The 56707-nt window shown below is 66.2% G+C and carries 51 protein-coding genes, 1 tRNA gene and 3 pseudogenes (2 of these 55 running past the window's edge); 46 read left to right on the top strand and 9 right to left on the bottom strand.

The window, feature by feature from the left end; genetic code table 11:
* Positions 1 to 1307, top strand: the 3' portion of a protein-coding gene (locus U743_RS02675; RefSeq protein WP_043765327.1) for an ABC transporter ATP-binding protein. 541 nt of this gene lie to the left of the window's left edge; 1307 of the gene's 1848 nt are visible here — the last part of the coding sequence; its start codon lies off the left edge, out of view; it ends in the stop codon at positions 1305 to 1307.
* Here U743_RS02675 and U743_RS02680 read toward each other — a convergent pair.
* The gene (locus U743_RS02680; RefSeq protein ID WP_043765329.1) at positions 1301 to 1741 is read right to left on the bottom strand and encodes a hypothetical protein; all 441 of its coding nucleotides are present in this window, start codon (positions 1739 to 1741) and stop codon (positions 1301 to 1303) included. The genes U743_RS02675 and U743_RS02680 overlap by 7 nt on opposite strands.
* A gap of 71 nt (positions 1742 to 1812) precedes the next feature.
* Between U743_RS02680 and U743_RS02685 the strand changes: the two genes are divergently transcribed.
* From U743_RS02685 to lpxC, 18 genes are all read left to right on the top strand, one after another.
* Positions 1813 to 2895 (top strand): PQQ-dependent sugar dehydrogenase, encoded by a 1083-nt coding sequence (locus U743_RS02685; protein WP_043765331.1) that lies wholly within the window; start codon positions 1813 to 1815, stop codon positions 2893 to 2895.
* A 288-nt stretch (positions 2896 to 3183) separates the two neighbouring features.
* Positions 3184 to 3621: a division/cell wall cluster transcriptional repressor MraZ gene (locus tag U743_RS02690; protein ID WP_052367451.1), complete on the top strand. Its 438-nt coding sequence runs from the start codon at positions 3184 to 3186 to the stop codon at positions 3619 to 3621.
* Positions 3622 to 3684: 63 nt separating this feature from the next.
* On the top strand, positions 3685 to 4551 hold the full coding sequence (gene rsmH / locus U743_RS02695) for a 16S rRNA (cytosine(1402)-N(4))-methyltransferase RsmH (RefSeq protein WP_043770822.1): 867 nt from the start codon (positions 3685 to 3687) through the stop codon (positions 4549 to 4551).
* Positions 4548 to 4808, top strand: a complete 261-nt coding sequence (gene ftsL, locus U743_RS02700; RefSeq protein ID WP_043765333.1) for a cell division protein FtsL — start codon at positions 4548 to 4550, stop codon at positions 4806 to 4808. The genes rsmH and ftsL overlap by 4 nt, the downstream gene beginning before the upstream one ends.
* Positions 4805 to 6541, top strand: coding sequence for a peptidoglycan D,D-transpeptidase FtsI family protein (locus U743_RS02705; protein WP_052367452.1), 1737 nt, complete (start codon positions 4805 to 4807; stop codon positions 6539 to 6541). Before ftsL ends, U743_RS02705 begins: the two co-directional genes overlap by 4 nt.
* Positions 6538 to 8019, top strand: coding sequence for a UDP-N-acetylmuramoyl-L-alanyl-D-glutamate--2,6-diaminopimelate ligase (locus U743_RS02710; protein WP_052367453.1), 1482 nt, complete (start codon positions 6538 to 6540; stop codon positions 8017 to 8019). The genes U743_RS02705 and U743_RS02710 overlap by 4 nt, the downstream gene beginning before the upstream one ends.
* On the top strand, positions 8016 to 9398 hold the full coding sequence (locus U743_RS02715) for a UDP-N-acetylmuramoyl-tripeptide--D-alanyl-D-alanine ligase (protein ID WP_043765335.1): 1383 nt from the start codon (positions 8016 to 8018) through the stop codon (positions 9396 to 9398). Before U743_RS02710 ends, U743_RS02715 begins: the two co-directional genes overlap by 4 nt.
* A complete protein-coding gene (gene mraY / locus U743_RS02720; RefSeq protein ID WP_043765337.1) occupies positions 9379 to 10461 on the top strand; it encodes a phospho-N-acetylmuramoyl-pentapeptide-transferase in 1083 nt (360 codons plus the stop codon). Before U743_RS02715 ends, mraY begins: the two co-directional genes overlap by 20 nt.
* Positions 10458 to 11792: a UDP-N-acetylmuramoyl-L-alanine--D-glutamate ligase gene (murD, locus tag U743_RS02725; protein ID WP_043765339.1), complete on the top strand. Its 1335-nt coding sequence runs from the start codon at positions 10458 to 10460 to the stop codon at positions 11790 to 11792. The genes mraY and murD overlap by 4 nt, the downstream gene beginning before the upstream one ends.
* Positions 11789 to 12982 (top strand): putative lipid II flippase FtsW, encoded by a 1194-nt coding sequence (ftsW, locus tag U743_RS02730; protein WP_052367454.1) that lies wholly within the window; start codon positions 11789 to 11791, stop codon positions 12980 to 12982. Before murD ends, ftsW begins: the two co-directional genes overlap by 4 nt.
* Positions 12979 to 14034: an undecaprenyldiphospho-muramoylpentapeptide beta-N-acetylglucosaminyltransferase gene (murG, locus tag U743_RS02735; RefSeq protein WP_043765341.1), complete on the top strand. Its 1056-nt coding sequence runs from the start codon at positions 12979 to 12981 to the stop codon at positions 14032 to 14034. Before ftsW ends, murG begins: the two co-directional genes overlap by 4 nt.
* Positions 14031 to 15479, top strand: a complete 1449-nt coding sequence (gene murC / locus U743_RS02740; protein WP_198021895.1) for a UDP-N-acetylmuramate--L-alanine ligase — start codon at positions 14031 to 14033, stop codon at positions 15477 to 15479. Before murG ends, murC begins: the two co-directional genes overlap by 4 nt.
* Positions 15476 to 16390 (top strand): UDP-N-acetylmuramate dehydrogenase, encoded by a 915-nt coding sequence (murB, locus tag U743_RS02745; protein ID WP_043765343.1) that lies wholly within the window; start codon positions 15476 to 15478, stop codon positions 16388 to 16390. The genes murC and murB overlap by 4 nt, the downstream gene beginning before the upstream one ends.
* Positions 16387 to 17322: a D-alanine--D-alanine ligase gene (locus U743_RS02750; protein WP_043765345.1), complete on the top strand. Its 936-nt coding sequence runs from the start codon at positions 16387 to 16389 to the stop codon at positions 17320 to 17322. Before murB ends, U743_RS02750 begins: the two co-directional genes overlap by 4 nt.
* Positions 17319 to 18041, top strand: a complete 723-nt coding sequence (locus U743_RS02755) for a cell division protein FtsQ/DivIB (RefSeq protein WP_043765347.1) — start codon at positions 17319 to 17321, stop codon at positions 18039 to 18041. Before U743_RS02750 ends, U743_RS02755 begins: the two co-directional genes overlap by 4 nt.
* Complete coding sequence (gene ftsA, locus U743_RS02760) at positions 18041 to 19279, top strand: cell division protein FtsA (RefSeq protein ID WP_043765349.1); 1239 nt, start codon at positions 18041 to 18043, stop codon at positions 19277 to 19279. The genes U743_RS02755 and ftsA overlap by 1 nt, the downstream gene beginning before the upstream one ends.
* 42 nt (positions 19280 to 19321) lie before the next feature.
* On the top strand, positions 19322 to 20518 hold the full coding sequence (gene ftsZ / locus U743_RS02765; RefSeq protein WP_232226702.1) for a cell division protein FtsZ: 1197 nt from the start codon (positions 19322 to 19324) through the stop codon (positions 20516 to 20518).
* Between the two features lie 139 nt (positions 20519 to 20657).
* Complete coding sequence (lpxC, locus tag U743_RS02770) at positions 20658 to 21575, top strand: UDP-3-O-acyl-N-acetylglucosamine deacetylase (RefSeq protein WP_043765350.1); 918 nt, start codon at positions 20658 to 20660, stop codon at positions 21573 to 21575.
* Between the two features lie 106 nt (positions 21576 to 21681).
* Here lpxC and U743_RS02775 read toward each other — a convergent pair whose 3' ends face one another.
* Entirely contained in the window at positions 21682 to 22014 is a 333-nt protein-coding gene (locus U743_RS02775; RefSeq protein ID WP_043765352.1) for a hypothetical protein, read from the bottom strand.
* A 19-nt stretch (positions 22015 to 22033) separates the two neighbouring features.
* Between U743_RS02775 and U743_RS19685 the strand changes: the two genes are divergently transcribed.
* The 5 genes from U743_RS19685 to U743_RS02800 all read left to right on the top strand — a co-directional run bounded on the left by U743_RS19685 (position 22034) and on the right by U743_RS02800 (position 30046).
* A complete protein-coding gene (locus U743_RS19685) occupies positions 22034 to 22963 on the top strand; it encodes a M23 family metallopeptidase (protein WP_043765354.1) in 930 nt (309 codons plus the stop codon).
* A 114-nt stretch (positions 22964 to 23077) separates the two neighbouring features.
* On the top strand, positions 23078 to 25894 hold the full coding sequence (gene secA / locus U743_RS02785) for a preprotein translocase subunit SecA (protein ID WP_043765356.1): 2817 nt from the start codon (positions 23078 to 23080) through the stop codon (positions 25892 to 25894).
* Between the two features lie 12 nt (positions 25895 to 25906).
* Positions 25907 to 27118 (top strand): bifunctional glutamate N-acetyltransferase/amino-acid acetyltransferase ArgJ, encoded by a 1212-nt coding sequence (gene argJ, locus U743_RS02790; protein ID WP_043765358.1) that lies wholly within the window; start codon positions 25907 to 25909, stop codon positions 27116 to 27118.
* On the top strand, positions 27081 to 28037 hold the full coding sequence (locus U743_RS02795; RefSeq protein ID WP_084191302.1) for a Nudix family hydrolase: 957 nt from the start codon (positions 27081 to 27083) through the stop codon (positions 28035 to 28037). Before argJ ends, U743_RS02795 begins: the two co-directional genes overlap by 38 nt.
* A gap of 92 nt (positions 28038 to 28129) precedes the next feature.
* Positions 28130 to 30046 carry an N-acyl-D-amino-acid deacylase family protein gene (locus U743_RS02800; RefSeq protein ID WP_052367456.1) on the top strand — a complete coding sequence of 639 codons (1917 nt, stop codon included), beginning with the start codon at positions 28130 to 28132 and terminating at the stop codon, positions 30044 to 30046.
* A 19-nt stretch (positions 30047 to 30065) separates the two neighbouring features.
* Here U743_RS02800 and U743_RS02805 read toward each other — a convergent pair whose 3' ends face one another.
* Positions 30066 to 31457, bottom strand: coding sequence for a TolC family outer membrane protein (locus U743_RS02805; protein WP_043765360.1), 1392 nt, complete (start codon positions 31455 to 31457; stop codon positions 30066 to 30068).
* Positions 31458 to 31829: 372 nt separating this feature from the next.
* Between U743_RS02805 and U743_RS02810 the strand changes: the two genes are divergently transcribed.
* From U743_RS02810 to U743_RS02825, 4 genes are all read left to right on the top strand, one after another.
* Positions 31830 to 32891 carry an OmpA family protein gene (locus U743_RS02810; RefSeq protein WP_043765363.1) on the top strand — a complete coding sequence of 354 codons (1062 nt, stop codon included), beginning with the start codon at positions 31830 to 31832 and terminating at the stop codon, positions 32889 to 32891.
* A 28-nt stretch (positions 32892 to 32919) separates the two neighbouring features.
* Positions 32920 to 33813 (top strand): hypothetical protein, encoded by an 894-nt coding sequence (locus U743_RS02815; RefSeq protein WP_156966307.1) that lies wholly within the window; start codon positions 32920 to 32922, stop codon positions 33811 to 33813.
* A gap of 145 nt (positions 33814 to 33958) precedes the next feature.
* Entirely contained in the window at positions 33959 to 35740 is a 1782-nt protein-coding gene (locus U743_RS02820; RefSeq protein WP_043765367.1) for an acyl-CoA dehydrogenase C-terminal domain-containing protein, read from the top strand.
* Positions 35741 to 35766: 26 nt separating this feature from the next.
* On the top strand, positions 35767 to 37239 hold the full coding sequence (locus tag U743_RS02825; RefSeq protein WP_043765369.1) for an amidase: 1473 nt from the start codon (positions 35767 to 35769) through the stop codon (positions 37237 to 37239).
* 6 nt (positions 37240 to 37245) lie between these two features.
* On the opposite strand, the gene U743_RS02830 is transcribed toward U743_RS02825, so the two are convergent.
* The 3 genes from U743_RS02830 to U743_RS02840 form a co-directional block, all read right to left on the bottom strand.
* Positions 37246 to 38307, bottom strand: coding sequence for a hemolysin family protein (locus U743_RS02830; RefSeq protein ID WP_084191303.1), 1062 nt, complete (start codon positions 38305 to 38307; stop codon positions 37246 to 37248).
* Between the two features lie 47 nt (positions 38308 to 38354).
* Positions 38355 to 39266 carry a DnaJ C-terminal domain-containing protein gene (locus tag U743_RS19720; RefSeq protein ID WP_043765371.1) on the bottom strand — a complete coding sequence of 304 codons (912 nt, stop codon included), beginning with the start codon at positions 39264 to 39266 and terminating at the stop codon, positions 38355 to 38357.
* A gap of 68 nt (positions 39267 to 39334) precedes the next feature.
* On the bottom strand, positions 39335 to 39778 hold the full coding sequence (locus U743_RS02840; RefSeq protein WP_043765374.1) for an Hsp20/alpha crystallin family protein: 444 nt from the start codon (positions 39776 to 39778) through the stop codon (positions 39335 to 39337).
* Between the two features lie 160 nt (positions 39779 to 39938).
* Between U743_RS02840 and cysC the strand changes: the two genes are divergently transcribed.
* Both cysC and U743_RS19005 read left to right on the top strand, forming a co-directional pair.
* Positions 39939 to 40550, top strand: coding sequence for an adenylyl-sulfate kinase (gene cysC, locus U743_RS02845; protein WP_043765377.1), 612 nt, complete (start codon positions 39939 to 39941; stop codon positions 40548 to 40550).
* Positions 40551 to 40639: 89 nt separating this feature from the next.
* Complete coding sequence (locus U743_RS19005) at positions 40640 to 40777, top strand: hypothetical protein (RefSeq protein WP_156966308.1); 138 nt, start codon at positions 40640 to 40642, stop codon at positions 40775 to 40777.
* Between the two features lie 30 nt (positions 40778 to 40807).
* On the opposite strand, the pseudogene U743_RS02850 reads toward U743_RS19005, so the two are convergent.
* Positions 40808 to 41236: pseudogene (locus U743_RS02850) on the bottom strand (Tn3 family transposase); the annotation flags it as partial.
* A gap of 46 nt (positions 41237 to 41282) precedes the next feature.
* On the opposite strand from U743_RS02850, the gene U743_RS02855 reads away from it, so the two are divergent.
* Together U743_RS02855 and U743_RS18535 are read left to right on the top strand one after the other, a co-directional pair.
* Positions 41283 to 42314: an IS30 family transposase gene (locus tag U743_RS02855; RefSeq protein ID WP_084191256.1), complete on the top strand. Its 1032-nt coding sequence runs from the start codon at positions 41283 to 41285 to the stop codon at positions 42312 to 42314.
* Positions 42315 to 42721: 407 nt separating this feature from the next.
* Positions 42722 to 43219 carry a Mov34/MPN/PAD-1 family protein gene (locus U743_RS18535; RefSeq protein WP_198021897.1) on the top strand — a complete coding sequence of 166 codons (498 nt, stop codon included), beginning with the start codon at positions 42722 to 42724 and terminating at the stop codon, positions 43217 to 43219.
* Positions 43220 to 43245: 26 nt separating this feature from the next.
* Here the strand turns inward: U743_RS18535 and U743_RS02860 are convergent, their stop codons facing one another.
* A complete protein-coding gene (locus U743_RS02860) occupies positions 43246 to 43614 on the bottom strand; it encodes a hypothetical protein (RefSeq protein WP_043765380.1) in 369 nt (122 codons plus the stop codon).
* 181 nt (positions 43615 to 43795) lie between these two features.
* Here U743_RS02860 and U743_RS19725 point away from each other — a divergent pair, with 181 nt between their 5' ends.
* The 11 genes and pseudogenes from U743_RS19725 to U743_RS19440 all read left to right on the top strand — a co-directional run bounded on the left by U743_RS19725 (position 43796) and on the right by U743_RS19440 (position 49616).
* Complete coding sequence (locus U743_RS19725; RefSeq protein ID WP_052367457.1) at positions 43796 to 44020, top strand: helix-turn-helix domain-containing protein; 225 nt, start codon at positions 43796 to 43798, stop codon at positions 44018 to 44020.
* 313 nt (positions 44021 to 44333) lie between these two features.
* Positions 44334 to 44443, top strand: a tRNA-Ile gene (locus U743_RS02870).
* Positions 44444 to 44467: 24 nt separating this feature from the next.
* A complete protein-coding gene (locus U743_RS02875) occupies positions 44468 to 44944 on the top strand; it encodes a hypothetical protein (RefSeq protein WP_043765382.1) in 477 nt (158 codons plus the stop codon).
* Complete coding sequence (locus U743_RS02880) at positions 44941 to 45441, top strand: hypothetical protein (protein ID WP_043765384.1); 501 nt, start codon at positions 44941 to 44943, stop codon at positions 45439 to 45441. Before U743_RS02875 ends, U743_RS02880 begins: the two co-directional genes overlap by 4 nt.
* Positions 45442 to 45444: 3 nt before the next feature.
* Positions 45445 to 46206, top strand: coding sequence for a metallophosphoesterase (locus tag U743_RS02885; protein ID WP_043765386.1), 762 nt, complete (start codon positions 45445 to 45447; stop codon positions 46204 to 46206).
* Positions 46203 to 47153 (top strand): metallophosphoesterase, encoded by a 951-nt coding sequence (locus U743_RS02890; protein ID WP_043765388.1) that lies wholly within the window; start codon positions 46203 to 46205, stop codon positions 47151 to 47153. Before U743_RS02885 ends, U743_RS02890 begins: the two co-directional genes overlap by 4 nt.
* Before the next feature lie 145 nt (positions 47154 to 47298).
* Entirely contained in the window at positions 47299 to 47658 is a 360-nt protein-coding gene (locus tag U743_RS02895) for a hypothetical protein (protein ID WP_043765390.1), read from the top strand.
* Positions 47655 to 47903: a hypothetical protein gene (locus U743_RS02900; RefSeq protein WP_043765392.1), complete on the top strand. Its 249-nt coding sequence runs from the start codon at positions 47655 to 47657 to the stop codon at positions 47901 to 47903. Before U743_RS02895 ends, U743_RS02900 begins: the two co-directional genes overlap by 4 nt.
* A gap of 31 nt (positions 47904 to 47934) precedes the next feature.
* Positions 47935 to 49050 (top strand): 5' nucleotidase, NT5C type, encoded by a 1116-nt coding sequence (locus U743_RS19235; RefSeq protein ID WP_232226703.1) that lies wholly within the window; start codon positions 47935 to 47937, stop codon positions 49048 to 49050.
* 47 nt (positions 49051 to 49097) lie between these two features.
* A pseudogene (locus U743_RS19730) lies at positions 49098 to 49298 on the top strand (type II toxin-antitoxin system RelE/ParE family toxin); the annotation flags it as partial.
* 16 nt (positions 49299 to 49314) lie between these two features.
* Positions 49315 to 49616: pseudogene (locus U743_RS19440) on the top strand (HigA family addiction module antitoxin).
* 139 nt (positions 49617 to 49755) lie between these two features.
* On the opposite strand, the gene U743_RS02915 reads toward U743_RS19440, so the two are convergent.
* Positions 49756 to 50955: an IS256 family transposase gene (locus U743_RS02915; RefSeq protein WP_043764746.1), complete on the bottom strand. Its 1200-nt coding sequence runs from the start codon at positions 50953 to 50955 to the stop codon at positions 49756 to 49758.
* Between the two features lie 430 nt (positions 50956 to 51385).
* On the opposite strand from U743_RS02915, the gene U743_RS02920 reads away from it, so the two are divergent.
* The 3 genes from U743_RS02920 to U743_RS02930 form a co-directional block, all read left to right on the top strand.
* On the top strand, positions 51386 to 52357 hold the full coding sequence (locus U743_RS02920) for a WD40/YVTN/BNR-like repeat-containing protein (RefSeq protein WP_084191307.1): 972 nt from the start codon (positions 51386 to 51388) through the stop codon (positions 52355 to 52357).
* Entirely contained in the window at positions 52354 to 54786 is a 2433-nt protein-coding gene (locus tag U743_RS02925; protein ID WP_043765393.1) for an efflux RND transporter permease subunit, read from the top strand. Before U743_RS02920 ends, U743_RS02925 begins: the two co-directional genes overlap by 4 nt.
* A gap of 84 nt (positions 54787 to 54870) precedes the next feature.
* A protein-coding gene (locus U743_RS02930) for a DUF1302 family protein (RefSeq protein WP_232226705.1) crosses the window boundary here: on the top strand, positions 54871 to 56707 show its 5' portion. The gene runs 182 nt beyond the window's last position; 1837 of the gene's 2019 nt are visible here — the first part of the coding sequence; it begins with the start codon at positions 54871 to 54873; the stop codon falls past the right edge of the window.

The following is a 56707-nucleotide window of genomic DNA, read 5'->3' on the forward strand; positions in this document are numbered from 1 at the left end:
TGATCCTGGTGCAGTTCTCGCCCTGGGCGCTGCTGATCCTCGTCGCCGGCGCCCTGCCGGTCTTCGCGGCCGAGGCGAAGTTCTCCGGCGACGCCTTTCGACTGTTCCGCTGGCGCTCGCCCGAGACGCGCATGCAGATGTATCTGGAGACGGTCCTGGCGCGCGAGGACAGCGTCAAGGAGGTCAAGCTCTTCGGCCTCGGTCCGCTGCTGCTGGGCCGCTACCGCGATATCTTCAAGCGTCTCTACGGCGAGGATCGCGCGCTGACGCTGCGCCGCGAGGGCTGGGGCTTCGGGCTGGGCATCATCGGTTCCATCGCCTTCTACGGCGCCTATGCCTGGGTGGTGGTCGATGCGGTGCGCGGCCGCATCTCGCTGGGCCAGATGACGATGTATGTCGCGGTCTTCCGGCAGGGGCAGGCCGCGGTGTCGGCGATGCTGACCGCCATCAGCGGCATGTACGAGGACAATCTCTACCTCTCCAATCTCTACGAGTATCTGGAGGAGCCCACCGGCGCCGAGACGGGCTGGCGCGAGCAAGGCGTCGCGCCGGGCGACGGCGTGCGCTTCGAGCACGTGGCCTTCCGGTACCCGGGGGCGCAGGCCGACGCGCTGTCGGATGTCAGCTTCCACCTGCAGTCGGGTCAGAGCCTGGCACTGGTCGGCGCCAATGGTTCCGGCAAGACGACGCTGATCAAGCTGCTGACGCGCCTCTACGAGCCGAGCGCCGGCCGTATCCTGCTCGACGGCAGTCCGCTGGGCGAATGGAAGCTGGACGTGCTGCGTCGGCGCATCGGCGTCATCTTCCAGGATTTCATGCGCTATCAGATGCAGGTGGGCGAGAACGTCGGCGCCGGCGATGTCGCCGCCTTCTCCGACGAGGCGCGCTGGCGGCGGGCGGCCGAATTCGGTCAGGCCGATGTCTTCATCGAGCAGCTGCCGGCCGGTTACGCCACGCAGCTCGGCCGCTGGTTCCGCGACGGCCAGGAGCTGTCCGGCGGGCAGTGGCAGAAGATCGCGCTGGCGCGTGCCTTCATGCGCGAGGAGGCCGACATCCTCGTGCTCGACGAGCCGACCGCTTCAATGGACGCCCAGGCCGAGGCCGACATCTTCCAGCGCTTCCGCGACTACGCGCGCGGGCGCATGACCATCATCATCTCGCACCGTTTTTCGACGGTGCGCATCGCCGATCACATCCTCGTCCTCGAGGGTGGCTGCGTCGTCGAATCCGGCACCCACGACAGCCTGATGGCCGACGACGGCCGCTACGCGCATCTCTTCCGGCTGCAGGCGCGCGGCTATCAGTGAGCGGGTCGGCTGAGCGTGGCAAAGACCAGCCCCCCCAGTGCGCCGCACAGGGCCAGCCCGGCCGTGCCCCCAGCCGTGCGCGCCGCGGCGATGGCCGTCACCGGCAGGCTCATGCCCATGATCGCCAGCAGGGCGAGGATGGCGGCCGCGCCGGCCAGCGCGTAGAGGGCGTAGCGCGCCTGCCCGGCAAGCGCGCGCACCAGCAGGGCCGCCACAATGAAGGCGACCAGCAGGGCCATGCCGGCGAGCGCCGCGAACAGTGGCCCGAAGCCGAGCAGGTCGGCCAGCATGGTCTCCGCCGCCAGCCCCGCCGGCACCTCGTGGCCAAGCTGCTCGATGGCGGCCAGATTGTGCCGGGTCTGCCACAGGCTGCCGGTGGCAGCGGTGGCCAGCACGCCGGCGATGAAGGCGAGGAAAAGGCGCAGCAGATGCATGACGGGGTCCGAAGTCGGCGGATGCGGCTGCTATCGTAGCGGCAGCGACTCTCCGAGGACGAACTTCGCCCATGCGCCGACTGCTCTGCTGTGTGCTGCTCCTGCTGGCCGGCTCTGCCGCCCAGGCCGAGGACTATCGCGTGGAAACCGTGGCCGAGGGCCTCGACCATCCCTGGTCGCTGGCCTTTCTGCCCGACGGGCGCATGCTGGTCACCGAGCGCGTCGGCCGCCTGCGCGTCATCGGTACGGATGGCTCACTGTCGGCGCCGGTCGAGGGCGTTCCTGCGGTCCACGCGGAGAGCCAGGGTGGTCTCTTCGATGTGCTGCCGGCGCGCGACTTCGCCGACAGCGGCCAGATCTATCTCTCCTACGCCGATGGCCCGGCCGGCGCCAACGCCACTGCGCTGATGCGCGCGCGGCTGGAAGGCGGGGAACTGATCGCGTCGGAGCCACTGTTTCGGGCCAAGCCGGCCAAGGACACGCCCGTGCACTACGGCGGGCGCATGTGCTGGATGGCCGACGGCACGCTGCTGCTCGGCATGGGCGACGGTTTCGATTTTCGCGAGCAGGCGCAGGACCCCGATAACCACCTCGGCACCATCGTGCGTCTGACTGCCGATGGCGGCGTGCCGGAAGACAATCCCTTCGCCGATGGCGGCGGGCGGCCCGAGGTCTACAGCTACGGCCACCGCAACGTGCAGGGCCTGCTCTGCGACGCCGACGGCGTGCTCGCCCATGAGCACGGCCCGCAGGGTGGCGACGAGCTGAACCGGATCGAAGCGGGCGCCAACTACGGCTGGCCGGTGGTCACCGGCGGGCTGGACTACAACAACGCCCGCGTCACGCCCTTCGACAGTCGGCCCGGCATGCTGCCGCCGCTGCTGGAGTGGACGCCCTCCATCGGCCCGAGCGGGCTGATGCGCTACACGGGCGATGCCTTCGGCGAATGGCAGGGCGATCTCTTCGTGGCGACCCTGGTCGAGCCGGGCGTGCGCCGCGTCCGCTTGCGCGGCGACGAGGTGCTCGGCCAGGAAGTGCTCTTCGAGGCCCAGGGCCAGCGCATCCGCGACGTGCGCAACGGGCCTGACGGCGCGCTGTACCTGCTCACCGACGCGGCGGACGGCGCCGTGCTTCGGGTGCTGCCCGCGCGCTGAGCCAAAGCGCCCCACTTTTCCCCCGCCTTACCCAGCGGGCGTTGCCGGTGACGGCCGCCCGCGGCCGTCTGTTGTCCGGCCGCGCGATGGCGTATTTCAGGAGAAATCGAAGAAAAACACCCAAGTGCATGTTTTTGAGAGTTTTTCGCCAGAGTTGCAAATGCTGCCGCAACTAACTGTTTCGCCTTCGATTTTCGGTTGCGATGTGGGGGAACGTGGAGTAAAGTGGGTGACACGTGCACTAAGGTGGGGAGCGCAGGAGACTGACCGCTTCCAGAGGCGTAGCTCATGTTCACCGGGGAACACCCGCTCAATGTCGATGACAAAGGACGCCTGGCAGTGCCGGCGCGTTATCGACAGCAGCTGGCCGATACCCACGGGCTGCAGCTCTACGTCACCATCGTCAATCTGGACGGCAATGCGCGGCTCGAGATCTACCCGGCGCCGGTCTTCAAGGAGATCGCCGAACAGATCCAGCAGATGGAGGATCGCGACCTCGCCGAGGCGCTGAAGCTCGGCTTCGTCGGCCGCGCTGTCGAAACCGAGATCGATCGCCAGGGCCGCATCGTGCTGCCGCCGCTGCTCCGCCGCGATGCCGGCATCGATAACCGCGCCATGCTGGTGGGCCAGATCACGCGTTTCGACGTCTGGGAGCAGGCGACCTACGAGGCGACGCGCGTGCCGCAGGACCAGCTCGCCACCGCGCTACAGAAGATTCGGCGGTGATCCTCGATGCTGCCCGCCTCCGACATCGCGCTCCGCCCCCGGGTAGGCGGCCCACTCGCTGACATGGACAGCCACCGGCCAGTCATGCTCGAGGAAGCCCTGGCCGGGCTCGCGGTCCGGCCGGGTGGCTGTTACATCGATGCGACCTTCGGGCGCGGCGGTCACGCTGCCGCCATCCTGGAGCAGCTCGGCGACGGTGGTTGGCTGCAGGGTTTCGATCAGGATCCGGAGGCCGTCGCGACGGCGCGCACGCGCTTCGGCGACGCACCCAACTTCGGTATCCGCTATGCGCGCTTCGATGCCCTCGGTGAATGGGTGGTCGAGACCGATCGCGTCGGGGCAGTGGATGGCGTGCTCATGGATCTGGGTGTGTCCTCGCCGCAGCTGGACAACGCCGCGCGCGGCTTCTCCTTCCAGCACGACGGCCCCCTAGATATGCGCATGGATCCCGAGCGTGGCGAGCCGGTGGCCGATTGGCTGTCGCGTGCCAGCGCCGAGGAGATCGCCGATGTCCTCTATATATACGGCGAGGAGCGGGCCAGCCGCCGCATCGCGCGCGCCATCGTCGCCGCCCGTGTCGAGACGCCGATCACCACCACCGGGCAGCTGGCGGAGATCGTGCGCCGGACGATGGGCCGGCGCGGCCGTATTCATCCGGCGACACGCAGCTTCCAGGCACTTCGCATCTTCATCAACGACGAACTGGGCGCGCTGGAGGCGGGGCTTGCCCGCGCGGCGGAAATTCTGGCGCCTGGCGGTCGGCTGGTGGTCATCAGTTTTCATTCGTTGGAAGACCGCATCGTCAAGCGCTTCATCCGCGACGCGTCGCAGCTCAAGGCCGTGCAGCGCGTGCTCGCCGACGAGCAGCACGCCCGTGACAACCCGCGTGCACGCAGTGCCGTGCTGCGCGCAGCGGAGCTGCGGGCATGATGCTGCTGCGCGCGCTATTGCTGGCGGCGGTCATGGTCTCGGCTTCCGGCGTGGTGTGGAGCACGCATGCTTATCGCGGCCTGGTCTCCGAGGTCGAGGTGCTGCGCGCCGAGCAGCATCAGCTCGAGGTTGAGTACGGCCAGCTGCAGATCGAGGAGGCCTCGCTCGCGCATCCGGGACGCATCGATCAGGCTGCGCGCAGCGAGCTCGGCATGCGCCTGCCTGATCACCGCACTGTGGTCGAGGAGCGGCCATGAGTCGGGCCCGCCGCAAGCCGCAGGTCAAGGCCGTGCCGACGTGGCGCCGTCACAGCATCACGGCACTGATTCTGGCGGCCAGTACGGTGCTGGCGTTGCGCGCTTTCGACCTGCAGGTGCTCGACCGTGCCTTCCTTGAGAACGAGAGCGCTAAGCGCGCGCTGCGCCATGTCGAGATCCCGGCTCACCGCGGCGCGATCCGCGACCGCAACGGCGAGCCGCTGGCGGTTTCCGCACCGGTAGAGTCGATCTGGGTGGTGCCCGGCGACCTGCTCGCTGCGCCCGAGTATCTGGCGCCGCTGGCCAATTTGCTCGACCGGGACGTCGAGAGCTTGCGCGCCGAGCTGGCCGCGCGCAGTGAGCGCCGTTTCTACTGGCTGGAGCGCCATCTGGCGCCGGCGCAGGCGCGTCGCATCAAGGCGCTGGAAGCCCCCGGCGTGGCGAGCGCGCGCGAGTACCGGCGCTTCTACCCCACCGGCGAGATCACGGCGCATCTGGTCGGGCTGACCAACATCGACGGCAAGGGCCTGCAGGGTTTCGAAGCTGCTGCCGAGGAGGCGCTTTCCGGGCGCCCTGGCAAGCGCCGGGTGACGCGTGCTCGCGACGGCCGCGTCGTCGACGCTGGCGTCGAGCTGCAGCCGGCGCGTCCGGGGCAGGACGTGCGCTTGAGTATCGACCTGCGACTGCAGTACCTGGCGCATCGCGAACTCAAGGCCGCTGTGCAGCGCCATGGCGCCGCCGGCGGCATGGTGCTCGTCGCCGATGTGAAGACGGGCGACATCCTGGCCATGACCAGCGCGCCCGGCTATAACCCCAATGATCGTTCGAGCATCGGCGACGCGCGCATGCGCAATGGCGCAGTCGCCGATCTTTTCGAGCCCGGCTCGACGGTGAAGCCGCTGCTGGTGGCGCACGCCCTCGACGCCGGCCTGATCGCCCCCAATGCCACCTATGACACCGGTGACGGATGGACGCAGGTCGGGCGGCTGACCGTGCAGGATGTCAGCGCCTACGGGGTTGTCGATCTGGCGCGCCTGCTGCAGAAGTCGAGCAATGTCGGTGCCGCCAAGCTGGGCCTCGATATCGGCGCCGAAGAGGTTTTTTCGGCCTATCAACGTTTCGGCTTCGGCCAGCCGCTGTACTTCGGTTTCCCCGGCTCACGCCCGGGCCTGCTGCGCTTCTGGGGCGATTGGGGCGAGGTCACGACCGCCACCGCCTCCTATGGCTACGGCGTTTCGACCTCGGCGGTCCATTTGCTGCGCGCCTATGTAGCGCTCGCGCGCGACGGGGAGATGCCCGGGTTGCGCCTGCGCACGGATCAGGCGGCCATGCCCCCCGAGCGCGTCATCTCCGCTGATACTGCACGCAGAGTCCGCCGCATGCTGGAAGGCGTGGTCAGCGAAGCTGGTACCGCACCGCAAGCCGCGGTACCGGGTTTCCGCGTTGCCGGCAAGACGGGCACCGTGCGCAAGGTCGGCGCCGGCGGCTACGCCGAGGACCGTCACCAGGGGCTCTTCGTCGGCATGCTGCCGGCCGAGAATCCACGCCTCGTCGGGCTGGTCATGATCGACGAGCCCACGCGCGGGGGATACTACGGCGGCGCCACAGCCGGCCCGGTGTTCTCGCGCGTCATGCAGGGCGCGGCCCACTGGATGCAGCTGGCGCCGCGCGCGCCCAGCGCCCCCGGTTTCACCACCGTGGAACATCGCCTCGACAGGGAGTCACGCTCATGAGCCCCATCGGCGAAGGCGTGCAACGGCTGACCGAGCTGCTTGAAGGGCTGGTCGATGCCGCCGAGGTTCCGGACCTGATCGTCTCGGATCTGACGATGTCGAGTCAGGAGGCGGGCTCCGGTCAGGCCTTCCTCGCCGTGCGCGGCACGCGCATGCACGGCCTGGCCTTCGCGGCCGAGGCGGTGGCGCGTGGCGCCAGTTGCGTGATCTACGAATCGGGTGAGGGGGCGGTTGCTCCTGATCTCCCCGTGCCCTCGGTTGGCGTGCCGGAGCTGTCGCGTCATGTCGGCGAGATTGCCGCGCGCTTCCACGGGCGCCCCTCCGACGCGCTTGCCGTGACGGCCATCACGGGAACCGACGGCAAGACCTCGGTGGCCTGGCTGATGACCGGGGCGCTGGCGCATCTGCGCGTTCCGGCGCATTACATCGGCACGCTCGGCAGCGGCGTGCCGGGTGGCCTCTCGGCGACCCAGCACACCACACCCGATCCGATCCGGCTGCAGGCGGCATTGGCTGAGGCTCGCGACGCGGGCGCGCGTGCCGTCGTCATGGAAGTCTCCTCGCACGCCCTCGATCAGCACCGCTTGTCCGGCACGCGAGTCGCCTGCGCCCTGTTGACGAATCTGGGTCGCGATCACCTCGACTATCACCCGGACGTTCAGGCCTATCACGAAGCCAAGCGCCGACTGTTCGCGGACTGCGCGCCGACGACCAGTGTTTTTAACGCCGACGACCGCATCGGCCGGGAATGGGCGCAGGCCGATCCGTCTGCGTGGTGCTATGCGCTCGATCACGATGCCGATGTGCGAGGGATCGATCCGGTCTTCAGTCAGGACGGCCTGCGCTTTGCGCTCGAGTATCAGGGCAGTCGTGCGCAGGTGAAGGCGCCGCTGATGGGGCGCTTCAACGTCTCCAATCTCGCGGCTGTGGGCGCGGCGCTGCTAGCGCAGGGGCATCCCCTGAAGAATGTCGGTGCAGCGCTGTCGCGCGCTGGCGTCGTACCTGGCCGGATGGAGCCGGTGCGCACCGATGGCAAGCCACTGGTCATCATCGACTACGCGCACACCCCGCAGGCGCTGTCGCAGGCGCTGTTGGCCTGTCGTGCCCATACGCGCGGGAAGCTGTGGTGCGTCTTCGGCTGCGGCGGCGATCGCGATCGCGGCAAGCGTGCCTTGATGGGTCAGACTGCCGCGGCCGTGGCGGACCGCATCGTCATCACCGATGACAATCCACGCAACGAGGCACCCGAGGATATTGCCGCAGCGATCCTCGAAGGCGTCGGCGCCCACGGCGAAACGCAGGTCATCCATCGCCGCGCCGACGCCATCGCCCAGGCCATCGCTGCCGCCGGTGCCGACGACATTGTTCTGGTTGCCGGCAAGGGGCACGAGACGGTGCAGCAGTATGGCGGCGTTGAGTACCCCTTCTCGGATCGCGACTGCGCGCGCGCCGCACTCGGTCTGGAGTCCCTGGCATGACCGCGCGCAGCGCAGCGGCCCTCGCCGAGCAGACTGGCGGCCTTCTGGAGGGCGCCGACGTGCCCTTCGAAGCCGTGGTGACCGATAGCCGTGCCGTGACTGCCGGCGATTGCTTCGTTGCGTTGTCCGGGCCACGCTTCGACGGCCACGACTTCCTACAGGATGTCGCCAATGCCGGTGCCGCTGTCGCGCTGGTGGCGCGCAGCGCGGCAGTGTCGCTGCCGCAGGTGCGTGTCGCCGACACCCTCGACGCGCTGCAGGCCTGGGCGGCTATTTGGCGCAGCAACTTCGCGCTGCCGGTTGTCGGTATCACCGGAAGCAACGGCAAGACCACGCTGCGCGCCATGTGCGAAGCCGTGCTGGCGCCGCTGGGGTCACTGCTGGCGACGCGCGGAAATCTCAACAATCACATCGGCCTGCCGCTGACGCTCTGTGGCCTGCGCGAGAACCACGCTGCAGCGGTTATCGAGATGGGTGCCAATCACCGCGGCGAGATCGCTCAGCTCGCGGCTATCGCCCGGCCGGACATCGGCATCGTCAGCAATGCGGGCGACGCACATCTGGAAGGTTTCGGTTCGCGCGACGGTGTCGCCCGGGGCAAGGGCGAACTCTTCGCCGCGCTACCGGCGTCGGGCACCGCCATCATCAACGCCGACGACGCCTATGCCGGTCTCTGGCGCGAGCTCAGCACGGCCGGTCGGCAGCTCGCCTTCGGGCTGGACGTGGCGGCCGATGTCACGGCGCGCGATATAGCGCAGGAGGCCGACGGCAGTCGCTTCAGGCTGGTGCTGCCGGACGGTGAGGCCGCCGTGCGCCTGCCGCTGCCGGGACGGCACAACGTGCGCAATGCGCTTGCCGCCGCGGCCGCGGGCCACGCGCTGGGCCTCGACGCCGAGATCATCGCTGCCGGGCTGGCCGCCACAAGGGCGCCGGCCGGTCGCCTTGCGCCGGTGGCCGCGCGCGGCGGCGCCCGATTGATCGACGATAGCTACAACGCCAACCCGGCCTCACTGGCCGCGGCTATCGACTGGCTGGCAACGATGCGCGGCCACCGCGTGCTGGCGCTGGGCGATATGGCCGAGCTTGGCGAGGCGGGTCCGGCGCTGCACGCTGAGGCAGGCCGCGCTGCGCGCACAGCCGGTATCGAGAGCCTGCTTGCCGCAGGCCCGCTGGCAGCCCGCGCTGCAGAGGCTTTCGGCCCCGGCGCAGAGGTTTTCGACGACGCCGAGGCGCTGGCTGCGGCGCTGCGTGCGCGGCTGCAGTCGGATTGGATCGTGCTGGCCAAGGGCTCACGCGCGGCCGGCATGGAGCGGGTCGTGGCAGTGCTGCGCGAAAACAACGTGTCGACGGGGGAGACCGATGCTCTACCACCTCACTGAGTACCTGCAGGAGTGGGAGAGCGGCTTCCGGGTCTTCCAGTATCTGACCTTCCGCTCCCTGCTGGGCGTGCTGACAGCGCTGATCTTCTCCTTCATCGCCGGACCCTGGATGATCCGGCACCTGCAGCTGCGCCAGATCGGTCAGGTGGTGCGCCACGACGGGCCGCAGACGCATCTCGTCAAGTCCGGCACGCCGACCATGGGCGGAGCGCTGATCCTTGCCGCGGTGACGGTCGGCACGCTGATGTGGAGCGACCTCAGCAACCACTACATCTGGATCTGTGTGGGCGTGACGCTGGCCTTCGGCATCGTCGGCTTCGTCGATGACTACAAGAAGATCCGCTACGGCAAGTCCAAGGGACTGTCTGCGCGAGACAAGTACTTCTGGTTGTCGCTGGCCGGTTTTGCAGCCACCACCACCATGTACGTCACCGCCAAGACGCCGGTGGAGACGGCGCTGATCCTGCCCTTCGTCAAGGATCTGACCATTCCGCTGGGTGCGGGCTTCATTATCTGGGCCTATCTCGTCATCGTCGGCACGTCCAACGCGGTGAATCTCACCGACGGTCTCGATGGTCTGGCCATCATGCCGACCGTCATCATCGCCTCGGCGCTGGCGGTCTTCGCCTACGCCCACGGCCACGCCGAGATCGCGGAATATCTGGGCATCCCCTTCATCCTCGGCGTTGGTGAGGTGGCGATCTTCTGCACCGCCATCGCCGGCGCCGGCCTCGGCTTCCTCTGGTTCAACGCCTATCCGGCACAGGTCTTCATGGGGGATGTCGGCGCTCTGGCGTTGGGTGCGGCGCTGGGTACCGTCGCCGTGCTGGTGCGTCAGGAGCTGGTGCTGGTAATCATGGGCGGCATCTTCGTCGCCGAGACGCTGTCGGTGATCCTGCAGGTCGGCTCCTTCAAGCTCCGCGGCAAGCGCATCTTCCGCATGGCGCCGCTGCATCATCACTACGAGCTCAAGGGCTGGCCGGAGCCGCGCATCATCGTGCGCTTCTGGATCATCACCTTGATCCTCGTCCTCATCGGCCTGTCCACGTTGAAGATCCGATGATTCCGGGCGCGCACAGCGGACGCATGCTGGTCATCGGCCTCGGTGCTACCGGGGCCTCGGTGCTGCGTTTCTGTGCCGCCCGCAACATCGCCTTCGACGCTACCGACAGCCGCGCCGAGCCGGCCGACTTGTCGGAGCTGCAGGCTCTCGACTCGCAGGCACGTTTCGCCCTTGGTGGTTTCGCCGCACCCGGGCCGGTATCCGGCTACGCGGCGGCGGTGGTGTCGCCGGGCGTGTCGCTGGAGGAACCGTTCGTGCGCGCGCTGCGCGCCGATGGTCTGCCCCTGATCGGGGACATCGAACTCTTCGCTCAGACGGCGGAGGCGCCGGTGGTGGCCATCACCGGCAGCAACGGCAAATCGACGACGACCGAGCTGCTGGGCGCCATGGCTGAATCCGCGGGTCTGCGCGCGGGGGTCGGCGGCAATCTGGGCACGCCCGCGCTGGATCTGCTTGACCCGGCCGCCGAGCTCTATGTGTTGGAGCTGTCGAGCTTCCAGCTGGAGACGACGCACAGCCTGGTGGCTGCGGCGGCCACGGTGCTGAATCTTTCCGAGGATCATCTCGACCGCCACGGTGACATGGCGCGTTACGCCGCCGCGAAGGCGCGGGTCTATCGTGGTTGCGGCACGGCCGTCATCAATCGCGACGAGCCACTGACCGCGGAGGGCGCCGAGGCCGCGCGCAGGCAACTGCGCTTCGGCGCCGGCGCACCGGAAAGCGAGGCCGACTACGGCATCCGCGATGGCTGGCTCGTGGCCGGCGAGCAGGCGCTGATCGCCATCGACGCCATGCGTTTGCGCGGGCGTCACAATCATCTGAATGCGCTGGCAGCGCTGGCGCTGGCCGAGGCTGCCAGCCTGCCACGCGAGCGCTGCCTGCAGGCCTTGCGCGACTTCGACGGCCTGCCGCACCGCTGCGTACTGGTTGCCGAAGGCCACGGCGTGCAATGGCTGGACGACTCCAAGGCCACGAATGTGGGCGCGGCCTGCGCCGCCCTCGCCGGCATGGATGCGCCGGTGATCTGGATTGGCGGCGGTCAGGGCAAGGGTCAGGATTTCGCACCGCTGGCGGCGCAGCTGGCCGAGCGCGCGCGCGCAGCCATCGTTTTCGGCCAGGATGCTGAGTTGCTCGCCGAGACGCTGCGCGCCAGCGCGGTGCCCGTGCAGGTCGTCGGGGATCTTGAGGCCGCCGTGCGCGACGCCGCGCAGACGGCGCAGTCGGGAGACTGCGTGCTGCTGTCGCCGGCCTGCGCCAGCCTGGATCAGTTCAGCGACTACCGCGCGCGCGGCCAGGCCTTCGCGCGGCTGGCGCGGGAGGTGGCGGCATGATGCGCGCGCTGATCGAGCGGCTGCCGCGTCCCGAGATGCCGGATCGCTGGCTGGGTGGTGTGGCGTTGGCGCTGCTGCTGCTGGGACTGATCATGGTGGCCTCCAGCTCCGTGGCGGTTGCCGAGCAGGGCGGCGGCTCGCCGCTGCAGCTCTTCTGGAAGCAGTGCATCTACGCACTGATCGGATTGGGCGCGGTAGTGACGCTCATGCAGTTGCCGCTGGCTGCCTTCGAGCAGTACGGCATGCTGCTGCTCGGCGGTGCCTTCCTGTTGTTGCTTCTGGTCCTGGTGCCGGCGGTGGGCGTGGAGGTCAACAGCGCCCGGCGCTGGATCGATCTGGGCATCGTGCGCCTGCAGGCCTCCGAGCCGGCGCGCTTGATGATCGTGCTCTATCTGGCCGGCTTCATCGTTCGGCGCCAGCTGGAGGTTCAGAACCAGTTCCGCGGCCTGCTCAAGCCTTTCGTCGTGATTCTGCTGGCCAGTGGTCTGCTGCTGATGCAGCCGGACTTCGGCGCGGCCGTGATCCTGTCGGCAATCTGCTTCCTGATGCTCTTCCTGGGTGGCGCGAAGCTGCGCTATCTGGGCATCCCGATGCTCGTGACCGGCGCCGGCTTCGTCGCGCTGGCCGTGACCCAGCCCTACCGACTGCGCCGACTGCTCGGTTTCTCGGACCCCTGGGCTCAGGTGGAATCGGCCGGCTGGCAGCTGTCGCAGTCATTGATCGCCATCGGTCGCGGTGGTTGGTTCGGTGAGGGGCTGGGCAACAGCCTGCAGAAGATGCTCTATCTGCCCGAGCAACACACCGACTTCATCTTCGCGATCTACGCCGAGGAGTTCGGCCTGTTCGGCGTGCTGGTGCTGATCGGTCTCTACCTGGCGCTGTTCTGGCGTGGCCAGCAGATCGCCGCGGAAGCGGAGGCGCGCGGCGCCCGCTTCGCGGCCTATCTGGGTTACGCGCTGAGCTACTGGATCGCCCTGCAGGTGCTGGTCAACATGGCCGTCAACATGGGCCTGCTGCCCACCAAGGGCCTGACGCTGCCGCTCATGAGCTACGGCGGATCGAGCCTGCTGACCGTCTGCGCCATGGTCGGCCTGCTGCTGCGCATCGACATCGAGAATCGCCAGGCCGCTCCCGCATCGGCGCCGGCCAGTCGCTCGCGCCGAAGCGCGCGCCGTGAGGTGCCGGCATGAAGATCCTGGTGATGGCAGGTGGAACCGGCGGTCATGTTTTCCCGGCGCTGGCCGTAGCGGACATCCTGCGCGCGCGCGGCCATCAGGTCGCCTGGATGGGCACGCCGGAGGGACTGGAGGCGCGCGTCGTCCCGGAGCACGACATTCCGCTGCATCTGGTGCGGGTCCAGGGTCTGCGCGGCAGCGGTCTCAAGCGTCTCTTCGCGGCGCCACTGGTGCTGCTGCGCGCGCTCATCCAGGCCCTCGGCATCCTGCGCGCCCAGCGTCCCGCCGTCGTGCTGGGCATGGGCGGCTTCGCCTCCGGTCCCGGCGGGCTGGCGGCCTGGCTGCTGCGCCGTCCGCTGGTGATCCACGAGCAGAATGCGGCACCGGGTCTGACGAACCGGCTGCTGCGCCGCCTCGCCCGCCGCAGCCTCCAGGCCTTCGAGGGCGCGCTGCCCGGCGCCGAGACAGTGGGCAACCCAGTGCGCGCCGCCTTCTCCGAGCTGGCTGCGCCGGAAGAGCGCTTTGCCGGCCGCGACGGCGCGTTGCACTTGCTTGTGGTGGGCGGCTCGCAGGGCGCGCGCGCCCTCAATGAGCTGGTGCCCGCCGCCCTGTCGCTGTTACCGGAGGGGCGCTTCCGCGTGCGCCATCAGGGCGGCCGTACCGTCGAAGCCGCACGCACGGCCTATGCCGGGGCGCAGCGCGAGGCGGAGATCAGCGACTTCATCGAGGATATGGCCGGCGCCTACGCTGCGGCCGATCTGGTCATCTGCCGCGCTGGCGCGATGACGGTCGCCGAGCTCGCGGCGGCCGGCGTCGGCGCGATCCTGGTGCCCTTCCCGGCGGCGACGGATGATCACCAGACGCGCAACGCGCAGCAGCTCGTCGATAGCGGTGCGGCGCGCTGCCTGCAAGAGGCAGAACTCACCCCCGATCGGCTGGCGCAGGTTCTGCGTGATTTGGCTTCACGTGAGCGCCTGTTGGCCATGGCACGCGCTGCACGCGCCGCGGCGGTGCCGGATTCCGGTGAGCGAATCGCCGAAGTCTGTCTGCAGGAGGCCCGCCCATGACGCGCGAGCCCACACCCGTGCAGCAGCAGGATATGCGCAGTCAGCCGATGCGCCGGGTGCGTCGCATCCACTTCGTTGGCGTCGGCGGCAGCGGCATGGCCGGCATCGCCGAGGTATTGGCCAATCTGGGTTACGCCGTCAGCGGCAGCGACGTGCGCGCCTCGGCGGCGACCGAGCGCCTGGAGTCGATGGGCGTGACGGTGCAGATCGGCCACGACGCGGCACACGTCCAGGACGCCGATGCGGTGGTCGTTTCCACTGCCATTAATCCGGCCAACCCTGAAGTCGCCGAGGCGCGGGCGCTGCGCAAGCCCGTCGTGCGCCGCGCCGAGATGCTGGCGGAGCTGATGCGCTTCCGCTATGGCATTGCCATTGCCGGCACCCACGGCAAGACCACGACCACCAGCTTGGTCGCCGCGCTGCTCGCCGAGGGCGGCTGCGATCCGACCTTCGTCGTTGGCGGCAAGGTGAAGTCGGCCGGTGCCAATGCCCGCCTGGGCGAGGGCCCCTATCTGGTGGCCGAAGCCGACGAGAGCGACGCGTCCTTCCTGCATCTGAATCCGCTGATTGCCGCACTCACCAACATCGACGCCGATCATCTGGAAACGTACGGCGGCGACTTCGCGCGGCTTCGCGCGACTTACGTGGAGTTCCTGCAGCGGCTGCCTTTCTACGGTTTGGCAGTGGTCTGCACCGACGACGGCTACAACCGCGAGCTGATCCCGCAGATCGGCCGGCCGGTGACGACCTACGCGCTGCATCGCGAAGCCGACTTCCGCGCCATCGATTTGACGCCGGGGCAGGGCGGTACTCGCTTCAAGGTGAGCGCGCCCGACGGCGTTCACGAAGATCTCTTCCTGGCGTTGCCGGGTGAACACAATGTTGCCAATGCGCTGGCCGCTATTGCGATCGCGCGCGAGGTTGGGGTCGAGTGGGAAGCGATTGGCCGCGCGCTGGCGGGCTTCCAGGGCATCGGCCGCCGGCTGGAACCCTGCGGCGAGCTGCAGGCCGGCAATGCGCGCGTGGCCTTGGTCGATGACTATGGCCACCATCCGCGCGAACTGGAGGCGACCTTCCAGGCCGTGCGCGCGGCCTGGCCGGGACGGCGGCTTCTGGTGGTCTTTCAGCCGCATCGCTACTCGCGTACGCGTGACTGCTTCGACGATTTCTGCGCGGTGCTGTCCACCGCCGACGCGCTGGTCCTCTGCGAGGTCTATCCGGCCGGCGAACAGCCCATTCGCGGCGCCACCTCGGCGGCACTCGCCGAGGCGCTGCGCGCGCGCGGCAAGATCGTGCCCGTGGTCGTGCACGGCCCCGACGAGGTCGTGCCGCTGCTGGCCGATGTCGCCGAAGACGGCGACGTTGTGCTGACGCTGGGCGCCGGCGATATCGGTGGCCTGCCGGCGAAGCTGCGCGCTGCCTACGCGCTGGAGGAGCTGTCATGAACGCGGCGATGCAACACGACGCGCTGCGGGGCCGGCTGCTTGAGGGCGAGTCGATGGCGCGCTATACCTCTTGGCGCGTGGGCGGCCCGGCTGAGCGTCTTTACCTGCCGGCTGACCGCGAAGATCTGCTCGCTTTCCTGGCGCAGCTGCCGCCCGATGAGCCGCTGCACTGGATCGGCCTGGGCAGCAATCTGTTGGTGCGCGACGGCGGCCTGCGCGGCACGGTGGTCTGTTTGCATCGAAGCCTCGACGGCCTTGAGCAGCCTTCCGAAGGCGTGTTGCAGGCCGAGGCCGGGCTGCACTGCGCGCGCCTCGCCAAGTTCTGCGAGCGCAGCGGCCTGGCGGGCCTTGGCTTCATGGCGGGCATTCCCGGCACAGTCGGTGGTGCACTGGCAATGAACGCAGGCGCCTGGGGCGGCGAGACCTGGCCGGCCGTGATCGAAGCCGAGGTCGCGTTGCGCGGTGGCGGTACCCGCTGGCTGGCGCGCGATACGGTGGACTTCGGCTACCGCCATGTGGCGCTGCCGGCCGACGTGCTGGGCTTCATTGCCGCGCGCTTTGCGGTGACGCCGGACACCGACGGCAGCCAGGCTGCCGCCACGCGCACGCAGCTCGCTCGCCGCAAGGCGACGCAGCCGGTGGGCCGACCCAGCGCCGGTTCGACCTTCCGCAACCCGCCCGGCGATTTCGCCGCACGCCTGATCGAAGCCGCCGGCTTGAAGGGGTACGCCGTTGGTGGTGCCCGTGTGGCCGAGCAGCACGCCAACTTCCTTCTTACCGAGGCCAGCGCCACGGCCGCTGACGTCGAGGCCCTGATCGGGCACGTCCAGGCGACCGTCGCCGAGCGCACCGGTATCCGGCTGGAGCCGGAGGTGCGCATTGTCGGCGAGCTGTCGGAGGACCGCCCATGAGCCAGAACATCAGCAATCCACGCGTCTTCGGCCGAGTCGCCGTTCTGTCGGGTGGCTGGTCGCCCGAGCGCGAGATCAGCCTGCAGTCCGGCGAGCAGGTCTTTCTCGCCCTGCAGCGTCAGGGCGTGAACGTCGAGCTGTTCGATATCCAGCGCGAGGACCTGCTCGGCAATCGCCTCGAAGGCTTCGACCGCGCCGTGAACATGATGCATGGCCGCGGTGGTGAGGACGGGCTGGTGCAGGCCGTGCTGGAGCTGCGCGGGCTGCCCTATCCGGGCGCCGACGTGGCGGCTTCTGCGCTGGCCATGGACAAGCTGCGCAGCAAGCGGCTGTGGCGCGACGCCGGGCTGCCGACGCCGGGATTCGCCGCGCCGGCGAGCCCCGTGGAGGCCTTGGAGGCCGCGCAAGCCATCGGCTACCCGATCTTCGTCAAGCCGGTGGCTGACGGCTCCTCGGTGGGCATCAGCAAGGTGCATTCCGCCAAGGATCTGGAGGCCGCCTTCGCCGAAGCGGCGATCTACGGCGACGTGCTGCTCGAGGCCTTCGCCTCCGGACGCGAGCTGACCTGCAGCGTGCTCGCCGGCGAGGCGCTGCCGTTGGTCTGCATCGAGCCGGACGGCGATTTCTACGACTACCACGCCAAGTATCTCTCCGACGCTACGCGCTATCTCTGCCCGGCACCGGTGGATGCGGCACTGACCACCCGCATCCAGGAAATGGCCCTGGCCGCCTTTGCGGCCATCGGGGCGCGCCACTGGGGACGGGTCGATTTCATGCTCGATGGCAGTGGCGAGCCGCAGCTACTGGAGATCAATACCTTGCCGGGCATGACCACGCATTCGCTGGTGCCCATGGCCGCGCAAGCGGCCGGTATGAATTTCGAGGCGCTGTGCTGGCGCCTGCTGGAGTTGACGATGGAGGACGCCTCATGAAGGACTTCACGACACGCTGGCGCGAGCGCCTGCTGCCGCTGCTGCTGGGCATGCTGCTCGCTGGCGGTGCGGGCGCGGCCACGCACGTACTGGTCGAGCGGGAGGGCGGGGTCGCCGAGATCGCCGTTTCGCCCTCGCCGCAGCATCTGGATGTCGAGCGACTTCGGGACCTGGTCGCCGAGCATGTCGACGCGCGCTTGGCGCTCATTGACCTGGAGCTGCTGCGCGCCGAGATCGAGGCCCTCGATTGGGTTGCCTCTGCGCGCGTCCGCCGCGCCTGGCCGGACCGGTTGGAGATTCATCTCGATGAGCACGAGCCGCGCGCACGCCTCGACGATGGCCGCTTCCTGACGGCGGCGGGCGAGGTGGTGGCTCTCGAGGGCGTGGCGGATGCCGATGCGCTGCCGCAACTGGATACGGACGCCGTCCATGCCGAGGCCGCCCTGGAAGCATTCGAAACCTTGCGTGATGGCCTCGCAGCCACCCGCCTGACGCCGATGACCCTTGCGCGTGACGCGCGTGGAAGCTGGACGCTCATCGACCAGCATGGCGCCGCGTTCCGCTTGGGCAAGGGCGCGCCGGAAGCGCACCTGGAACGGCTGCGCGATGCAGTAGTGCCAGCGCTGGGGGCGCGCATCGAGCGCGTTGCCTATGTCGATATGCGCTATGGCAATGGTTTCGCGGTGGGCTGGGACGATAGCGCCGAGGAGAGCGAGTAATGGCGAAGAAGGGCAACAACCAGCTGCTGGTCGGTCTCGATATCGGCACCTCCAAGGTCGCCGTCATCGTCGCCGATACGCGCGACGACGGCACCCTGGAGATCATCGGTCACGGCGAGGCGCCCTCGAAGGGGCTCTCGCGCGGTGTCGTGGTGGATATCGAGGCGACGACCTCGGCCATCCGGCGCGCGGTCGAAGAAGCCGAGCTGATGGCCGGCTGCCGCGTGCAGTCGGTCTACGCCGGCATCTCGGGCAACCACGTGCGCGCGGTGAACTCGCAGGGCATCGTCGCGGTGCGCAATCGCGAGGTCACCGAGACCGACAAGGAGCGCGTCATCGACGCGGCGCGCGCCGTCGTGATTCCGGCGGACCAGCGCGTGCTGCACGTCGTCCCGCAGGAATGGTCGGTCGACGGCCAGGAGGGCATCCGCGAGCCGGCCGGCATGGCCGGTGTGCGTTTGGAAGCCAAGGTGCACATCGTGTCGGTCGGCACTTCGGCGGCACAGAACATCTACAAGTGCGTCGAGGGCTGCGGCCTGGAAATTGACCGCCTGATACTCGAGCCGCTGGCCTCGAGCTACGCCGTACTGCAGCCCGACGAGCGCGATCTCGGCGTATGCCTCGTCGACATCGGCCACGGCACCGCCGATATCGCCATCTTCAAGGACGGCTCCATCCGCCACATCGCGGTGGTGCCGGTGGCCGGCGAGTACGTCACCCGTGACATCGCGGCGATGTTCCGCACGCCCAGCCAGTCCGCCGAATCCATCAAGCGCCAGTATGGCTGTGCATGGCCGCCCATGTGCGAGCCGGGCGAGGCCATCGAAGTGCCGTCGACCGGGGACCACCCGGCCCGCCAGATCTCGCGCCAGGAGATGGCCGAGGTCATCAAGGCGCGCTACGAGGAGCTGTTCCGCGAGTTCATCGCGCGCGAGCTGCACCGCAGCGGCTTCTACGACCTCATTGCCAGCGGCATCGTGCTCACCGGCGGCAGCGCCCGGCTGCCCGGGGTCATCGAGCTGGCAGAAGAGATTTTCCAGGTTCCGGTGCGTCTGGGTTTGCCTCAGGAGCAGGTCAAGGGCATCACCGACGTCACCAAGAATCCGTCCTACGCCACAGCAGTCGGCCTGCTGCTGTTTGGACGGGACCAGCGACCGCAAGAGCGCGTCGACTTCGACCAGGCCGGCCTGAAGCAGTTGTGGGGACGTCTCCGCAACTGGTTTCAGGGGAACTTCTGACACCCATCAGTCAAGCGCACGCGCACTTTAGGAGGCTTCACCATGAGCGAAATCTTTGAGGTTCTGGACGGACAATCCCCGGATCGAGCCATCATCCGTGTTATCGGCGTCGGGGGCGGTGGCTGCAACACCGTCAACCAGATGGTCGAGGCCGAGATCGAAGGCGTCGAGTTCATCTGTTCCAACACCGACCGCCAGCATCTGGACCGGGCCCGGGCGGCGAACATCCTGCAGATCGGCGCCACCGTGACGCGGGGGCTCGGTGCGGGCAGCGATCCCGAGAAGGGGCGTGCCGCGGCCGAGGAAGACCGCGACCGCATCCGCGATCTGTTGGAAGGCACGGACATGCTCTTCCTCACCGCGGGCATGGGCGGCGGCACCGGCACCGGTGCGGCCCCGGTCATTGCCGAGATCGCGCGCGAGCTCGATATCCTGACGGTGGCGGTGGTCACCAAGCCCTTCATGTTCGAGGGCAAGAAGCGCAACAGCGCCGCCACGGCGGGCATCAGCGAGCTGCACAAGCATGTTGATTCGCTGATCCTGATCCCGAACGAGCAGCTGCAGCGCGTGCTGGGTGACGATGCCACCATGAACGAGTGCTTCCGCAAGGCCAACGACGTGCTGCAGAACGCCGTGCAGGGTATCTCGGATCTCATCACGCGCCCCGGTCAGGTCAACGTCGACTTCGCGGACGTTTCCACCGTCATGCGCTCGCGCGGCAAGGCGATGATGGGGCTGGGTCGCTCCTCGGGCGACGATCGCGCCATCAACGCCGTCGACGAGGCGCTGACCAGTCCGCTGCTGGATGACATCGAGCTGACCAACGCCCAGGGCATTCTGGTCAACGTCGCCTGCGACCACTCGCTCAAGATGGGCGAGATCAATCGCATCATGGGCCGCGTGCTGGAGATCGCCAGCGAGGACGTCGATCTCAAGTTCGGCACTTCGCTCGACGAGTCGCTGGACGGCGAGCTGCGCGTCACCGTTGTGGCCACTGGCCTGGGCGGCTCGCATTCGCAGCAGCAGCCTGTGCATGACGCAAGCAGCAACGTCACGCCCATCGGCCGTCAGCAGCAGGCCGATGTCAATGGCCAGCCCCGCCAGCGCTCGGTCGAAGTGCCCGCCGTCATGCGTGAATCGGGCGGTCGTGTGGCGGTCGGCCAGGACTTTCATCGCGGCAGCATTCCGGACGATGAGGTGCTGAATATCCCGGCCTTCCTGCGCAACCAGGCCGACTGATGGCCTCCGGAAGGCGCGGCTCCGGCGCGTGCCGGGGCCGCGCCCGCCGGGCGTTCAGGCTGGAAGCAGCTTCATCCTGCTGTCATAATGAACAATTAATGCTCTCGTATAGCGCTCTTGCGCTTCCGCTACCGCGCCGATGCTCAGACAAAGAACACTGAAGAATACCGTCCGCGCTTCCGGCGTCGGATTGCATAGCGGCCGCAAGGTCTATATGTCTCTGCTGCCCGCCGAGCCGGACACCGGTGTGGTCTTCCGGCGCATCGACCTGCCCGACGCGCCCGAGATTCCCGCAAGCGCGCATCTGGTCACCGATACGCAGCTCTGCACCTGCCTGACGAGCGATACCGGTCTCAAGGTGCAGACCGTTGAGCATCTGCTGTCGGCGCTGTCCGGCATGGGTGTGGACAACGTCGTGGTAGAGCTTTCCGCCACCGAGGTGCCGATCATGGACGGCAGCGCGGGGCCCTTCGTCTTCCTGCTGCAATCGGCCGGCATCGTCGAGCAGAACGCTGCCAAGCAGTTCCTGCGCATCAAGAAGCCCGTGCAGGTACAGGATGGTGACCGGCTGGCGCGCCTGGAGCCGCATAACGGCTTCCGGCTGTCCTTCGGTATCGAGTTCGCACATCCGGTGGTTCGCGGCACACGTCAGCATGTGACGGTGGATTTCTCCAGTACGGCCTATGTGCGCGAGGTCGCGCGTGCACGCACCTTCGGCTTCATGCAGGACGTCGAATTCATGCGGGCGCGCAATCTCGCGTTGGGCGGTAGCCTGGAGAACGCTGTCGTGCTGGACGAGTACCGCGTGCTCAATCGCGATGGTCTGCGCTATGACGACGAGTTCGTGCGCCACAAGGTGCTCGATGCGGTGGGGGATCTCTATCTCGTCGGCTACAGCATTCTCGGCGCTTATTCGGCCTTCAAGGCCGGGCACGAGATGAACAACAAGCTGGCGCGCGCGCTGCTCGACACGCCCGAGGCCTGGGAGTTGGTAACGGTGCCCGACAGCGAGGAGGCGCCGGTACGCTTCAGCCCGGCGCTGCCGGCGACGGCCTGAAAAGGTGCCGCGCGGCGGGCGCGGAGTTGTCAGCAAGCGCTTGTCTGCCTAGACTCCCCGTCATGCATTTGTCACCGAGTCATATTCGGGGCGCGCTGCGCCCCGCTCAGCCTCTTGCGTGCCGCGCGGGCCGAACCTGGAAGATCAGCCGTGCGCAGTCGACGCCTTCAGCGCGCAGGCAGTCAGCGATGCGCTGCGATTCCAGCTTCGCGCGCGTGGCGGCGGCGGCGTTGTCGGCGAACAGCACCACGGCGTCATCCCGGATGTTACCCACGCGCAGCGCGGCCGCCCAGGGCGCCTGCATTGCCTGGACCGCTTCGCTCAGCTGCTGCAGTCGGCTGGCACGGGCGAGAATGCGCGACGTCGTCGCGCCTCGGGCGCTGATCAGCTCGGACAGCTTGTCCGCTTGCTTGCGCTCATTGCCGTCGGACTGCGTCACTTAAGGAAATCTCTGACCGATGCAGATCATTATCGTAGACCATCGGCGCGGTACGACGCGGCGCTTCGATACCGCCAGAGCGAAGGCAGGGCTGCTCGCAGCCGGCGTTGGCTGCACCGCTTTTCTGCTGGCGGCGCTGCTGATCGTTGGCGGCTGGAAGTTGCACGGCTGGCTGGTTCCGCCGCGCGTGGAGGTCGTCGACATCGGCACGATGGATACGGCGGAGCACAAGGGCGAGCTCGATGAGCTGCGTAGCCGCATTCACGATGAATCGGCGGCTTTCGCGCGCCGTATCGCGACCCTGCAGGCGCACATCGCGCGCATCGATGCTGCTGGCGAGCGGATGACGCGGCTGGCCAATCTGGACGAGGGGGAATTCGACTTCGGCCAGCCACCGGCGCTTGGTGGTCCCATTTCGGAGGAGGGCGATACCCCGGAGCTTGGCCAGCTGCTCGACGAGCTCGATGCGCTGGAAGCACGGGTGCGCAGCCGCTCGCGCCAGCTGAGCGTGCTCGAGGACATGCTCGTAGACGCCCAGGCGCGTGAGGCTTCGCGCCCAGAGGGTCGACCAGTGACCAGCGGTTACATCTCCTCCGGTTACGGGCGCCGTACCGATCCCTTCACGGGACGGCCGGCGTCTCACTACGGTCTCGACTTCGCGGCACGTCCGGGTACCGATGTTTCGGCGGTTGGCTCCGGCATTGTCGAGTCTTCGGGGATGCGCAGTGGTTATGGCCAGATGGTCGAGATCAATCACGGCAATGGCTACTCGACCCGCTACGGGCACAACAGCAAGCTGCTGGTGCGCGCCGGCGAGCGCGTGACGCGCGGTCAGGTCATCGCCGAGGTCGGCGCCTCCGGGCGCGCCACCGGCCCGCATCTGCACTTCGAGGTCTGGCACAACGGCAAGGCCGTGAACCCCTCGAAATACGTGCACGCCGCACGCTGAACGTCGGGACATACGCGCGTCTCCTGTCTCGGCCCGCGCCAGCCGGCATAATGCGCGGCTGACGCCGCCCGGAACTGGTGCGGCGCGGCTTCGTTTTCTTCCCGCGAGCTTTAGATGTTCAACAATCTGATGTCCCGGCTGTTCGGCAGCCGGAACCAGCGCGTCGTCTCCCGCATGCGTGGCCTGGTCGGACAGGTCGGCACGTTCGAGGAGGAATTGCAGGCGCTTTCCGACGAGCAGCTGGCCGCCAAGACCCCTGAACTCCGCCAGCGCCTGGCTGATGGCGCCAGCCTCGAATCGCTGCGCGCGGAGGCTTTCGCGGTAGTGCGCGAAGCCGGCAGGCGCTGGCTGGGCATGCGGCACTTCGATGTGCAGCTAATCGGTGCTTCCGTCCTCGACAGTGGCCGAATCGCCGAGATGAAGACCGGTGAGGGCAAGACCCTCGTCGCAACGCTGGCGGTGTATCTCAACGCGCTCACGGGCAAGGGCGTGCACGTAGTCACCGTCAACGATTACCTCGCCCGTCGCGACGCCGAATGGATGGGCCGCCTCTACCGTGGCCTGGGGCTGACCGTGGGTGTGGTCGTGCCGCAGCAGGAGCGCGAAGAGAAGCGTGCCGCCTACCAGGCCGACATCACCTACTGCACCAACAATGAGCTCGGCTTCGACTACCTGCGCGACAACATGGCCTTCCGGCCGGAAGACAAGATGCAGCGCGGGCATGCCTACGCCATCATCGACGAGGTCGACTCCATCCTCATCGACGAGGCGCGCACGCCGCTGATCATCAGCGGGCCGACCGATGACAAGCCGGATCTCTACAAGCGCGTCAACGAGATCGCGCCCCGGCTGGTCAAGCAGGAAGAAGAGGATGGCCCAGGCGATTTCTCGGTCGAAGAGAAGAACCGACAGATCTATCTCACCGAGGAAGGCCACGATCACGTCGAGGAGCTGATGCGTGAGGCCGGGCTGCTCGAGGAGGGCGACAGCCTTTACGACGCGCAGCACATCGTGCTGATGCATCACCTCAACGCGGCACTGCGCGCCCATCATCTCTACAAGCGCGACGATCAATACATCGTGCGCGACGGCGATGTGATCATCATCGACGAGTTCACCGGCCGCATGATGACGGGCCGGCGCTGGTCAGATGGCCTGCACCAGGCCGTCGAGGCCAAGGAAGGCGTGCCGATCCAGCAGGAGAACCAGACGCTGGCATCGATCACCTTCCAGAACTACTTCCGCCTCTACGACAAGCTTGCCGGCATGACCGGCACTGCCGACACCGAGGCCTACGAGTTCCAGTCCATCTACGGGCTGGAAGTGGTCGTCGTCCCGACGCACAAGCCGATGATTCGCGACGATCGTGCCGATCTCGTCTACATCAGCGCCGAGGAGAAGTTCGAGGCTGTTACGGCGGAGGTTGTGGAGGCACATAACAAGGGCCAGCCGGTGCTGCTCGGCACGGCCAGCATCGAGACCTCCGAGTTGCTCTCCAAGCTCCTCGACAAGAACCAGATCCGGCACGAGGTGCTCAACGCCAAGCAGCATGAACGCGAGGCCGACATCATCGCCCAGGCGGGTGCGCCGGGTTCGGTCACCATCGCCACCAACATGGCGGGCCGCGGTACCGATATCGTTCTCGGCGGTTCGCTGGATGCCGAGCTGGCCCGGATCCCCGAAGAGGACACTGCTGCCCGCGAGGCCGCGCGTCAGGCGTGGGAGCAGCGTCATCAGCAAGTGGTGGATGCCGGCGGTCTGCTTGTCGTTGGCTCGGAACGCCACGAGTCGCGGCGCATCGACAACCAGCTGCGTGGCCGCGCCGGGCGTCAGGGCGACCCGGGCGCGACACGTTTCTATCTGTCGCTCGACGACAACCTCATGCGCATCTTCACGCCGCCGCGCATGCGCTCGATGCTGCAGAACATGGGCATGGAAAAGGGCGAGGCTATCGAGCACCGCTGGGTCACGCGCGCCATCGAGACCGCCCAGCGCAAGGTCGAGGCGCACAACTTCGATATTCGCAAGCACCTGCTCGACTACGACAACGTCGCCAACGACCAGCGCAAGGTCATCTACGAGCTGCGCGACAACGTGATCAGCGCCGACGATGTCGGTGATCTCATCGAGAACATCCGCGACGAGGTGGTCGATGGCGTTATCGATGCCCATATCCCGCCACAGAGCGTGGAGACGCTCTGGCAGGTGGGTGATCTCGAGGAAGCGCTGCGCAAGGACTTCGAGCTGGAGCTGCCGCTGCGGCAATGGCTGGAGGAGGAGAAGGATCTCAACGAGGCGGGCCTGCGCCAGCGTATTCGGGAGGCGATGGTGAGCGCCTACGAGAGCAAGCGCGAGCAGGTTGGCGCCGAGGTATTGCAGCACTTCGAGAAGGCCGTGTCGCTGAACGTGCTCGACCGACTCTGGCGTGAGCATCTGGCGGCCATGGACTATCTGCGGCTGGGCATCCACCTGCGTGGTTACGCGCAGCGCGACCCCAAGCAGGAGTACAAGAAGGAAGCCTTCGCGATGTTCAGCGACATGATCGCCCGCTTCAAGCACGAGGTGATCTCGGTGCTGGCGCGTGTGCAGATCAGGAGCGAGGAGGATGTTCAGGCCGTGGAAGCCCAACGCCGCGAGCCCGACAAGGTCGAGCTGCAGCACGCCGAAGCCGAGCGCGTGGCCACCGGCGCGGTGCCTGCCGGTGCTCAGCCGCCGCCTGCGGATGCGGCTGCCGCGCAAGCCGCGTCCAGTGGCACCGCCGGGGCGGCTTCGGGCGGCGGGCGCCAGCTGCCCATCGGCGCGGGCGCGCGTCAGCCGGCGCCGCAGAAGCCGGAGACGGTCAAGCGCGACGTGCCCAAGGTCGGCCGCAACGAGCCCTGCCCCTGCGGCTCCGGCAAGAAGTACAAGCACTGCCACGGCCGGGTGGAATAGGGGCGCGCGCACATGGCGGTGAATCTGTCTGCTCCCGGTGATCTTCTACCGGTCGACGGCGTGCGTCTGGGGATCACCTCGGCAGGAGTGCGCACGGCCGGCCGCGAGGATCTGCTGCTGATCGCGCTGGACGCCGGAACCAGCGTCGCGGGCCTGTTCACGAGCAACGCATTCTCGGCGGCGCCGGTACAGATCTGCCGCAGTCGGCTACGCGAGCGCACTGCCGTGCGTGGCCTGCTGATCAACAGCGGCAACGCCAACGCCGGCACCGGTGCGGCAGGATTGGAAGCTGCCCGCCACTGCACGGCGGCAGCCGAGACGCAAGTCGGCGGCATGGTGCTGCCCTTCTCCACCGGCGTCATCGGCGAGCCGTTACCCGCCGCACGCATCGCCTCGGCCGTTCCGCGCGCGGCTGACCGGCTGCGCCCGGACGGATGGCTGGAGGCGGCGCGCGCCATCATGACCACCGACACGCAGCCCAAGGCGGTCAGCCGGCAGCTCAGCATCGATGGACAGACCCTCACCATCACCGGCATCGCCAAGGGGGCGGGCATGATCTGCCCCGATATGGCGACGATGCTCGCCTTTATTGCCACCGACGCCACCATCTCGCGTTCCACCTTGCAGGAGGTGTTGGGGCGTGCCGCCGCCGACAGCTTCAACGCCATTACCGTCGACGGCGATACCTCCACGAACGACAGCCTGATGCTAATGGCTACCGGCGCAGCCGGCGGCGCGGCGTTGGTCCCGGATAGCGAGCAGCTCGCCGCTTTCGAGGCGACGCTGGCAGAGCTCTGTGTCGAACTGGCGCAGGCTGTGGTGCGCGACGGTGAGGGCGCGACCCGTTTCATCACCATCTCGGTGGCCGGCGCGCGGGACCGGAGCGAGGCACGGCGCGTGGCCTACACGCTGGCGCATTCGCCGCTGTTCAAGACAGCCGCCTTCGCCGGTGATGCCAACTGGGGACGGATCCTCGCCGCCGTGGGGCGTGCGCCGGTGGAGGCCCTGGACCTGTCGCGTGTGGCCATCGCCATCGACGAGGTGCCGCTGATCGCCGGCGGTGAGCCGCATCCCGAGTACAGCGAAGCCAGGGGAAGCGCTGTCTTCGCGCGCGCAGAGTTCGGCGTGAATATCGATCTCGGTCGCGGCGACGCGCAGGCGTCGGTCTATACCTGCGATCTCTCGCATGACTATGTCCGCATCAACGCCGAGTACCGCAGCTGAAGCCGAGCCGCTGCGGGTTGCCGCGGCAGCGCTGCGCGCACCCGACGGCAGCGTGCTGCTCGCCCAACGCGGGCCGCATAAGTCCTACGCCGGGCAATGGGAATTCCCAGGCGGCAAGATCGAGTCCGGCGAGACCGCCGAAGCTGCCCTGCGGCGCGAGCTGACGGAGGAACTGGGCATTGCCGCCGGCGCGCTGGAGCCGCTGATCCGCCTGCGCCACGATTACCCGGAGTTGTCGGTGGCACTGGAAGTCTTCGAGTGCCGTGACTGGCAGGGGCAGCCACAGGGTCTCGAGGGCCAGCGCCTGGAATGGGTGGCGCCGGGCGCGCTCGTCGACTGGCCGCTGTTGGCTGCCGACGCGCCCATCGTGACGGCGCTGCGCCTGCCGGTGCACTACGTATTTACCGCTGTCGATATGCAGGTGGAGGCAGTGCTTGGAGGCCTCGACGATCTTCCGGAGGGTGCCTTGCTGCGGCTACGCCTGCCGGCGATGCCGCAAGCTGAGTACGCGCGCTTGGCCGAACAAGTCGCAGGCAGCATCGGAGCGCATCGGCTGGTGGTCGACCGCGGGTCGGCGCTGGCCGCGCGGCTGGGCTGCCGTCTGCATCTCGACGGCGCGGCACTGGCTGCCGGGGAAGCTATGGCGGGTTTGAGCTGTATCGCCTCCGTGCACGACGCCGAGCAGATCAGGCGCGCCCGCACGCTTGGCGCGGAGGCTGCTGTATTGGGCCCCGTCGAGGCCACCGCAAGTCATCCCGGCGTGTCGCCGCTGGGTTGGAGTGGTTTCGAGTCGTTGGCGGCCGATGCCGGCCTGCCGGTTTACGCAATCGGCGGCATGAAGCCGGCCGACGCCGCCAAGGCGCGCGCCCGTGGCGGACAGGGTTGCGCCGGTATCGGCGCCTTCTGGCCCAGGCGCTGAGCGTCTTTCAGCGGTCTTCGTGCAAAACAACGAATGCGATGCCGGCGAGGCGCCGCTAGGCTGACCGCAAAACGATACGCGGAGAAACGCTCATGGAAGGCAGCACGGGCACGACTTTCGATACGGTGATTCGCGGCGCGCGCGTCTTCGATGGCACCGGAAGCGCACCGGTTACGAAGGATGTCGCCATCCGCGACGGGCGTATTGCTGCCGTGGGCGAAGGCCTTGCGTCGGGGCGCGAGGAGATAGACGCCGACGGGCTCTGGCTTATGCCTGGGTTACTCGATATCCACACCCATTTCGATCTGGAAGTGGAGTTGGCGCCGGGGCTCCCCGAGGCGGTGCGCCACGGCAGCACGACGGTGGTCATGTCGAACTGCTCGCTGGGCCTGGCCTACGGCAATCAGCGGCGCGACGGCGCCGACCCCATCGTCGACTGTTTCGCGCGCGTCGAGAACGTGCCCAAGCATGTACTCACCAAGGTGGCCGATGCGGTGGACTGGTCCGATTCCGCCGCCTATCTCGATCACTTCGACGGCCTGCCGCTGGGCCCGAACGTCGTGGCCATGGTCCCGCACTCGATGCTGCGCATCGAGGTCATGGGTATGCAGGATTCAGTGGAGCGCGACCCGACCGAAGCCGAGTTGGCGCAGATGGAGCGACTGGTCGAGAAGGGGATGACGGAAGGCTACGTCGGCTTCTCCACCGATTCGCTGCCTTTCCATTTTCTCGCCAACCAGCCCAACGTGCGCAAGCAGATTCCGACGCAGTTCGCGCCCTATCGTGAGCTCAAGCGACTGACCAACGTCGTGCGCCGCTGGGGGCGCGTCTGGCAGGCGACACCGCCGAAAGACAGCAAGGTCGGTGTCTTCCGCAACTTCCTGCTGACTTCCGGGCGCCTCTTCGGCAAGCCGCTGAAGGTCACCGCCGTCGCGGCCATCGACCTCGCGATGAACCGCTCCATCCTGAAGATGGGGCTGCTGCTGTCGCGCCTTCTGAATTCGCGACTGGTGGGGGGGCACTTCCGCTTCCAGGCGTTGCCGGCGCGCTTCAAGACCTGGGCCGACGGTGTCATCACGCCGATCGCCGAAGAGATTCCCGCGCTGCGCCGCCTCAATGAGTGCGACCTGGAAGATCGCGCCAGCCGCCAGCGAATCCTCGCTGATCCCGAGTACGTCACTGACTTCCGGCGCATGTGGTACCACGGCCGGCACGGCTTCAATCTGGCGCGCATCAAGCATTGGCTGCGCATGGATGACAACGTGCTGTCGCGCGATCTGGCCGACATGACCATCGACGACTGCCCGGTTGCCGAGTGGCGCGGCGAGACCATGGCGGCCGTGCGCGAGCGCCTGCTCGTCTGGCAGCACGACGGTAGCGGCGTGCGCAGCGAGGCCGAGGCCGAGACCTTCGCCAGCTTCCCGCAGGCCCCCGACGAGGCCGATTTCTTTCTGCACCTGCTGCGCCGCTTCGACACCGATCTGCGCTGGTGGACGATCTCGGCCAACCGCGACATGGCGGTGGTCGAGGAGCTGTTGTTCAATCCCAAACTGCTGCCCGGATTCAACGATAGCGGGGCGCATCTCACCAATATGGCCTTCTACGACGGCAACCTGCGTATGCTCAAGATCGCGCAGCGCCACGGTGAGGCCAAGGTGGCGGAGGCGGTGCGTCGGCTGACACGCGAGCCGGCGGACTTCTTTGCCATTGACGCCGGCCGGCTGGAGCCGGGCGCAGCCGCCGATCTGTTGCTCGTCGACCCGAAGACCTTGGCGGCCTGGGAGCCCGAGGCCACCTATCAGTACATCTGGCGAGACGCCTTCCAGCACCACCAGCTGGTCAATCGCTCGGAAGGTGTGGTGAGGCGCGTTTACGTCGCCGGGCACTGCGCTTTCGCCGACGGTGCCTTCACGCCCGATTTCGGCTGCAAGCCCATGGGCCGGCTTCTGCGCAACCGTGACCATGAGGCCGCGCAGGCCGTCGATACAGCGACGCGCGTTGCCGCCTGAGCCCGCTGTCTGAGCCTGCCTACTGCCGCATCAGCTCGGCTTCGACGACCGCGGCCTTCAACAGAGGCTCGCCCGGACTGAGCAGCTTGTTGAGGCGCAGCAGGTCGTCCGGGCCGAGGCTGCCGGCGGCGCGCTCCAGTTCCAGCACGGCCAGCATGTAGTCGTAACGCGCGCGCGACAGATCACTGCGCGCGCCGAAAAGAGTCTGCTGGGCGTCCAGCGCGTCGACGGCCGTACGCGTGCCGACCTCGATGCCGGCCTCGGCGGCTTCCAGCGCCGTCTCGTTGGAGCGCACCGCCTTCTGTAGCGCAGCCACGCGTGCGCGACTGGTGCGGATGCTCTGGAAGCTGTTGCGCGCAGTACGCAGCACGCTGCGCAGCGTGCCCTCGCGCTCGGCGTCGCGCTGGTCGGCGATGGCAGCGGCCTGATCCACCTGCGCGCTGATGCGCCCGCCGGTGAAGACTGGAACCTCGAGCAACAGGCCGATGCGTCGCGATTCCGTGCTGAGCACGAAGCCGGGCTGCTCGCTGCGCCCGTAGCGTCCCTCCAGTTCCAGCGTCGGCCAGCGTTGGGCGCGGGCGATGGCGGTGTCGCGCTCGGCCAGCTCGGCGTCGAGCTCGGCAATGCGCAGTGTCAGATTCTGCGCGCGTGCGCGCTCGATCCAGGGCTCGAGCTCTGCCGGGTCCGGTGGCGGCGTGGAGAAGGCGGTTTCGGGGCGCGCTAACTCGGCGGGTCGCTGGTCGATGATTTCCTGCAGCGCGTCGCGGGCATCGAAGAGCGCCTGTGCAGCCTCCAGCGCACGCGCGATTGTCAGGTCGTAGCGCGCTTGCGCCTCCTGTACGTCCGTGATGGCCGACAGGCCGACCTCGAAGCGTTGCTCGGCCAGCTCGCGCTGTTCGGTGACGGCGTCGCGCTCGGCCAGAGCGAAGCGCAGGGCGTCGTCGGCGGCGAGCACGTCGAAGTAGGTGCTCGCCACGCGCAGCAGCAGGGCCTGCTCGGCCTCGGCCAGCCTGATGTCGGCGCGGGCGGTGGCGCGCTCGGCGCGGCGCATTCCCAGCCAGGCAGGGGCGTCGATGACGGGCTGGCTCAGTTCAGCGGCGATGTTCTCGGTGCGGGCTGTCTCAGCGCCGAAGATCTCGGCGCAGTCGCGCGCCGGTGTCGGGTTGGCGCCGGAGTCGTCGCGCGTGCTCTGATCCTGGCGTTCGCAGCCGAGGGCGGCCGAGACCAGGATCTGAGGCAGGTAGTCGGCACGCGCCAGCGGCTGCCCGGCGGCCGCAGCTTCGCGCTCGTGGCGCGCCGCTGCGAGTTGACGGTCGCTTTGCAGGGCGCGCTCGAAGGCCGCCACCAGATCCATCGCCTTGAGCTCAGTCGTCAGGGCAAACAGCAGCACGATGGCAAAGCAGCGGCGCATGCGGCGCGCTCCGGCAAGAGGGGCCCGGCAGCATAGCAAGCCCGATGGCGGCTACTGGTCCGTCCAAGGCTTTGTGGTGGTTTTGCCCACCCGTGGGCGCACGGGTGGCAACGCGGGATCGCCGCTATGTTCGGTACCGAACGGATAGGCCCTTCACGTTTGCCCATGCTGGAGGGTGGATTACCGACAGGTCGCATGTCGCGAACCGGTTCGCAGCAACTGTCGCCCCCGGCGGCGAAACCGCTTTGCCCCTACGCAATGTAAGGGTTTTCCTTATTGGCAAGGGGGCGGTTGCATGAAAGCATGGGCCGTTAGAATGAAAGCTTCAATCGCGGCGCATTGCAGTCGCATTAGTACACTAGGGAGAGCATCATGAAATTACGTTCCATCGCCTCGGGGCTGGCCTGCGCCGGCCTCATCTTTGCGGCCAATGCCGCGGCTGAGGAAGACAAGACCAGCAGCTATTTTTCCGTCCTGGGTGGCTATACCATGATGGACGAGGATCGTACGCCCATGGAGGCGGGCGACGAAGGTTACGGCATGCGTTTCGTCTACGGCTGGCAATACCCCTCGCGTTGGGGCTGGGGCCTGGCGCTGGAATCGCAGATCCTCGAGACCGACATCCCCTCCTTCACCGATTTCTACCGCCACAGCATCGAGTTGCATGGCACCTACGCTCTGGGCGATCGGGAGGGTTTCACGCCCTACGCGTTGCTCGGCGTGGGTGGCAACTACAACGATGTCCGGGATGTCGACTATTCCGGCGACAGCTTCGACCCCTACGGCACGGCCGGCCTCGGCTTCGTGACCGCACCCATCATCGAGACCGGGCAGATCAAGCTTCGCGGCGAGCTGCGCTACATCTACGACACCTTCGGCGATGAGTTCCAGGACTATCAGGCCTCGATCGGCATCGAGATCCCGCTCTTCGGCAAGCGCGAGCCGTTGGAGCAACCCGAGCAGCCGGAGCCTGAAGTCCGCGTGGTGGAAGCCGAGCTGGAGGATTCCGATGGCGACGGCATTCCGGATGAGGGTGACAAGTGCCCCGGCACGCCTGCCGGGACGCGCGTAGACGGCGAGGGTTGCGCCCTGGGCGACACCATCGACCTCTACGGCGTGCTCTTTGCCTTCGATTCGTCGGATCTGCACGGCAATGCGCGCCGCCTGCTGATGCCGGTGGTGAATCTCTTCAATCGCTATCCGGATCTGGAGGTCGAGGTCGCCGGTCACACGGATAGTCTCGGATCCGACGACTACAACCAGGATCTCTCGCAGCGCCGCGCGGAGGCAGTGCGTCAGTTCCTGATCGACCACGGCGTTCCGGCTGGACAGGTGGAAGCGCGCGGCTACGGCGAGGAAGAGCCGGTGGCGAGCAATGACACCGAGGAAGGGCGCGAGCTGAATCGTCGCGTCGAGATCCGGATTCTCAACTAAAGGTAGTACTGATTCACGGAGGAATGACATGAAAGCAATGAAGCTCACATTCGCCGCGCTGGCGGCAGTCGGCCTCTTGGCCGGCTGCGCGCAGGGCGGCGATGACACGACCGGTGTCGGGCCCGGCGGGCCCGGCGGCGGCGGTGGTGGTGGCGGTAATTCCGGCGTCGAGAACTGCTCGGTGCCGCTGGGTGGTGTCTGCGTGCTCGCCGGTAGCGAGGGTGGCGAAGGCTTGGTCGACGCCCTGCTTGCCGACGACGGCGCGCTGGCACCCATTGCCGGCAACATCAACACGGCTGATCTGGAGGATGCGCTGGAGACGCTGCTCGCGAGCGACGGCGATCTCGCCAGCCTTGTCGAGAATCTCCTCATGGAGGGCCAGCTGCAGGAGGGCCTCACTCAGCTGCTGATGGGTGGCGAGGACGGCGAGGGTGGTCTGGCTGACATCCTGGCCGATCTACTCATGGGCACCGAGCAGGGTGAAGGTCTGCAGGATCTGGTCGGCGAGGGTGGTCTCTCCGGTCTCATCATGGCGCTGCTGGTCGAGCCCACGGACCCCGATTGCCAGGTGCCCCTGGGCACGCTCTGCGTCATTACCGGCGATGGCAGTCAGCAGGGGCTGGTTGATCTGCTGATCACCGAGAACGGGGCGCTGACACAGATCACCGACAACGTCTCGCAGGACGATCTCGTCGCGATCCTCGCCAACTTGCTGGAAAGCGACGGCTCGCTGGCCAATCTCGTACAGAACCTGTTCGCGGAAGGTCAGCTTGTCGAGGGTCTGCAGGCGCTGCTGGTCGGCGATGGTGAAGACCCGATGTCCAGCGGCCTCGTGCAGGCATTGCAAGGCTTGCTCGATCCTTCGTTGGTTGAAGAGCTTGTCGGCTTCATCGGTGGCCTGCTCGGGGTTGGAGAACTCTAGCTCTCCTGTGACCTGAGCCGCTCGTAGCAGAAGGCCCGCCATTCGGCGGGCCTTCTGCGTTTTGGGCAACCTGCCGATTCAACATACGGTACAGTATGGTCCTGGCCTCGGGTCACCTCCTCAACGCAACACAGGGAATCGCAACATGCCCCAGTACACGCCCCCCGCCCGCGACATGCAGTTCGTGCTACACGAGCTTCTTGATGTTGGCAGCGCCTTCTCGGAGATGCCGGACTTCTCGGAAATTGACGGCGATATCGTCGACCAGGTGATCGACGAGGCCGGCAAGTTCTGCTCGGAAGTGATCTTTCCGATCAACGCCAGCGGAGACGCCGAGGGCTGCAAGCGCGAAGCAGACGGCAACGTGACCGCGCCCACCGGCTTCAAGGCAGCCTATCGCCAGTACGTCGAGGCCGGCTGGCCGGCGCTGGCCTGCTCGCCGGATTTCGGCGGCCAGGGCCTGCCCGAGCTGGTCAACAACTGCCTCTACGAAATGCTGAACTCGGCGAATCAGGCCTGGACGATGTATCCGGGGCTGACGCACGGCGCCTATGCCTGTCTCGCCGCGCACGCCACGGATGAGATCAAGCAGACCTATCTGCCCAAGATCGTGGAGGGCAGCTGGACCGGAACGATGTGTCTAACCGAGTCGCACTGTGGCACGGACCTCGGCCTGCTGCGCACCAAGGCCGAACCCAACGACGATGGCTCCTATCGTCTGAGCGGCTCCAAGATCTTCATCAGCTCGGGCGAGCACGATCTGGCCGACAACATCATCCATCTGGTCCTCGCGCGCCTGCCCGACGCCCCGGCCGGCACCAAGGGTATTTCGCTCTTCGTCGTGCCCAAGTTCATTCCCGATGCCGAGGGCAACCCCGGTGAGCGCAACGGCATCCGCTGCGGCGCCATCGAGGAGAAGATGGGCATTCACGGCAACGCCACCTGCGTGATGAATCTCGACGAAGCCAGGGGCTGGCTCGTGGGCGAGCCGCACCGCGGCCTGCCGGCGATGTTCGTCATGATGAACGGCGCGCGCCTGGGCGTGGGCATGCAGTCGCTGGGCCTGTCCGAAGTCGCCTACCAGAACGCCGTGGCCTACGCGCGCGATCGTCTGCAGATGCGGTCGCTGTCCGGCCCCAAGGCCAAGGACAAGCCGGCCGACCCCATCATCGTGCACCCGGATGTGCGCCGCATGCTGATGACGCAGAGGGCTTACACCGAGGCGGGCCGTGCCTTCGCATACTGGATCGGCCTGATGATCGACAAGGAGCATCACCATCCGGATGAAGCCGTGCGCAAGGAATGCGCCGAGCTGGTCGCGCTGCTGACGCCGGTGATCAAGGCCTTCATCACCGACAACACCTTCGAGACGACCAACATGGCGCTGCAGTGCTACGGCGGCCATGGCTACATCCGCGAATGGGGCATGGAGCAGTTCGTGCGCGATGCCCGCATCAACATGATCTATGAGGGCACCAACGGTGTGCAGGCGCTGGACCTCATCGGCCGCAAGGTACTGGGCGACGGCGGTGCGCGCCTCAAGCGCTTCGGCAAGCTCGTGGAAGCCTTCATCAAGGAGAACGCCGAGCGCGAGGATATGAAGGAATTCATCGAGCCGCTGTCCGACATCGGCGGCAAGCTGACCAAGCTCAGCGGCGAGATCGGCGCCAAGGCCATGCAGAACCCGGACGAAGCTGGTGCGGCCTCCACGGCCTATCTGCGCGTGTTGGGTCATACGATCTACGCCTATCTCTGGGCCCGCATGGCGCGCATTGCACTGGACAAGCAGGGCGACAGTTTCTACGACGCCAAGCTCGCCACGGCGCGCTTCTATTTCGCGCGCCTGCTGCCCGAGACGGCCTGGCATATCCGTGCCGCGCGTTCGGGGGCCGAGTCGCTGATGGCGCTGGACGAAGCGCAGTTCTGATCGGCCACGGCCGGGGAGGGCGGTCGATGGAATTCGCGGACTATCGCGGCAGGGATGCGGTGGCCTTGGCCGAGGCCTGTGCCTCGGGCGAGGCGACAGCCGAGGCACTGTTCGATCTCGCCCAGGCGCGGCTGACCGAGGTCAACCCGCAAGTCAATGCGGTCTGCATCGACATGGCGGACATCGCCCGCCAGCGGCTTGCGGAGCCGCTGGCGGGGGCCTTTGCGGGCGTGCCTTTCCTGATCAAGGACATCATCCAGGATCACGCCGGCGTTCCGACCACCGCAGGCAGTCGCGCATTGCGCGAGCAGGTGCCGGAACAGCATTCGGATTACACCCAGCGCGTGCTCGATGCCGGCATGGTGATCTTCGGCAAGACCACGACGCCGGAGCTGGCGCTCAAGGGCGTCACCGAGTCGCGCCTGTGGGGTGCGACCCGCAATCCCTGGAATCCGGCGCATACACCCGGCGGCTCCAGCGGCGGCGCGGCGGCAGCGGTCGCGGCGGGTGTCGTCCCCATGGCAGGTGCCAACGATGGCGGCGGCTCGATCCGCATTCCAGCCTCGCACTGCGGCCTCTTCGGGCTGCGGCCCTCGCGCGGTCGCGTGCCGGTCACGCCCGCCGAGAGCGAGCACTGGCACGGCGCCTCCAGCGATGGCGTGGTCAGCCGCAGCGTGCGCGATTCCGCACGTATGCTGGATGTTCTGGCCGGGCCGGGGCGCGCGGCGCCCTATCACGTCGCGCCGCCGGCCGAGGCCTTCGAGGCGATGGCCAATCGAGCGCCCGGCCGGCTGCGTATCGGCTGGAGCACGCGCTCGCCTATCGGTGCTGACGTCGATCCCGAGTGTGTGCGGGCTATCGAGCAGACGGTCGCGCTACTGGAAGCGCTCGGGCATGAGGTGGTGGAAGCCGAGCCGGCCATCGACGGCATGCTGGTGGCGCGCGCCTATCTCGGCATGTACTTCGGCCAGGTCGCCGCGGCGGTGGATACGGCCGTGGCGGCGGGCGCACGCGAGCGCGACTTCGAGCCCGACACGCGCACGCTGGCGGCCATCGGGCGCGCGGTGTCGGCCGGCGAGTACGTCGCGCTGCAGAGCCGCTGGCAGGAGATCGGCGCCGCCCACGCCGACTTCTTCGACGATTTCGATTTCTGGCTGACGCCGACCGTGGCGGCGCCGCCGGTGCGCATTGGCGAGCTCGACCCGCCGCCGGCCTTGGCGGCGCTGCAGAAGGCGCTGCTGTGGTTGCCCAGCGGGCGCCTGCTGAAGAGTGGCGGCTTCGTCGACCGCTTGATCTTCGAGGCGCTGGCCAAGACCCCCTTCACGCAGGCGGCGAATCTCTCCGGTCTGCCGGCCATGTCGGTGCCCTTGCACTGGACAGCGGCCAAGCTTCCGGTAGGCGCCCATTTCACCGGCCGCTGGGGCAGCGAGGGAGAGCTACTGGCGCTGGCCACGCAGCTGGAGGCTGCGCAGCCCTGGTTTGACCGCGTCCCGGATTAGTCCCGGTCAGTCCTCGTCGAGCGGGCGGCTGCCGTTGGCGCGTGCCAACTCCTGCATGTCGGCGACGGTGTCGGCTTCGTCCATGATCTCCATGCCGAGCAGCGTCTCGACCACGTCCTCCATTGTGACGACGCCCTGCGTGACGCCATATTCGTCGACGACGACGGCGAGCTGCGCGCGCGCGCCGGTGAGCTGGCGCAGCAGCCGCGGCAGGTGCTGCTGGTCAAGGACGAAGAGCGCCTCGCGCGCCAGGCTGTCGATGCGGAGGTCGTGCTCGTCGCGCGCCGCGGCGGCGAGCAGATCGTCCTTCAGCAGGATGCCGGTGACGGTGTCGATATCCTCCGGGTAGACGGGCAGCCGCGAGACGGTCAGATCCGGATGGGCGCTGAGGAAGTCGCCGACGGTATCGCTGCCGCGCGCGGCGACAACGACAGTGCGCGGCGTCATGATCTGGCGAGCGCGCGTCTCGCGGAAGGCCAGCAGATTCTGGATGACCGAAGCCTCGGAGGCGTCCAGTCGGCCCTCCTGCCGGCCCAGTTCCGCCATGGCCAGGAAGTCGGCGCGCGAGAAGACGGGGCCCTTTGCCCCACCCTTGAGGAAGCGCGTGATCAGCTCGCTGAGGCGCACGAAGGGATAGAGCGCGATGATCAGGAACTTGAGGCAGCGCACCGTCAGCGGCACGAAGCGTTCCCAGTAAGTCGCGCCCAGCGTCTTCGGAATGATCTCGGAAAGCACGAGGATGGCCAGGGTCGCGCCACCGGCGATGATTGCCTCGAAGCTGAGACGCGCACCCAGGATGCTCAGGCCGGCGCTCCCGAAGAGCACGTTGGCCTGGGCGCCTACGCCGATCGCGCCGACGGTGTGCGCGACGGTGTTCAGTGTCAGGATCGCCGACAGTGGGCGATCAATATCCTGCTTGAACTCGCGCAGCAGGCGGCCGGTCGGGTCGCCCTCCTGCTCGTGCCGGGTGACATAGCTGGGGGTGACCGACAGCAGCACGGATTCCCACATCGAACAGGCGAAGGACACGAGCAGCGCCAGCAGCAAGAAAAAGAGCAGTAGGCCCATGTTGATTGCCGCAGGAGTAGGCCAACGAGTCTAGCGCGAGATGGCGTTCAGCCGATTTTGCTGTCCCTGCCTGACTCGAAGGCGCGGCGCAGCTGTTCGTAGGCTTCGCGCTGGGCGTCCGTTCGCGGTTCCGGGGGGGCGACGGCGAGTTCGGCGTAGGTGTCGCCGGGCGGGGATCCGGGCAGGCCGCGCCCGCGCAGGCGCATCTTGCGGCCACCCATGGACCCGGCCGGAATCGACAGCGAGACGCGCCCGCCGAGGGTGGGCACCTCCACCTGGCCGCCGAGGGCGGCCGTCCAGGGCGGCACGGGCACCTCGACGTGCACATCCTTGCCGTCGGCGCGCATGCCATCGCTGGGGCGCAGCGCCACCTCGAGCAGCAGATCGCCGCCCTGCTGGCCCTGACCGGAGAGGCGAATGACCTGGCCGGTGGTGATGCCCCTCGGAATCTTCACCGACAGGCGCTTGCCGCCCACGTTGACGGCGCGCGTGGCGCCCTCGAAGCTCTCGCGCACGCTGACGCTGAGCTTGGCGCGCGTCTCCGGTGGGGCGCGGCGGAAACCGGCGCCGCCGCCACCCATGTCGCCGAAGAGATCGAAGTCCTGGGCGCCGCGACCACTGGCGCCGCCGGCGCCAAAGACGGTCGAGAAGAAGTCCGAGAAGCCGCCGAAGTCCTGGGTGCGGCGGCTCTGCCGGAAGCCGCCCTCCCAGCCGGGCGGCGGTCGGAACTGCTCGCCGGACTTCCAGTTGGCGCCGAGCTGGTCGTAGGCCTTGCGCTTCTCGGGGTCCGAAAGCACTTCGTAGGCCTCGTTGACCTCCTTGAAATGCGTCTCGGCGTCGGGGTCCTTGTTGCGGTCCGGGTGGTACTTGCGCGCAAGTTTGCGGTAGGCGCGCTTGATCTCGTCAGCGCTCGCGCCCTTGTCGACTTCCAACGCCTTGTAGTAATCCTTGTATTCCATGACGCGCAAGTCTCCATCAAAAACGGGGCGCACGTGGCGCCCCGTCACTCACGACCCCGGCGCTGCGATCAGGCAGCCACTGAAATGCGCCGGGGCTGACTGGCCGCGCGCTTCGGGATGACGATCTCCAGCACGCCGTTGTTGCCCCGCGCCGACACATTATCGGCATCCGCGGTGTCGGGCAGGGTGAAGCGCCGGTAGAAACGCCCGCGGGCGCGCTCGACACGGCGCCGCTCGGCGGCGTCCTGCTGCTCGACCTGCCCCTCGCGGGAGCCCGACAGCGTCAGCACGCCATTCTCCAGCGTGACATCGATGGACGAGGGATCAATGCCCGACACATCGGCGTAGATGACGAACCTGTCCTTGCTCTCCTCGATGTCGACCGGGGGCACCCAGTCCGCCGTGGCGCCGCTGGAGGCGTCGTCGGACTGCTGCATGCGCTCCAGCGCACGGCCCATCTCGTTCCAAAGGTCGCGATGCAGCGACCAGGGTTCATAACGCGTGACACTCATAGCGACCTCCTTGAAGTCTTTCCTTGTGTGAGTGGCTGGCGGTCATCGCCGCCACACCGTTAAAGATGTGGTCGGGCGCGTCGTCTTCAAGAGGGGGGTGTGCTGTGCGCGTGACCCCTATAATCGCGGGCTCACTCGCAGGAGCAGGTTCGAGGCGGTCATGGACAAGTCGAGCAACGTCGTCTGGCACGCGCATCAGGTTTCGCACGCGGATCGGGTGCAGCAAACGGGACAGAAGCCCTGCATCCTCTGGTTCACGGGGCTTTCCGGCTCCGGCAAGTCGACGCTGGCCAATGCCCTGGAGGGCGAGCTCTTCCGTGCCGGCCACCACAGCTATCTGCTCGACGGCGACAACGTTCGCCATGGGCTGAACAAGGACCTGGGCTTCTCGGAAGCCGATCGCGTCGAGAATATCCGGCGCATCGGCGAGGTCGCCAAGCTCTTCGTGGATTCCGGCCTTATCGTGCTGACCGCCTTTATTTCCCCCTTCCGTGCCGACCGCGACCTGGTACGCGGCCTCGTAGGTGATGGCGAGTTCATCGAGGTCTACGTCAAGGCGCCGCTGGATGTCTGCGAGTCGCGTGATCCGAAGGGCCTCTACAAGAAGGCGCGATCCGGCGAGATCAAGCACTTCACCGGCATCGATTCGCCCTACGAGGCACCCGAAAAGCCCGAGATCGTCATCGACACCGGTGCCGAGGATCTGGCGGCCTGCACGAGCCGGTTACTGGACTTTCTCGTCGAGCGCGGTGCCGTGACGCGCTCGAAATAGCGTATAGGCATAAAAAAAGCGGGCGTAGGTCTTTGTCAGCCTGAGTGCTCTCCCCGATACTCGCGCCCGAAAACGGGAGGGAGCCAAGCATGACTTCGATACGCGCCCGCGCGCTGTTGGCGCTACCACTGGTTCTTGCGCTGCCGGCGGCCTTCGCGACCAACGGCTATTTCGAGGGTTGGCCGGGATTCCTGAAAAATGTGCATTATATCGGCGTAACACTATAAATAATAAGGAGAATATCGGCGCTACCGGGGCTATTTTTTTAGCGGGGTTCCATCGGGTCCAAAGATGCGGAGATCCGGCTTCATCGGTTCAGACTGCCGGGCATAGTCAAGCACGTAGTCCCCGAATCGATTGATGTGCCAAGTCCGGTAAGGAGACAAGTATGAAAGCATCTCCGGCGTGATCTCCATTCCCTCCCGACGGAGCGCTTGGATGACCACGGTCATGGCCTGTACGTTGTGCAACGAAATCATGCTGGACACCAGGTGGCTGTATTTGACCAGCTTGCGCTGCTCATGAGCAAGGTTCTCCTGAATGATGCCCTCGCTACCAAAGAACACCCACTTGATGAAGTTGTTGAATGCCTCGCTTTTATTTGTCGCTGCATTGATTACCCGGCGCAGCTCCTCGGTCTCGACATAGTCGAGCAGAAACAGCGTGCGAATGACCTTCTTAGACTCAATAACCAAGTGCAACACCCACCTCTGATGCAGATACGGTGTTGCGATGACAAGAAGAAGCTACCGCCATCTCTCGGCGGAGGAACGGGCGGCGATCATGCTCTTGGCTGAGCAGAAGGTTACGACGCGAGAGATCAGCCGGCGGTTGGGGCGCTCGCCGTCGACGATATCGCGCGAGTGTCGGCGCAATGCGTTGGCCGGCAAGGCGTACGACGCCACGGCAGCGAGTGCGGCCTACCGGCAGCGACGACATCGTTGCGGGCGGCATCGGAAGCTGCAACCCGGCATGCCGCTGTGGCAGTACGTCCACGACCGCCTGATCTATTTCGCCTGGTCGCCGGAGCAGATCGCCTGCAGACTGGAACGCATGTTTCCCGACGAATCTGACTGGCAGATCAGCCACGAGACCATTTACGCGGCCATCTACGCGCACCCCAAGGGGGCGCTGAAGAAGGCCATGGTCGAGGCGCTGCGCCAGCACAAGCCGCAGCGCGGCCAGAAACGGCGTACCGCCGCCGGCAAAGGCGGCATGGTGGTGCCGGACGATCTGCGCATCGTTCATCGCCCCGAGGATGTGACGCAGCGCAAACTGCCGGGCCATTGGGAAGGCGATTTCATCAAGGGCGCCTACAACCGCTCGGCTGTCGGCACCGTGGTCGAACGCAAGACGCGCTTCGTCGTGCTCTGCAAGATGGCCGACTGCAGCGCCGATGCGGCGCTGGAGAGCTTTACCCGTCAGATGAAGAAGGTCCCCGCCTTCATGCGCGAGAGCTTCACCTACGACCGGGGCAGCGAGATGGCGCGTCATGACGAGCTCGCCCGACGCCTGAAGCTCGACATCTGGTTCGCCGACCCGTACGCGCCTTGGCAGCGTGGCAGCAACGAAAACATCAACGGCCTGCTGCGCCAATTCCTGCCCAAGGGCGCCGACCTTTCCTCGGTCAGCCAGACCCAGCTCAACGACATCGCCCGCCTGCTCAACGGGCGACCACGCAAAACCCTGGACTGGCAAACGCCTGAAGAAGTCATGGCCCACGAAATGGCGAAATTTCACGAAAGCGTTGCACTTGATTCTTGAGACCAGCAAGAAGCGGTGAGCGAGATGCTTAATCACTATCGACTTGCAGCGAATCGTCCAGTACCGCCATTTCTGTTTGTGTCCGTGCGTGGAAATGGGGAAGCCGTCCAGGCGCTGTGGGTAGACGACAGGAGGTACGCGTGTTTCCGTTGTCTTCGCAGGCCCCCCGGTCCGCATTACTTTCAAGACCGGTTCAAGCTGCTGAATGCGTCACCCATTGAAGGCTTCAAGGGATGCCAAGCCTTCACTCCATACGCTGTATCTGCTCCGATGAGCGCGGCGGCACTAGCCACAGACATGGTCGCCGACTGGTTGAAAGGAAATGTGTCTCCGCGGTTTCGAACGCGAGCTATGGAACGGGCCGACGTGAATCAGATCAAGAACAAAGATCTCGAGCCGATCGCTGGATGCCCGGCATGCCGGGCCCGCTAGTTCTTCCGCGTCCCGGCGAAGGCGAAGCATGGATACTGATTGAGGACAGCGTCGTCACCCTGATTGCGTCATATCGCCAGCGATTGCTTGGAGACAGTGAGGCTGGGGGAGTGCTGCTCGGATATCGGCGTCACAAACATTTGCACGTCGTGCATGCGACCACGCCAGATCAGGAAGACGCGCGGGCGCGCTTCTCGTTCGATCGTCTGGACGAAAGCCATGCCCGAATAGCCTCCAAGCATTGGGCACTTACGGATCGGCGTTGTGACTACTTGGGTGAGTGGCACACCCACCCGGAGCGTTCTCCGACACCGAGCGGAATTGATCGGCGCGAGTGGCGCAAGATTTACGAACACCGCTCGCAGCCCCTGCTGTTCTGGATAGAAGGCACCGAATGCCGATGGATTGGATTGGCGCACAAGTCGCGCCTTGTCGTAGTCGGGTCGTCAGTCGAGGGTGTCGGCCAAGTTTAGGCCAGCCCAAGTTCTTAAACGCGCGGTTATCGGGGGTAGGAGCCCAAAGCGCCGCGCTCTGCAGCACGCCGACGGCGGTACTCGGGTGAGTGCTCATCCAGAAATGCGGCCATGGCCTCGCGGAACTGGAGCACTTCCGCTGGTAGCTCCAGGTTCAGCGTCCTGGCGATCTGGAGCGCATATTGGATCTGTTTTTCGCTCGGCGGCAGCGGGGAGCGCTCGATCATGTCGGTGACGATCGTCACCAGCCCCTGCACGAATTCGACTGCTGCGCGATCCGGGACAGCACTATCGGCTCGTTTTGACAGCAGAGCGAGGACGCGATCTTCGACGTGGGGTTCAAAGGGAAGATCGACGGATAGCTCGTGATCGCCATAGACCAAGCGGAATGACACTGATGACGCCTCCAACACAACGGGCCCCAGTGTTCGACCGCTGCGGAGCGCCCACGACTGCCTTCCGGGCTTTTCCGCTCGGCTGCCATGGGCCGGGCACCACGCTCCGCACGCGCCGGCCTGTCGATTATTCCCAAGTGGAAATAGACCGTCCAGTCCCATGACCTGACGCTAGCCTCCCATGCGGAGGCCAGCGAAGAAACTACGAGAACTCCTGGGAGTCAACGTAAGGCGCCTGCGCCAGGAAAAGAACTTGACCCAAGAAGAGCTGTGCGCGCGGGCAGGCATGGGCCAGTCGTACCTCAGCCAGCTGGAGTCCGGGGCCAAGTCAGTGTCCATTGACGTTCTCGATAAGCTTGCTCGAGCCCTGAACGTTTCACCGGATCAGCTACTCAGGAAGCAGTAGCGGCGGCCCGCGGCCTCGACAGAGTATTTCCAATCGGGAATAATGACGGCGTCGGCGCCCCCACGCGCTCAATTGCCTGTCGATGTGTCAGCGGACAGTCCGGAGCCGCGGCAGGCTGCGTGGGTAATGCGGTCGAATCCCATGCAGTGCTTCACGCCGAGGGACGACCGTGGCAATCAGCTTCTCCATCGAAGATGGGCGGCGACGCCGTCGCATTTTTTCGCGAGTTCAGGCACAGTGTCGGCGTCATGACGTTCACCAACCATTTCCTCATACCCGTCGGCGTGCGCGCGATTACGCGCGCGATGTTCACGCCCGGGTAGCTCAATGGTTAGAGCAGCGGCTTTATAAGCCGACCCGTCCTTCGGACGGCTTCGCCAGATCAGCGACAGGTTGCCGGTTCGAATCCGGCCCCGGGCACCACCCAAGGTATCCCGGAGCATTGCCGTGACTTCCATTCATCGGCTTACCCCCGACACCGCGCGCGCCCTTGCGGGCGGGCGTGCGCTCGCGTTTCTCGTCGACTATCGACATCCTGGCTTAGCAGATCACACCTTCACGATCGTCGGCTTTCTCGACTCGCAGTCCTTCGAGGGAACCCTCGTTCCCGACGACGATCCGGAGTGCGAGCTCGTCCGGTGTGAGCTGCCGCTCGGACCCTGCTTCGTTGCCGAGACATCTCTCGAGTCCGCCGACGCCCGCGCCGTTCATGAACTGTGGGCATCCTGGACCGGCGGCGTCCACGAAGACTACCTGCGGCTTCTCGATTTTCTGGCGAGCGCACGCGCGCGAGCGCGGTTGATGACGGCGCTTGCGGCAACTGAGACCGACGAGAAGCCGAAGAAGAAGTCGCGCACCGCCGCTCGGAACCCGAGCCGAAGGGCGCGCAAAGCGAAGCGTGCGGAGAAGGGGAGGCGGTCATGAGCGAACGCAAGCCCCCACACCCCGGCGACATCTACGCGCGCGAGCGCGCCAACGTCGCCGCGCTCAAGGCCGCGTACCCGCACCAGTTTCCAGAGCCGTACTGGGCGTACGGCTGGCCTGACGGCTGGCATCGCCTGGTCGTCGAAGCCTGCGCGGGTCTCGCTCGTCACAGCCCGCAAGGCCACTGGCTGCAGATCAAGGAGAAGTTCGGAGGCCTGCGTCTGTACTACGACGGCGGCCCGCTACGCCTTGACCTGCAAGCCGCCGACGGCGTGCACTGCATCGCCTTTAGCCCTGGCGGTGGCCTGGTCGAGCCCACCGATCTCAACGCTTTGATCTCCGGGCTTGAGAAAGCCAGCCGTGAAACCTGCTGCCTGTGCGGCGGCGTACAAGGTACCGGCCGAGCCGTGTGCTTCTCGGGTTGGTGGCTGACCGCGTGTGAGACCTGCGAGCCCTTGATCCGCGCCCATCGCGCCCTCCCGCCGGGGGAGCGTTGAGCCATGAAGATCCGCATCTACTCGGGCCTGCACCTCGAGTTCGGGCGCTTCGACTCACCGTTCACCGAGTGCGGAGACGAGGAACTCGTGATCCTGGCCGGCGACATCGCTGGCGGCACCGACGGCGTGGCATGGGCCGCACGCATGTTCCCGCACGTACCCGTGGTCTATGTGCTCGGGAACCACGAGTTCTACGGGCAGAACTTCGACACCTTAGTGCAGGAGTGCAAGATCGTTGCTCAGGGCTCGAATGTGCATGTCCTCGAGCGCGACGTCTACGACTACCAGGGCGTCTGCATCCTCGGCACCACCTTGTGGACCGATTTCGCGGTCTACGGAGAATCGCGCATCGAGGAAGCGATGGACTGGGCCGGCCAGGCCATGAACGACTTCTGCTTGATTCAGAAGCAGGGACGTGTCTTGACGTCTCTGCATACGAAGGAGACCTTCACGACGAGTGCTGACTGGCTCGATCGCCAGATTGCGTCCGCCGATCGACCCGTCCTGGTGGTCACGCACCATGCGCCAACGCTGGCGACGATGTCTCCGTACTTTAAAGAGCAAATCAGCAACGCAGCCTTTCACTCAAACGCCCAGCATCTCCTCCGAGCGCCGGTGCGAATGTGGATCCACGGCCACACGCACTACAACGCAGATGCGCTCGTCAACGGCGTGCGTGTCACCTCGAACCAATGGGGCTATCCGGACGAGAACATGCTCGGGTTCCGGCGGGACGGAGTGTTCATCCTGGACGCACGGCCATGAGCGAGTCAGCGACTCAGCATGTCGTGCACTGGCACGAAGGCAAACCTGGGCGTGTCCTCATCGTTGGCGACATCCACGGCGAGTTCGAGATGTTCCAGCGCCTGCTCAAGCTCGCCGAATTCGATGAACGCCGCGACTTCGTCTACGCATTGGGCGATCTCGTCGATCGTGGCCCCGATAGTCGAAGGGTGCTGGACTGGTTTGCCCACGACTACGGCCGCGCCTCATTGATGGGCAACCACGAAGCGCTGATGCTGGGTGCGGCCAACGACTGGGACACGTCTCGAATCTGGCAGCGCAACGGCGGAGGCTGGGCTTTCGACCTGGGGCCCACGATGGGGTACCTGTACCGCTGCATGCTGCGCGGGTTCCCGATGACCGCCGAGATTCGGTACGGCGAGCATTTGCGCGTCGGCCTCGTACACGCAGAGGTGCGTGCGGGCGTGGCGTGGTCGTGGATGAGCAAGGTGCGCCTTCAGAGCGGCGACGCTACGAGGGACTGGAGCCCGACGAACTCCGCCGGCGCCATCTGGGGACGATCCAGATTCCGCGCCGATGACCTCTTGCGAACACAGCACATGGTCGACCTCGCGGCGGATCGCAAGGTTTCGGTGTGGCGCTGCATTCAGCCGGTCAGGGGGATCGACTGGGTGATCTGCGGTCACACGGTCATTCCCGACGGCATTCCGCGAGGACGCGGCAACGTGCTGTGGATCGAGACCGGGGCCGCCTATGGGGGACGCCTGACCGCAGTCGATCCGCTCGCGCGTGTCTATTGGCAGGTGGGTCGCGATAACGAACAGTGGGGCCCCTTGCCCTGGCCCGAGTTCGAGCCCGTCTTGCCAGCCTGGAAGCCGACACGCAAGGAGATTGAGAAAGCCAAGGAGATCGGGGCCAGCCACAAGGCGAAGCGGCTTGAAGCGTTTCGGCTGATGGGATTCGGATGAGCGCGCATCGCCACTACCGTCCACGAAACGAGCCAGTTCAACCGGTGAACAAGGGGCCGACCGTGAGCGCCATGCCGACTACCAAGCGCCTCCAGAATCAGCTCGCTCCCGATCGAGATGCTCCGCACAAGCACGAGGAACTGCCGTGATCGCCGGACTGGCGAGTGGGGTGCTCGCAGGCTCCGGCCTCGAGCGCCATATTGCGAGGGGCGAAGTCATCCCGCAGGCCGAGTCGTGTCCGGACAAACAGGTTCCGGAAGTGACCTGGGACCAATACGGAGTCGTCCCGACCGATGAAGTGGCCGTCGTCGCTCGGTGCGGACCAGCCCGGTTCTTTGCCAAGGCGCAGTCCTACCTTCTGGTTCCGCCCATGGCTGACCGCATTTTCGGCCTGGACGTCGACGATCAGCGTCTCGGTCACGAACTGGCGGAGTACCTTTGGGGGCAGTACGGCGCGGAGTTGATGGCGGCAGCTGAGCGCCAGCGCGCCGGGCCGGCAGCATGACGACCGTCGACGTCAGCCGGTTCCGGCGGCTGCTCTTGTTCCGTCGCCGCGGCCATCCTTTACAGATCCTGCGTGTTCTGGAGGACTTCGATGGCTGGTACTACGTCGTGAACTTGGCGGGGACGCCAGATTTCGGACCCTACCTGCATGCCGAGATCGTCGATGCCTTCGATGTCGAGCAAGCCCCGTGCGCCACGCGCGATCTGACGCCTACCGTCGGCGGCAATGCCGCGCCGAGCGACTGATCGCTTGCGGGCTGATAAGCGCACGACCGGTATGTCTGAATCAGCGCGTCCTGAAGGTGCTCCCGGATCAGCCGACCGATCCGGTATCGAGACCGACAATAGGAGCCGGGCTCGTCTGCCACTGCGCATCTTCATCGACATGGATGGCGTGCTCTGCGACATCGCCGCGGCATATCAGGCAGCGGCACGCACGCATCCCGACGTGGCGTTTCCGCAGAGCATTCCCGGCCTGTTCGCCTCGCTCGACGCCATTCCAGGGGCAATAGAAGCCGTCGCCGCACTGCGGCGCGATCCTCGACTCGATGTCTGGATTCTGTCGGCACCGTCAACGCGCAACCCCGCGTGCTACTCGGAGAAGCGCATCTGGGTCGAAAAGGTCTTCGACTACCCATTGGCCAAGCGTCTAATCCTGGCTTCCGACAAATCGCTGCTGCGCGGCGACATCCTGATCGACGACAACATCAGTGGAAAAGGGCAGGAGCGATTCGAGGGTGAGCTAATTCACTTCGGCTCCGCACGCTACCCGACATGGAGCAGCGTGCTCGAGTACCTGCATCAGCGCGTTGAATTGGTGGCCGCCCGCACCGGTCATCCCGCTCCTGGCGCTGCCGTCGGGCCACCGTCAACCGAAGACTTTGCAGTTCTTCTCCGGGAGCTCGGGATGATGCACCCCGTTGAGATCGCGGAATTGATGAACCAAGCAGGTGGAGCAGGGTGCTTTGTCCTTCAGACAGCGGCCCTGGAGCCGCGCCTGGTGCGGGGAAGGTGGGAGGATATCCAGGAGGCGCGCCCGGAGCCGCTGACAGAAGAGGAGTACGCGGCGATGCTCCTGGGGAAGGCCGTTCACTCCTCCCGCTCGGGGAAGGCGATCGACAAGGGAATGTATCCCGGGTGGCGCGTCAGTTCCGTGGTGGTCCTGCCGGACTATTGCCTACGCGTCGTCTTCAACGATGGAATAACCGGCATCGTCCGGATGAAGCGGCTGATTCACTCGGACGGCGCCGGCGTGTTCGCGGCGCTTCGTGATCCAGCTCGGTTTACGGAGGTTCGTGTCGAGCTGGGCGCGGTAACGTGGTCTGGTGGAATCGACCTTGCACCTGACGCTATGTACGACGCAATCGCTGCCTCTGGGGAATGGGTGCCGTAGCGGACGCGCCGGTGCCCACTTTCGATTAGGCCCCGAAGTTCTCCGGCATCGCCAAGGTCGCCACGCGCAAGCTCGCGCAGTTGGCCGCCGCCACCACGCTCGACTTCCTTCGGGTTCCGCCGGGCAACCGTCTCGAGGCACTTCAGGGTGATCGCGCCGGTCAACACAGCATTCGCGTCAACGACCAGTTCCGCGTGTGTTTCGTGTGGACCGAGGTGGGCCCTGCGGACGTGGAGATCGTGGATTACCGCAGAGGCGACGACAATGACCATCAAGAACGGAATGCGACCTGTCCACCCCGGCGAGGTTCTGCGCGAGGACTACCTGCGGCCGCTGCATATGAAGCCCAACGCGCTCGCGATGACCCTGCGCGTGCCGGCTCCCCGGATCAATGACATCGTGCTGGAACGGCGCGCCGTGACGCCGGATACGGCCATGCGTCTCGCACGCTACTTTGGCGGCGACCCCAGAGCTGGCTCAACCTTCAGGTGGCGTACGACTTGCGCGTGGCCGAGATCGCGGCCGCGAAGAAGATCGAGCGGGAAGTGACGCCACTGGACGCGTAAGGCCGACGAGTAACGCCTCGCCGGGGGCGGCTTCATTCCGGCACTTGGCAACCGTTGTGACGATTAGGCGGTCGTGTCCCTAGCCGTGGTGTAGCTCCTTGGGTATGACGGTGGCTACCGGTTCGGCTGGCTGCGTTGCTTAGGCTGCCACAGCCGGCAGTTGCATGGCGGGTGGATGGATGACCTCGGTGATGGTTTCCCGGGTCATGTAGCGGGCACGTTGCACGGCCCACTCGTCGTTCTGTTCCAGGAGGATGGCGCCGACGAGGCGCCGGATTGCCGCTTCGTTGGGGAAGATGCCGACAACCTCGGTGCGTCGCTTGATCTCGCCGTTGAGACGTTCCAGCGGGTTGGTGCTGTGCAGCTTCACGCGGTGGGCGGCGGGGAAGTCCATGTAGGCCAGTACGTCGGTTTCGGCGTCGTCCATGAGCGTGGCGAGCTTGGGCACGCTGCTGCGGAGTTGGTCGGCGACGTGGCGCCACTGCTGGCGCGCTGCCTCGGCGTCATTCTGGGCGAAGGCGGTGGCGATGAAGGCGGAGACCACGCGCCGGCCACTCTTGCCGGCATGTGCCAGAGCGTTGCGCATGAAATGGACACGGCAGCGCTGCCAGGTGGCGGTGAAGACCTTGGAGACAGCCGCCTTGATGCCTTCGTGGCTATCGGAGATCACCAGCTTGACGCCCCGCAGTCCTCGCCGCGCGAGCTTGCGCAGAAAGTCCTTCCAGAAGGTCTCGGCCTCCGACGGGCCGATATCCATGCCAAGCACCTCGCGGCGGCCATCGTCGTTGACGCCGACCGCGACAATCACCGCCACCGAGATGATCCGGCCGGCTTGTCGGACTTTGACGTAGGTGGCATCGATCCACAGGTAGGGCCAGTCCCCCTCGATCGGTCGCTCCAGAAACGCGTGGACGCGCTCGTCGATCTCCTCGCACAGCCGCGAGACCTGGCTCTTCGAGACGCCGGTGCCGCCCATGGCCTGCACCAGATCATCGACCGAGCGGGTCGAGATCCCCTGGATGTAGGCCTCCTGAATCACCGCCGTCAGTGCCTTCTCCGACATCCGTCGGGGCTCCAGAAAGCCCGGGAAGTAGCTGCCCTTGCGCAGCTTGGGAATGCGCAGCTCCACGGTCCCGGCCCGCGTCTGCCAGTCACGCTCGCGGTAGCCATTGCGCTGCACCAGACGCTCGGCGCTCTTCTCGCCGTAACCCGCACCCGTGCGGGCGCCAATCTCCAGCTCCATCAGGCGCTGACTGGCAAAACCAATCATCTCACGCAGCAAATCAGCGTCCGGGCTCTTCTCCAGCAGCGCTCGCAGGTTCATCATCTCATCGGTCATCGGTGGTTCCTCGGTGAAGGTTGGTCGTCGCAATCCAAACCTAAACCAGTTGCCACCGGTGACACCCAATCACTTACACCACGTCGTGGGACACGACCGATTAGGCCCCGTTATCACGACTATTGCTGGGCAGGGCGCTCAACTATCCCACCCAAGGCCTTCAACTTGAGGCGCCGAATCGGTCTAGATAGCACTTCCAAACTGCGCGTTACCTTTGCTAGCGCTGCAGGCGACATGTGAGGGCGCCCCTATCACGGGCAGAACATGCGTGATGCACTAAACGCAGAAACCTAGTGTCCTGTAGCTACGGGTGATGACGTCAGGCTATTCACCTGAGTGATGGCGCTCATTACTGCAATCGGGTTCACTTATATCGCTGCTTCACTGATTCTCCTCTCGCAGTACACAACCACGCGGAGGAGATTCGATAATGAGCCGTCGCGCGCCATTGGCGCCCCATCTTGGATTGCCCAGCGCGATCGTGGTTGTCTTCGCGTCGGTTGCCGCCTTTTCGCCAACCGTTCATGGCGCCGCGGACGTTGCTGACGACCTGCAGAAAATTGCCTCCAATGGCCAGGTCATGGTGGCTGTCGGCAATGACGTGCTGTCCCGTTCGACCGATTCCGGCAAGACCTGGGAGGCGCAAAAGCTCGAGGAGCGGGCGGCGCTGATTGACGTCGCGGCTTGCGCTGACGAGAGCTTCGTTGCGCTCGACTTCCATCGTCATGTCTGGACCGGGGACGCACAAGGTAGCGGTTGGCGCCTCGCCGAGGGCTCCATGCCCGAGGACTTCACCCCTATGGCCTTGGCATGTGCGCCGGACGGTGGATTCTGGGTGGTCGGAACCTATTCCACGGTGCTGCATAGCAGCGATCGCGGAGCGAGCTGGCAGAAGACCGAGTTCGGCGAGGACGCGATCCTCACCACCATCCGTTTCCTCGACGCCGACCACGCGGTTCTTGCCGGAGAGTTTGGCATCGTTGCGCGCAGCAGTGACGGCGGCGCCAGCTGGCAGATGCTGCCCCCCGTTCCGGACGATTTCTACGCTTTCGACGCCTGGTTCACAGACACCGATACCGGCTGGCTGACGGGCCGCGGCGGAATCATCCTCGGCACCCGCGATGGCGGCCATAGCTGGACATCGGAGCCGAATGCCGCCGGTGTGCCGATGTACGGCTTTCTGTCGGGCGGTCATGGCCACCTGTTTGCCGTTGGCGAACTCGGTTTGGTCCAGCAGCGCGGATCCGACGGCACATGGCGGGTCCTGCCGAGCCCCACCTCGGGCAGCGGTTACCTGCGCGGCGGTATCGCCGTGCCGGAGCGCTCGTCCCTCATCGTGGTCGGCGGTTCCGGCGCCAGCACGCCAGCGATGGTGAGCATCGAACCGCAGGGGGTCCAATGATCCGCCAGAAGATAATCGCCGCGCTGCAGCGGGGCGAAGAGTGGATTTTTGCCAGCCCGCGCTTCGTGCTCGCGCTGATTCTCGGTCTGTCGGCGTTCTTCGCCAGCCAGATCCCCGGCATGAAGATGGCGTCGGATTTCGAGGACCTCCTGCCGCAGCAGCATCCCTATATCCAGCTGCATAACGAGGTGCGCGGGATCTTCGGTGGCGCCAATGTCATCACGGTTGCGGTGGAGGTCGAGCAGGGCACGATCTTCAACAGCGAAACACTCGCCGCGATCGAACGCATCACCCAGGGCATCGACATGCTGCCCGGCGTCAATCACAACCTCGTGGCCAGCATCACCCATCGCACGACGCGCCGCGTTTATATCAACGAGGCCGGCACGATCCGCTCCGGTCCCTACTATGACCCTAATGCCGAGACCCTGACGGCGGCGCAACTCAAGGCCTTGCAATCGCAGGTGCAGGCGGACCCGCGCGTCAGCGGACGCCTGGTGTCGGCCGATGGCAAAGTGGCGATCATCCGGGCACAGATGAACAGTTCGACCTCCGACGAACTGATCGAGGCCTTCGCCGGGCTGCAGAAAATCCGCGAGGCGGAAGCACGCGACGGCCTGCGCATCCATGCGGTCGGAAACCCGGTGCTGACCGGCTGGGTTTACACCTATCTGCCGCAGATCGTCGAGATTCTGCTGTACACCGCGGCCCTGATTGTCCTGTTGCTGGCGGGATACTTCCGCCGCCTCTACGGCATCGTGCTGCCCTTGCTGGGCATTCTCCTGTCCTCGGCATGGGGCCTGGGCTTCATGAATCTGGTCGGCATTCATCTCGATCCACTGTCGATGCCGATACCCTTTCTGATTGCCGCCCGTGCGACCTCACACGGGGTGCAATTGGTCGAACGCTACTACTACGAACTGGCGCGCACCCAGAACGGTCGCCAGGCTGCACGCAATGCATTGGACGCGCTGTTCCGCCCGGGCTCGCTGGCGATCATCGTCGACGCCATCGGTATCGCCGCGGTAGCGATCGGTGCGGCGCCGTTCCACAAGCATCTCGGCGCCTTTGCCGGCTTCTGGGCCTTCTCGGTGATCTTCACAGTGCACTTCATGGTGCCGCTGGCGCTGACCGTGCTACCGCAGCCCCGGCGCACCGAGAACAGCCGCGACCAGACTTCGGCGACGCTGCACCGGATAGTGGAGCCGGTCTCCAGCCCCGGCGTCGGCCGTGCGGTGCTACTGGGCGCCCTGGCGCTGGTGGGGCTGGGCGCATGGGGTGCGACCCAGGTGCAGTTCGGAGAGTCCGAGCCTGGATCACCGATTCTTCAGCGTGACCACGACTACAACCGCTCGGCGCACCTGATTTCGGAGCGCTTCCCCGGCAGCGAGGAGTTGTTCGTGGTGGCTCGCTCCAGCGAACGCGAGGGCCTGCGTAGTCCTGAGGCGATGGCAGCCATGGAGAAGTTCGAGCGCTACATGCTCGAAGAGCCGGTGGTGGGCGGCGCCAAGGGCCTCCCTGACCTGGTGAAGCAGGTCAACCGCCTGACCCACGAGGGCGATCCGCGCTGGCTGCAGATTCCCGGAGATGCGCGCGGCGTCGGCAGCCTGATGTACGCCTTTGAGTACTCCAGCCCGGTACCCGGAGCCCTGCGTGAGTACGTCAACCCCGAGGAGACGCTGGCCAACCTGAGCTTCTACCTGCCGGATCTGCAGGCCAAGACGATCGAGGCGGCGGTGCAGCGCGCGAAGCAGGGCGCCGAGCTTTTCGGCAAGGGCATCGAGGGCTTCACGATCGAACCGGCGGCCGGTGTCGTCGGCGTCAACGCCGCGATCAACCAGGCTAACTTCCATGACAGTGTCGTGGTCACGGCCTTCGTGCTGATCGCATCGTTCCTGATGGTGGCGATCTACTACAACTCGGCGCACGCCGGCTGGCTGATGATCCTGCCGATGATCTTCGCCACGGTGCTCAGCTACGGCTATCTGGGTATCGCCAACGTCGGCATCAACGTCAACATCATTCCGGTGGTCGCGGTGGGAATGGGCGTAGGAGTCGACTACGCGATCTACGTCATGGACCGCGTTCGCGACGAGATCGAAAAAGGCCGCAATCTCTCCGATGCCGTGGCGCATGCCATCAGCACCACCGGCCTCGCGGTGATGTTTACCGCCGCGACCCTTGTCGCCGGTGTGGTCATGTGGGTGTTCTTCTCAGACCTGCGCTTTCAGTCCTCGGCCGCACTGCTGCTGATTGTGATGCTGGTGCTCAACGCCATCGGTGCGATGGTCGTGGTGCCCGCCTGGATTCTCGCTTTCAGGCCGCGTTTTGTCACGGTGTCCTTCGCACACACCGGGGCGGTTTCCAGCGAAGCCCGATCACCGGATCTTTCCGAGCCTGGCTGCAGCCGCCAGGCGCTCACCGAATAGCTAAGACAAAAAAAGGAGGAGAGCACAATGAACATTACTATAAAGGCATTGGGATACTTGGCGATTGGATTTTGCACATGGCATATGGCCTTGCACAGTCCGGTGGCGCAGGCGGGAAAGGCCGGAGAGTGGCGCATCAATGGCTTCCTCGAGAACGACACCCGCTACCGCAAGGACGTGGGGCTGTCGAAGCTGCGCAACACCGTCAGGCTCGAGGGGAACCGCGAGTTCGATGACTTCGGTTCATTCATCGGCAACTCGTTTACCTTCAAGCTGCGGGGTACCTACGACGCGGTCTACGATCTCAACTCCGATCAGTATGGCAAGGATGCTGGCGGCTCGATCTGTCTCGAGGACACTTCGCGCCTGATCCCGGCGGGTTGTGTGCCGCATGGGCAGGGCGCCTTTGGCGGCAACAACCTCGGATACGGCTTGTTCAATGGGGTGCCGGGCGTGGGGCTGGGAGAGTTCGGCTTCAACCTGGCTCGCAATCCCAACGACGGCATGATTGTACTGGGAGAGCCTTTGCACCGACCCAACGGCGGCGTCGCCTTTGGCGTTCCGGTACGACCGTGCAATGTCGATCCGCGTGGCTGCCTCAATGGCTACATGGACTATGACGAAGACGATCTGCGCTTCCCCGAGTTCGCGGAGCCCGAGCGTCTCGACTGGATGCGCGAGGTCTATTTCGATACTTCGCTGCTGTTCTCCTCGCCGTTCAGCGATAACGAGCAGGAATTGTTCTTCCGTGTCGGCAAGCAGCAGGTGATCTGGGGCCGCACCGATCTGTTCCGCGTGCTCGACGTCATCAACCCGGTCGACTTTTCGCGCAACAACATCTACGACGAACTGGAGGACATCCGCATCCCGATGTGGATCGCGACGGCCGAATACCGCATGGGGCCGGTGGGGGCCCTGCAGGGCCTCAACTGGCAGGTGGTCTGGAACTTCGACAAGTTCCGCCCGAACAGCCTGGGCCAATGCGGCACCGCCAACGTCATCCTGGATGCCGGCTGCTTCTTCCGCGGCATGAAGAACCTGTGGGACAACGGCGGCACGGTGTCCAACTTTGCCCTGGTGCCGCCAATCCTCGGTCAGCCGGGCATGGCCATGACTACGGACTTCGGCCCCGGCCAAATCGGCATCCGCGAGGCGCAGCTGCCGAACTGGTCGCTGTCGAACACGCAGATCGGTACCAAGTTCGAGGGCGTGCTCGGCGACGTCAGCTTCTCGCTCAATGGCCTGCTCTACCGTTCGCAGCTGCCCAGCCTGCATGGTGGCTCCGGGGGACCGCCAGCGATCAGTCCCTTCGCCAACCTGCTGCTGCCGGTGGACCTGCAACTGCCGGAACTGCTGCCCGGCGTCGGCCAGTACAACACCACACCGCGCCCGGTGCCTTACCTGATCGCCTTCGACATCGCCTTCCCGCGCGTCAAGCTGCTCGGCGGTTCGCTCGACTTCACGATCGCGCCGATCGAGACAGTGGCACGCATCGAAGCGGCGATGACTTGGGGCGAAGAGTTTGCCAATACCCTGCGCCCCGAGCTGTACAGCGAGTCGCGCGTCGCGCGCTACGTCGTCGGGCTTGATCGCCTGACGTTCATTCCCTTCCTGAACGCCAACCGAACCTTCCTGTTCTCGCTGCAGATTTTCGGCCAGCACCTGCTCGATCACGAACTGGAGCAGGCGCAGCTTGGCCAGATCGGCATGCCGGACTGGAAGGACAACTGGACCGCCACGCTGTTTATCCAGACCTGGTACCTGCAGGACCGTCTGCAGCCGAAGTTCGTTCTGGCACGCGACTGGAAGGCCGGAGCATATGCGGTACAGCCCTCGGTCGATTTCCTGCTGTCGCAGAACTTCTTGGTTTCGTTCGGCGCCAACGTCAAGTTCGGCGACGGTGCGCAGAAGTTCAACGACT

It is taken from the genome of Algiphilus aromaticivorans DG1253, from assembly GCF_000733765.1.
In the GTDB taxonomy this organism is placed as follows: Bacteria; Pseudomonadota; Gammaproteobacteria; order Nevskiales; family Nevskiaceae; genus Algiphilus; species Algiphilus aromaticivorans.

Bases quoted from the DNA above. Each gene is read 5' to 3' on its own strand.
- U743_RS02680 (WP_043765329.1), bottom strand. From the start codon at position 1,741: ATGCATCTGCTGCGCCTTTTCCTCGCCTTCATCGCCGGCGTGCTGGCC.
- U743_RS02685 (WP_043765331.1), top strand. From the start codon at position 1,813: ATGCGCCGACTGCTCTGCTGTGTGCTGCTCCTGCTGGCCGGCTCTGCC.
- U743_RS02690 (WP_052367451.1), top strand. From the start codon at position 3,184: ATGTTCACCGGGGAACACCCGCTCAATGTCGATGACAAAGGACGCCTG.
- rsmH (WP_043770822.1), top strand. From the start codon at position 3,685: ATGGACAGCCACCGGCCAGTCATGCTCGAGGAAGCCCTGGCCGGGCTC.
- ftsL (WP_043765333.1), top strand. From the start codon at position 4,548: ATGATGCTGCTGCGCGCGCTATTGCTGGCGGCGGTCATGGTCTCGGCT.
- U743_RS02705 (WP_052367452.1), top strand. From the start codon at position 4,805: ATGAGTCGGGCCCGCCGCAAGCCGCAGGTCAAGGCCGTGCCGACGTGG.
- U743_RS02710 (WP_052367453.1), top strand. From the start codon at position 6,538: ATGAGCCCCATCGGCGAAGGCGTGCAACGGCTGACCGAGCTGCTTGAA.
- U743_RS02715 (WP_043765335.1), top strand. From the start codon at position 8,016: ATGACCGCGCGCAGCGCAGCGGCCCTCGCCGAGCAGACTGGCGGCCTT.
- mraY (WP_043765337.1), top strand. From the start codon at position 9,379: ATGCTCTACCACCTCACTGAGTACCTGCAGGAGTGGGAGAGCGGCTTC.
- murD (WP_043765339.1), top strand. From the start codon at position 10,458: ATGATTCCGGGCGCGCACAGCGGACGCATGCTGGTCATCGGCCTCGGT.
- ftsW (WP_052367454.1), top strand. From the start codon at position 11,789: ATGATGCGCGCGCTGATCGAGCGGCTGCCGCGTCCCGAGATGCCGGAT.
- murG (WP_043765341.1), top strand. From the start codon at position 12,979: ATGAAGATCCTGGTGATGGCAGGTGGAACCGGCGGTCATGTTTTCCCG.
- murC (WP_198021895.1), top strand. From the start codon at position 14,031: ATGACGCGCGAGCCCACACCCGTGCAGCAGCAGGATATGCGCAGTCAG.
- murB (WP_043765343.1), top strand. From the start codon at position 15,476: ATGAACGCGGCGATGCAACACGACGCGCTGCGGGGCCGGCTGCTTGAG.
- U743_RS02750 (WP_043765345.1), top strand. From the start codon at position 16,387: ATGAGCCAGAACATCAGCAATCCACGCGTCTTCGGCCGAGTCGCCGTT.
- U743_RS02755 (WP_043765347.1), top strand. From the start codon at position 17,319: ATGAAGGACTTCACGACACGCTGGCGCGAGCGCCTGCTGCCGCTGCTG.
- ftsA (WP_043765349.1), top strand. From the start codon at position 18,041: ATGGCGAAGAAGGGCAACAACCAGCTGCTGGTCGGTCTCGATATCGGC.
- ftsZ (WP_232226702.1), top strand. From the start codon at position 19,322: ATGAGCGAAATCTTTGAGGTTCTGGACGGACAATCCCCGGATCGAGCC.
- lpxC (WP_043765350.1), top strand. From the start codon at position 20,658: ATGCTCAGACAAAGAACACTGAAGAATACCGTCCGCGCTTCCGGCGTC.
- U743_RS19685 (WP_043765354.1), top strand. From the start codon at position 22,034: ATGCAGATCATTATCGTAGACCATCGGCGCGGTACGACGCGGCGCTTC.
- secA (WP_043765356.1), top strand. From the start codon at position 23,078: ATGTTCAACAATCTGATGTCCCGGCTGTTCGGCAGCCGGAACCAGCGC.
- argJ (WP_043765358.1), top strand. From the start codon at position 25,907: ATGGCGGTGAATCTGTCTGCTCCCGGTGATCTTCTACCGGTCGACGGC.
- U743_RS02795 (WP_084191302.1), top strand. From the start codon at position 27,081: ATGACTATGTCCGCATCAACGCCGAGTACCGCAGCTGAAGCCGAGCCG.
- U743_RS02800 (WP_052367456.1), top strand. From the start codon at position 28,130: ATGGAAGGCAGCACGGGCACGACTTTCGATACGGTGATTCGCGGCGCG.
- U743_RS02805 (WP_043765360.1), bottom strand. From the start codon at position 31,457: ATGCGCCGCTGCTTTGCCATCGTGCTGCTGTTTGCCCTGACGACTGAG.
- U743_RS02810 (WP_043765363.1), top strand. From the start codon at position 31,830: ATGAAATTACGTTCCATCGCCTCGGGGCTGGCCTGCGCCGGCCTCATC.
- U743_RS02815 (WP_156966307.1), top strand. From the start codon at position 32,920: ATGAAAGCAATGAAGCTCACATTCGCCGCGCTGGCGGCAGTCGGCCTC.
- U743_RS02820 (WP_043765367.1), top strand. From the start codon at position 33,959: ATGCCCCAGTACACGCCCCCCGCCCGCGACATGCAGTTCGTGCTACAC.
- U743_RS02825 (WP_043765369.1), top strand. From the start codon at position 35,767: ATGGAATTCGCGGACTATCGCGGCAGGGATGCGGTGGCCTTGGCCGAG.
- U743_RS02830 (WP_084191303.1), bottom strand. From the start codon at position 38,307: ATGGGCCTACTGCTCTTTTTCTTGCTGCTGGCGCTGCTCGTGTCCTTC.
- U743_RS19720 (WP_043765371.1), bottom strand. From the start codon at position 39,266: ATGGAATACAAGGATTACTACAAGGCGTTGGAAGTCGACAAGGGCGCG.
- U743_RS02840 (WP_043765374.1), bottom strand. From the start codon at position 39,778: ATGAGTGTCACGCGTTATGAACCCTGGTCGCTGCATCGCGACCTTTGG.
- cysC (WP_043765377.1), top strand. From the start codon at position 39,939: ATGGACAAGTCGAGCAACGTCGTCTGGCACGCGCATCAGGTTTCGCAC.
- U743_RS19005 (WP_156966308.1), top strand. From the start codon at position 40,640: ATGACTTCGATACGCGCCCGCGCGCTGTTGGCGCTACCACTGGTTCTT.
- U743_RS02855 (WP_084191256.1), top strand. From the start codon at position 41,283: ATGACAAGAAGAAGCTACCGCCATCTCTCGGCGGAGGAACGGGCGGCG.
- U743_RS18535 (WP_198021897.1), top strand. From the start codon at position 42,722: ATGCCCGGCATGCCGGGCCCGCTAGTTCTTCCGCGTCCCGGCGAAGGC.
- U743_RS19725 (WP_052367457.1), top strand. From the start codon at position 43,796: ATGCGGAGGCCAGCGAAGAAACTACGAGAACTCCTGGGAGTCAACGTA.
- U743_RS02880 (WP_043765384.1), top strand. From the start codon at position 44,941: ATGAGCGAACGCAAGCCCCCACACCCCGGCGACATCTACGCGCGCGAG.
- U743_RS02885 (WP_043765386.1), top strand. From the start codon at position 45,445: ATGAAGATCCGCATCTACTCGGGCCTGCACCTCGAGTTCGGGCGCTTC.
- U743_RS02890 (WP_043765388.1), top strand. From the start codon at position 46,203: ATGAGCGAGTCAGCGACTCAGCATGTCGTGCACTGGCACGAAGGCAAA.
- U743_RS02900 (WP_043765392.1), top strand. From the start codon at position 47,655: ATGACGACCGTCGACGTCAGCCGGTTCCGGCGGCTGCTCTTGTTCCGT.
- U743_RS19235 (WP_232226703.1), top strand. From the start codon at position 47,935: ATGTCTGAATCAGCGCGTCCTGAAGGTGCTCCCGGATCAGCCGACCGA.
- U743_RS02915 (WP_043764746.1), bottom strand. From the start codon at position 50,955: ATGACCGATGAGATGATGAACCTGCGAGCGCTGCTGGAGAAGAGCCCG.
- U743_RS02920 (WP_084191307.1), top strand. From the start codon at position 51,386: ATGAGCCGTCGCGCGCCATTGGCGCCCCATCTTGGATTGCCCAGCGCG.
- U743_RS02925 (WP_043765393.1), top strand. From the start codon at position 52,354: ATGATCCGCCAGAAGATAATCGCCGCGCTGCAGCGGGGCGAAGAGTGG.